Annotated in this window: 54 protein-coding genes and 1 riboswitch (2 of these 55 cut by a window edge); of the genes, 26 read left to right on the forward strand and 28 right to left on the reverse strand. The window is 60.4% G+C overall.

Annotation, left to right across the window (positions count from 1 at the left end):
• From QCL65_RS00285 to QCL65_RS00325, 9 genes are all read right to left on the reverse strand, one after another.
• Positions 1-507, reverse strand: the 5' portion of a protein-coding gene (locus tag QCL65_RS00285; protein ID WP_407313719.1) for a peptidoglycan DD-metalloendopeptidase family protein. Its footprint begins 390 nt before the window's first position; only the first 507 of its 897 coding nucleotides appear in the window; the start codon lies at positions 505-507; its stop codon lies beyond the left edge, outside the window.
• 33 nt (positions 508-540) lie between these two features.
• The gene (locus QCL65_RS00290) at positions 541-870 is read right to left on the reverse strand and encodes a hypothetical protein (protein ID WP_407313721.1); all 330 of its coding nucleotides are present in this window, start codon (positions 868-870) and stop codon (positions 541-543) included.
• 108 nt (positions 871-978) lie between these two features.
• On the reverse strand, positions 979-1,887 hold the full coding sequence (locus QCL65_RS00295) for a response regulator (protein WP_407313723.1): 909 nt from the start codon (positions 1,885-1,887) through the stop codon (positions 979-981).
• A 159-nt stretch (positions 1,888-2,046) separates the two neighbouring features.
• Complete coding sequence (gene phoU, locus QCL65_RS00300; protein ID WP_407313725.1) at positions 2,047-2,805, reverse strand: phosphate signaling complex protein PhoU; 759 nt, start codon at positions 2,803-2,805, stop codon at positions 2,047-2,049.
• Positions 2,806-2,900: 95 nt separating this feature from the next.
• Positions 2,901-3,734, reverse strand: a complete 834-nt coding sequence (pstB, locus tag QCL65_RS00305) for a phosphate ABC transporter ATP-binding protein PstB (protein ID WP_407313727.1) — start codon at positions 3,732-3,734, stop codon at positions 2,901-2,903.
• Positions 3,735-3,797: 63 nt separating this feature from the next.
• A complete protein-coding gene (gene pstA / locus QCL65_RS00310; protein ID WP_407317020.1) occupies positions 3,798-5,450 on the reverse strand; it encodes a phosphate ABC transporter permease PstA in 1,653 nt (550 codons plus the stop codon).
• 33 nt (positions 5,451-5,483) lie between these two features.
• Positions 5,484-7,769: an ABC transporter permease subunit gene (locus QCL65_RS00315; protein ID WP_407313729.1), complete on the reverse strand. Its 2,286-nt coding sequence runs from the start codon at positions 7,767-7,769 to the stop codon at positions 5,484-5,486.
• Between the two features lie 130 nt (positions 7,770-7,899).
• Entirely contained in the window at positions 7,900-8,883 is a 984-nt protein-coding gene (locus QCL65_RS00320) for a phosphate ABC transporter substrate-binding protein PstS (RefSeq protein WP_407313731.1), read from the reverse strand.
• Between the two features lie 146 nt (positions 8,884-9,029).
• On the reverse strand, positions 9,030-10,319 hold the full coding sequence (locus tag QCL65_RS00325; protein ID WP_407313733.1) for an MFS transporter: 1,290 nt from the start codon (positions 10,317-10,319) through the stop codon (positions 9,030-9,032).
• A gap of 280 nt (positions 10,320-10,599) precedes the next feature.
• Here QCL65_RS00325 and QCL65_RS00330 point away from each other — a divergent pair, with 280 nt between their 5' ends.
• Positions 10,600-11,001 (forward strand): acyl-CoA thioesterase, encoded by a 402-nt coding sequence (locus QCL65_RS00330; protein WP_407313735.1) that lies wholly within the window; start codon positions 10,600-10,602, stop codon positions 10,999-11,001.
• Between the two features lie 58 nt (positions 11,002-11,059).
• Positions 11,060-11,962 carry a D-hexose-6-phosphate mutarotase gene (locus tag QCL65_RS00335; protein WP_407313737.1) on the forward strand — a complete coding sequence of 301 codons (903 nt, stop codon included), beginning with the start codon at positions 11,060-11,062 and terminating at the stop codon, positions 11,960-11,962.
• A gap of 58 nt (positions 11,963-12,020) precedes the next feature.
• Here the strand turns inward: QCL65_RS00335 and QCL65_RS00340 are convergent, their stop codons facing one another.
• From QCL65_RS00340 to QCL65_RS00360, 5 genes are all read right to left on the reverse strand, one after another.
• Positions 12,021-12,554, reverse strand: coding sequence for a DUF3299 domain-containing protein (locus QCL65_RS00340; RefSeq protein ID WP_407313739.1), 534 nt, complete (start codon positions 12,552-12,554; stop codon positions 12,021-12,023).
• A 120-nt stretch (positions 12,555-12,674) separates the two neighbouring features.
• Positions 12,675-12,923: a GlsB/YeaQ/YmgE family stress response membrane protein gene (locus tag QCL65_RS00345; protein WP_407313741.1), complete on the reverse strand. Its 249-nt coding sequence runs from the start codon at positions 12,921-12,923 to the stop codon at positions 12,675-12,677.
• 99 nt (positions 12,924-13,022) lie between these two features.
• Positions 13,023-14,105 (reverse strand): 5-(carboxyamino)imidazole ribonucleotide synthase, encoded by a 1,083-nt coding sequence (locus QCL65_RS00350; RefSeq protein WP_407313743.1) that lies wholly within the window; start codon positions 14,103-14,105, stop codon positions 13,023-13,025.
• 11 nt (positions 14,106-14,116) lie between these two features.
• A complete protein-coding gene (gene purE / locus QCL65_RS00355; RefSeq protein WP_407313745.1) occupies positions 14,117-14,608 on the reverse strand; it encodes a 5-(carboxyamino)imidazole ribonucleotide mutase in 492 nt (163 codons plus the stop codon).
• A 173-nt stretch (positions 14,609-14,781) separates the two neighbouring features.
• Positions 14,782-15,684, reverse strand: a complete 903-nt coding sequence (locus QCL65_RS00360; protein WP_407313747.1) for a LysR substrate-binding domain-containing protein — start codon at positions 15,682-15,684, stop codon at positions 14,782-14,784.
• Positions 15,685-15,852: 168 nt separating this feature from the next.
• Between QCL65_RS00360 and aspA the strand changes: the two genes are divergently transcribed.
• The 3 genes from aspA (at position 15,853) to QCL65_RS00375 (ending at position 19,939) form a co-directional block, all read left to right on the forward strand.
• A complete protein-coding gene (aspA, locus tag QCL65_RS00365) occupies positions 15,853-17,277 on the forward strand; it encodes an aspartate ammonia-lyase (protein ID WP_407313749.1) in 1,425 nt (474 codons plus the stop codon).
• A 210-nt stretch (positions 17,278-17,487) separates the two neighbouring features.
• Positions 17,488-18,936, forward strand: coding sequence for an alanine/glycine:cation symporter family protein (locus QCL65_RS00370; RefSeq protein ID WP_407313751.1), 1,449 nt, complete (start codon positions 17,488-17,490; stop codon positions 18,934-18,936).
• A 10-nt stretch (positions 18,937-18,946) separates the two neighbouring features.
• Positions 18,947-19,939: an asparaginase gene (locus tag QCL65_RS00375; protein ID WP_407313754.1), complete on the forward strand. Its 993-nt coding sequence runs from the start codon at positions 18,947-18,949 to the stop codon at positions 19,937-19,939.
• A 117-nt stretch (positions 19,940-20,056) separates the two neighbouring features.
• Here the strand turns inward: QCL65_RS00375 and QCL65_RS00380 are convergent, their stop codons facing one another.
• Together QCL65_RS00380 and QCL65_RS00385 are read right to left on the reverse strand one after the other, a co-directional pair.
• Positions 20,057-20,959: a bestrophin family protein gene (locus tag QCL65_RS00380; RefSeq protein ID WP_407313756.1), complete on the reverse strand. Its 903-nt coding sequence runs from the start codon at positions 20,957-20,959 to the stop codon at positions 20,057-20,059.
• Positions 20,960-21,047: 88 nt separating this feature from the next.
• The gene (locus QCL65_RS00385; protein ID WP_407313758.1) at positions 21,048-22,580 is read right to left on the reverse strand and encodes a PLP-dependent aminotransferase family protein; all 1,533 of its coding nucleotides are present in this window, start codon (positions 22,578-22,580) and stop codon (positions 21,048-21,050) included.
• A 91-nt stretch (positions 22,581-22,671) separates the two neighbouring features.
• Here QCL65_RS00385 and QCL65_RS00390 point away from each other — a divergent pair, with 91 nt between their 5' ends.
• Genes QCL65_RS00390 through QCL65_RS00400 form a run of 3 tightly spaced genes read left to right on the forward strand, consistent with a single transcriptional unit; the run spans position 22,672 to position 24,445 of the window.
• On the forward strand, positions 22,672-23,313 hold the full coding sequence (locus tag QCL65_RS00390) for an FMN-binding negative transcriptional regulator (RefSeq protein WP_407313760.1): 642 nt from the start codon (positions 22,672-22,674) through the stop codon (positions 23,311-23,313).
• Positions 23,313-23,768 carry a GNAT family N-acetyltransferase gene (locus QCL65_RS00395; protein WP_407313762.1) on the forward strand — a complete coding sequence of 152 codons (456 nt, stop codon included), beginning with the start codon at positions 23,313-23,315 and terminating at the stop codon, positions 23,766-23,768. Before QCL65_RS00390 ends, QCL65_RS00395 begins: the two co-directional genes overlap by 1 nt.
• Complete coding sequence (locus QCL65_RS00400; protein ID WP_407313764.1) at positions 23,768-24,445, forward strand: GNAT family N-acetyltransferase; 678 nt, start codon at positions 23,768-23,770, stop codon at positions 24,443-24,445. Before QCL65_RS00395 ends, QCL65_RS00400 begins: the two co-directional genes overlap by 1 nt.
• On the opposite strand, the gene QCL65_RS00405 is transcribed toward QCL65_RS00400, so the two are convergent.
• A complete protein-coding gene (locus tag QCL65_RS00405) occupies positions 24,442-25,341 on the reverse strand; it encodes a homocysteine S-methyltransferase family protein (protein ID WP_407313767.1) in 900 nt (299 codons plus the stop codon). The genes QCL65_RS00400 and QCL65_RS00405 overlap by 4 nt on opposite strands.
• 111 nt (positions 25,342-25,452) lie before the next feature.
• On the opposite strand from QCL65_RS00405, the gene QCL65_RS00410 reads away from it, so the two are divergent.
• Complete coding sequence (locus QCL65_RS00410) at positions 25,453-26,274, forward strand: ABC transporter substrate-binding protein (protein ID WP_407313769.1); 822 nt, start codon at positions 25,453-25,455, stop codon at positions 26,272-26,274.
• Positions 26,271-27,077 carry an amino acid ABC transporter permease gene (locus tag QCL65_RS00415; RefSeq protein WP_407313771.1) on the forward strand — a complete coding sequence of 269 codons (807 nt, stop codon included), beginning with the start codon at positions 26,271-26,273 and terminating at the stop codon, positions 27,075-27,077. The genes QCL65_RS00410 and QCL65_RS00415 overlap by 4 nt, the downstream gene beginning before the upstream one ends.
• A gap of 46 nt (positions 27,078-27,123) precedes the next feature.
• Here the strand turns inward: QCL65_RS00415 and oadA are convergent, their stop codons facing one another.
• Positions 27,124-28,929: a sodium-extruding oxaloacetate decarboxylase subunit alpha gene (gene oadA, locus QCL65_RS00420; protein WP_407313773.1), complete on the reverse strand. Its 1,806-nt coding sequence runs from the start codon at positions 28,927-28,929 to the stop codon at positions 27,124-27,126.
• A 72-nt stretch (positions 28,930-29,001) separates the two neighbouring features.
• Complete coding sequence (locus QCL65_RS00425; protein WP_407313776.1) at positions 29,002-30,417, reverse strand: acetyl-CoA carboxylase biotin carboxylase subunit; 1,416 nt, start codon at positions 30,415-30,417, stop codon at positions 29,002-29,004.
• Positions 30,418-30,603: 186 nt separating this feature from the next.
• Here QCL65_RS00425 and QCL65_RS00430 point away from each other — a divergent pair, with 186 nt between their 5' ends.
• A complete protein-coding gene (locus QCL65_RS00430; protein WP_407313778.1) occupies positions 30,604-31,584 on the forward strand; it encodes a LysR family transcriptional regulator in 981 nt (326 codons plus the stop codon).
• On the opposite strand, the gene QCL65_RS00435 is transcribed toward QCL65_RS00430, so the two are convergent.
• Complete coding sequence (locus QCL65_RS00435) at positions 31,508-31,717, reverse strand: PA3496 family putative envelope integrity protein (RefSeq protein ID WP_407313780.1); 210 nt, start codon at positions 31,715-31,717, stop codon at positions 31,508-31,510. The two genes, QCL65_RS00430 and QCL65_RS00435, sit on opposite strands and share 77 nt — an antisense overlap.
• Positions 31,718-31,811: 94 nt before the next feature.
• On the reverse strand, positions 31,812-32,678 hold the full coding sequence (hexR, locus tag QCL65_RS00440; RefSeq protein WP_407313783.1) for a transcriptional regulator HexR: 867 nt from the start codon (positions 32,676-32,678) through the stop codon (positions 31,812-31,814).
• A gap of 173 nt (positions 32,679-32,851) precedes the next feature.
• Between hexR and uvrD the strand changes: the two genes are divergently transcribed.
• The 3 genes from uvrD (at position 32,852) to QCL65_RS00455 (ending at position 36,593) form a co-directional block, all read left to right on the forward strand.
• Positions 32,852-35,032, forward strand: a complete 2,181-nt coding sequence (gene uvrD / locus QCL65_RS00445; RefSeq protein ID WP_407313784.1) for a DNA helicase II — start codon at positions 32,852-32,854, stop codon at positions 35,030-35,032.
• Between the two features lie 183 nt (positions 35,033-35,215).
• A complete protein-coding gene (locus QCL65_RS00450) occupies positions 35,216-36,067 on the forward strand; it encodes a Tim44 domain-containing protein (RefSeq protein ID WP_407313786.1) in 852 nt (283 codons plus the stop codon).
• A 118-nt stretch (positions 36,068-36,185) separates the two neighbouring features.
• Positions 36,186-36,593 (forward strand): SMI1/KNR4 family protein, encoded by a 408-nt coding sequence (locus QCL65_RS00455; protein ID WP_407313788.1) that lies wholly within the window; start codon positions 36,186-36,188, stop codon positions 36,591-36,593.
• An 18-nt stretch (positions 36,594-36,611) separates the two neighbouring features.
• Here QCL65_RS00455 and QCL65_RS00460 read toward each other — a convergent pair whose 3' ends face one another.
• Positions 36,612-38,375, reverse strand: a complete 1,764-nt coding sequence (locus tag QCL65_RS00460; RefSeq protein WP_407313790.1) for a cation:proton antiporter — start codon at positions 38,373-38,375, stop codon at positions 36,612-36,614.
• A 245-nt stretch (positions 38,376-38,620) separates the two neighbouring features.
• Between QCL65_RS00460 and QCL65_RS00465 the strand changes: the two genes are divergently transcribed.
• Positions 38,621-39,106, forward strand: a complete 486-nt coding sequence (locus QCL65_RS00465) for an acyl-CoA thioesterase (protein ID WP_407313792.1) — start codon at positions 38,621-38,623, stop codon at positions 39,104-39,106.
• Here QCL65_RS00465 and pdxY read toward each other — a convergent pair.
• A complete protein-coding gene (gene pdxY, locus QCL65_RS00470; RefSeq protein ID WP_407313794.1) occupies positions 39,087-39,959 on the reverse strand; it encodes a pyridoxal kinase PdxY in 873 nt (290 codons plus the stop codon). The genes QCL65_RS00465 and pdxY overlap by 20 nt on opposite strands.
• 117 nt (positions 39,960-40,076) lie before the next feature.
• Between pdxY and QCL65_RS00475 the strand changes: the two genes are divergently transcribed.
• Positions 40,077-40,466, forward strand: coding sequence for a DUF3301 domain-containing protein (locus QCL65_RS00475; RefSeq protein WP_407313796.1), 390 nt, complete (start codon positions 40,077-40,079; stop codon positions 40,464-40,466).
• On the opposite strand, the gene QCL65_RS00480 is transcribed toward QCL65_RS00475, so the two are convergent.
• A complete protein-coding gene (locus tag QCL65_RS00480) occupies positions 40,463-41,482 on the reverse strand; it encodes a CobW family GTP-binding protein (RefSeq protein WP_407313798.1) in 1,020 nt (339 codons plus the stop codon). The genes QCL65_RS00475 and QCL65_RS00480 overlap by 4 nt on opposite strands.
• A gap of 30 nt (positions 41,483-41,512) precedes the next feature.
• Between QCL65_RS00480 and QCL65_RS00485 the strand changes: the two genes are divergently transcribed.
• Complete coding sequence (locus QCL65_RS00485) at positions 41,513-41,866, forward strand: NADH:ubiquinone oxidoreductase (RefSeq protein ID WP_407313800.1); 354 nt, start codon at positions 41,513-41,515, stop codon at positions 41,864-41,866.
• A 9-nt stretch (positions 41,867-41,875) separates the two neighbouring features.
• Here the strand turns inward: QCL65_RS00485 and zigA are convergent, their stop codons facing one another.
• Both zigA and QCL65_RS00495 read right to left on the reverse strand, forming a co-directional pair.
• On the reverse strand, positions 41,876-43,081 hold the full coding sequence (zigA, locus tag QCL65_RS00490) for a zinc metallochaperone GTPase ZigA (RefSeq protein ID WP_407313802.1): 1,206 nt from the start codon (positions 43,079-43,081) through the stop codon (positions 41,876-41,878).
• Positions 43,082-43,224: 143 nt separating this feature from the next.
• Positions 43,225-43,743, reverse strand: coding sequence for a DUF3617 domain-containing protein (locus tag QCL65_RS00495; RefSeq protein WP_407313804.1), 519 nt, complete (start codon positions 43,741-43,743; stop codon positions 43,225-43,227).
• A gap of 153 nt (positions 43,744-43,896) precedes the next feature.
• Between QCL65_RS00495 and cls the strand changes: the two genes are divergently transcribed.
• The 9 genes from cls to atzF all read left to right on the forward strand — a co-directional run bounded on the left by cls (position 43,897) and on the right by atzF (position 55,667).
• A complete protein-coding gene (gene cls, locus QCL65_RS00500; RefSeq protein ID WP_407313806.1) occupies positions 43,897-45,336 on the forward strand; it encodes a cardiolipin synthase in 1,440 nt (479 codons plus the stop codon).
• A 129-nt stretch (positions 45,337-45,465) separates the two neighbouring features.
• Positions 45,466-45,765, forward strand: a complete 300-nt coding sequence (locus QCL65_RS00505) for a hypothetical protein (RefSeq protein ID WP_407313808.1) — start codon at positions 45,466-45,468, stop codon at positions 45,763-45,765.
• A 234-nt stretch (positions 45,766-45,999) separates the two neighbouring features.
• Positions 46,000-46,102: riboswitch (guanidine-I (ykkC/yxkD leader) on the forward strand.
• 66 nt (positions 46,103-46,168) lie between these two features.
• Complete coding sequence (locus QCL65_RS00510) at positions 46,169-47,236, forward strand: putative urea ABC transporter substrate-binding protein (protein ID WP_407313810.1); 1,068 nt, start codon at positions 46,169-46,171, stop codon at positions 47,234-47,236.
• A 14-nt stretch (positions 47,237-47,250) separates the two neighbouring features.
• Positions 47,251-48,066, forward strand: coding sequence for an ABC transporter permease (locus tag QCL65_RS00515; RefSeq protein ID WP_407313812.1), 816 nt, complete (start codon positions 47,251-47,253; stop codon positions 48,064-48,066).
• Positions 48,063-48,836: an ABC transporter ATP-binding protein gene (locus tag QCL65_RS00520; RefSeq protein WP_407313814.1), complete on the forward strand. Its 774-nt coding sequence runs from the start codon at positions 48,063-48,065 to the stop codon at positions 48,834-48,836. The genes QCL65_RS00515 and QCL65_RS00520 overlap by 4 nt, the downstream gene beginning before the upstream one ends.
• Before the next feature lie 16 nt (positions 48,837-48,852).
• Positions 48,853-49,566 carry an urea amidolyase associated protein UAAP1 gene (locus QCL65_RS00525; protein ID WP_407313816.1) on the forward strand — a complete coding sequence of 238 codons (714 nt, stop codon included), beginning with the start codon at positions 48,853-48,855 and terminating at the stop codon, positions 49,564-49,566.
• A gap of 10 nt (positions 49,567-49,576) precedes the next feature.
• A complete protein-coding gene (locus tag QCL65_RS00530; protein ID WP_407313818.1) occupies positions 49,577-50,203 on the forward strand; it encodes an urea amidolyase associated protein UAAP2 in 627 nt (208 codons plus the stop codon).
• Positions 50,204-50,301: 98 nt separating this feature from the next.
• Positions 50,302-53,907, forward strand: a complete 3,606-nt coding sequence (uca, locus tag QCL65_RS00535) for an urea carboxylase (protein WP_407313820.1) — start codon at positions 50,302-50,304, stop codon at positions 53,905-53,907.
• Positions 53,904-55,667 carry an allophanate hydrolase gene (atzF, locus tag QCL65_RS00540; protein WP_407313822.1) on the forward strand — a complete coding sequence of 588 codons (1,764 nt, stop codon included), beginning with the start codon at positions 53,904-53,906 and terminating at the stop codon, positions 55,665-55,667. The genes uca and atzF overlap by 4 nt, the downstream gene beginning before the upstream one ends.
• A gap of 261 nt (positions 55,668-55,928) precedes the next feature.
• On the opposite strand, the gene QCL65_RS00545 is transcribed toward atzF, so the two are convergent.
• Together QCL65_RS00545 and QCL65_RS00550 are read right to left on the reverse strand one after the other, a co-directional pair.
• A complete protein-coding gene (locus QCL65_RS00545) occupies positions 55,929-56,624 on the reverse strand; it encodes a M24 family metallopeptidase (protein ID WP_407313824.1) in 696 nt (231 codons plus the stop codon).
• 14 nt (positions 56,625-56,638) lie between these two features.
• Positions 56,639-57,293 carry the 3' portion of an FAD-binding oxidoreductase gene (locus tag QCL65_RS00550; protein ID WP_407313826.1) on the reverse strand. Its footprint extends 449 nt past the window's final position, so only the last 655 of its 1,104 coding nucleotides appear in the window; the start codon falls outside the window, past its right edge; the stop codon is at positions 56,639-56,641.

The following is a 57,293-nucleotide window of genomic DNA, read 5'->3' on the forward strand; positions in this document are numbered from 1 at the left end:
GCTGTACTTGCCCCCTGGGCCCTGGGTCAGGCGAAACGGCCCACCGACCCACGGCAGCGGGTAGGGGTAAGCCCTGGGTTGCGCGCCGGGGTCGCCCAGGGCATAGCGAAAGCTTGGCGTGTAACGCAAAGCCTGCCCCGGGCTGGCGGCCGCCAGGGCGACCAGGTTGACGCTGCTGCGCGCGGGTACGACGCGGCGGATGCGGCTGGGTACCACACCGCGCACATTAGCCAAACCTTCGAGGCGCAACTCGACCTCCACCGGCGCGAACAGTTGGTTGCGGACCGTGAAACGCGCCGTGACCGGAGTTTTGGCGACGTCCAGATGCACTTGCTGCTCAAGCCGCTCGACCATCTGGTCGCGAAAGACCAACACCCGAGCGCCTGGGGTGGGCCGGTCGGTATAGGAAACCACGCCATTGGCATCGGTGTATTTGTAGATAGGCGCGGCCGCAGCCAAGCTGGAGGCCACTGCCAGGCCACAGAGTAACAAGGTGCGTATGAGCATCGAGAGGTATCGGTAAAGGTACGTGCGCCAAGCCTAGCAGGTGCGCCCAGCGGCGTACTGGATCACCGGATAAACGGGGTCGTGTGGGACGCGCTGAAAACTGCCCGGCTCCAGGCGAATGGCCTCGTATAGCTCATCGGCTTGGTCGTTGACCCGTTGCAAGCGCAACCATAGCTGACCCCAGGCATCGATGTGGTCGACCTTCCAGGCCAGGCCACTGTCCAGCAGCAGATGGTAAACGTTCTGCGCGGCGCTATCGAGGCCATCGGGGACAGTGACGATTCGAACGGCGTAGTCCAACCAGTGCAGGCGGTCGCCTTGACTGAGTTGCAGGCTAAGGCCCTGGCAACACTCACATTGCATGCTAATAGTCCGCTCATGGATCAGGAGCGAACAGCATTCCACGGGAAAAACCGCCGGAGTATCGTCAAAATCCCAATAATCTGCCGGAAATGTCTGACTGCCTAAGACTTACGCACCCGGTACAAAGTGCTTCTGGGCAGAGCCGCGAGCGATCAAGCGCGAGATGTAATCGAGCTTCTGCGCATCTTGGTCAACAAAACGGAAGTTCAACTGCAGCCATTCACTGTCCGGCTTCTGCTCGAAGGCCGAGACCGCGTGCAGGTAGCCATTCAAGCGCGCCACCTCGGCATTGTCGCCCTGCTCCAGGTCAAGCACCGCGCTCTCTAATATCTGAGGCAGGGTGTCGCTGGTGCGCACCAGCAATAGCGCCTCCTTGAGGCTCAGCGCTTTGATCACACAGGGCTGATTGCCACCCGCCAGGCGCAATTGACCCTGGCCTCGGCCAGCAGGGGCCGCACTGGGGCCTGCCGGGGCGGCTGCCGGTGCAGCAGCGGGCCTGATCAGTGGGCTACCGGCTGGCGCAGCCGGGGCGCTGCGAACGACCTCAGCCTTGCCACCGGTGAGCGCACTCAGCGAGTCGTTGGCCAAGCCCGACGAAGTGCGTGCCGGGCCGCCACTCATCAAAGCCTCCAGCTTGCCGGCGCGATGCATGGCTTTTTTAACTTTGGTCAGCAGTTGTTCATTGGTGAAAGGCTTGCCAACAAAATCGGAAACACCTGCATGGATGGCCTGCACGACGTTTTCTTTGTCGCCACGGCTGGTCACCATGATGAACGGCGTGGTTTTCAGGCTTTCTTCCTGGCGACACCAGGTCAGTAGTTCCAGCCCCGACATTTCCGGCATTTCCCAGTCACATAGGATCAGGTCGAACTTTTCTTTCAATAACAGCGCCTGCGCCTTGCGGCCGTTGACGGCATCTTCCAGGACGACGCCGGGGAAATAGTTACGCAGACACTTCTTTACCAGATCGCGGATGAATGGAGCGTCATCCACGACCAGCACACTGACCTTACTCATTGACCACTCCTCTAAAACCCCGGCAAGCATAGCGCGCAATAGTGGCCATCTGCCAAAACCTTCGGCGACGCCGGGACATGTCCGTTCGCGGGTGCCTTGAATTCGTGCCTCGCAAACGCAAACGCCCGGCCAAGGCCGGGCGTTTTTACTCGGGCAGTCTTACTTATCGTCCGGTTGAGGCAGAACATTAGGCCGCTCGGCAGTCCCCTCCACTTCCTCTTTCATGCGCTTGAGCCCCATGTGCCGCACATCAGTGCCGCGTACCAGGTAAATCACCAGCTCGGAGATATTGCGCGCGTGGTCGCCGATTCGCTCCAGCGACCGCAGTACCCAGATGACATTAAGCACCCGTGAGATCGAGCGCGGGTCTTCCATCATGTAGGTCGCCAGTTCGCGCAGCGCGGTCTTGTATTCACGGTCGATGATTTTGTCGTACTGCGCCACCGACAGCGCCAACTCAGCGTCGAAGCGAGCAAAAGCGTCCAATGCGTCGCGCACCATATTGCGCACCTGGTCGCCGATGTGGCGCACTTCCACGTAACCGCGCGGCGACTCGCCCTCTTCACACAGCTGGATGGCCCGGCGAGCGATCTTGGTCGACTCGTCGCCAATACGCTCCAGGTCGATGACCGACTTGGAAATGCTGATGATCAGGCGCAGGTCCGACGCCGCAGGCTGGCGCCGCGCCAGAATGCGCAGGCATTCTTCATCGATGTTGCGCTCCATCTGGTTGATTTCGTCGTCCACGTCACGCACCTGCTGGGCCAGGCCCGAGTCGGCTTCGATCAGGGCCGTGACGGCATCGTTGACCTGCTTCTCCACCAGCCCGCCCATGGCCAGCAGGTGGCTGCGCACTTCTTCCAGTTCGGCGTTGAACTGTTGGGAAATGTGATGGGTAAGGCTGTCTTTGTTGATCATGGATTCGCTCCGCGAAAGCATTGAGCCATTTGCCAGTTGCACGCGTCGAGCTGCGAGCTGCAAGCGGTTGTCTAGTGATTCTGTAACGCTAAACCCTAACCATATCGGCCAGTAATATAATCTTCCGTCTGCTTCTTGGCCGGGTTGGTGAACAAAGTGTCGGTGTCGCCATATTCCACCAGTTTGCCCATGTACATAAAGGCCGTGTAGTCAGACACCCGCGCCGCTTGCTGCATGTTGTGGGTCACGATGACGATGGTGTACTTGGCTTTGAGCTCGTAGATCAGCTCTTCTACTTTCAAAGTCGAGATGGGGTCGAGGGCCGAACAGGGTTCGTCGAGCAACAACACTTCGGGCTCGACAGCGATGGTCCGCGCGATCACCAAACGTTGCTGCTGCCCTCCGGAGAGCCCCAGCGCCGACTCATGCAAACGGTCCTTGACCTCATCCCACAGGGCCGCGCCACGCAAGGCCCATTCGACCGCCTCGTCCAGCACGCGCTTCTTGTTGATGCCTTGAATACGCAAGCCGTAGACGACGTTCTCGTAAATAGTCTTGGGGAACGGGTTGGGCTTTTGGAACACCATGCCCACGCGCCGACGCAATTCGGCCACGTCTTCGCCCTTGCGATAGATGTCATGGCCGTACAGGTTGATTGCGCCTTCGACCCGGCAGCCGTCGACCAGGTCGTTCATCCGGTTGAAGGTACGCAACAGCGTCGACTTGCCACAGCCCGACGGGCCGATGAAAGCGGTCACGCGCTGCTTGGGGATATTCAGTGCAACGTCGAACAAGGCTTGCTTGTCGCCGTAGAAAAGGCTCAGGCCCGGCACTTCAATGGCCACGGTTTCCTGGGCTAGGTTCAGGCTTTGCTTGTCGCGCCCAAGGGCGGACATATTGATGCCGCGGGGCTGGCTTTCATGCTGCATGGGAGACTCCATACGCTATCAATTCGGTTCGGTGCGGCCGCCTGGGTGGCGGCGCGCACACTATCAGCTGTCGAGTGCTTTGTACTTTTCCCGCAAGTGGTTGCGGATCGCTACGGCCGACAGGTTCAGCAAAGCAATGACCAGCACCAGCAACAGCGCCGTGGCGTATACCAACGGCCGCGCGGCCTCGACGTTGGGGCTTTGGAAGCCGACGTCATAAATATGGAAGCCCAAGTGCATGATCTTCTGGTCCAGATGCAGATACGGGTAATTGCCGTCCAGGGGTAACGAGGGTGCCAGTTTCACTACGCCCACCAGCATCAGCGGCGCCACTTCACCGGCCGCCCGGGCCACGGCCAGGATCATCCCGGTCATCATGGCCGGGCTGGCCATGGGCAGAACAATTTTCCAGAGCGTTTCGGCCTTGGTCGCCCCCAGTGCCAGCGAACCTTCGCGCACCGTGCGCGGGATGCGCGCCAAGCCTTCTTCGGTGGCCACGATCACCACTGGCACCGCCAGCAACGCCAGGGTCAAGGATGCCCAGAGCAGGCCCGGCGTACCAAAGGTGGGTGCAGGCAGCGCTTCTGGGAAAAACAAGCGATCCACCGAGCCGCCCAATACGTACACGAAGAAGCCCAAACCGAACACGCCGTAAACAATGGCCGGCACCCCAGCAAGGTTGTTCACGGCGATACGGATCAAGCGGGTCATGGCGTTCTGCCGGGCGTATTCGCGCAGGTAGACCGCCGCCAGCACGCCGAACGGGGTGACGATCACCGCCATGATCAGAGTCATCATGACGGTACCGAAGATGGCCGGAAAGATCCCGCCTTCGGTGTTGGCTTCCCGTGGATCGTCGCTGAGGAACTCCCAGATCTTCGAGAAATAGAAGCCGATCTTGGTCAAGGTGCCCATATTATTGGGCTGGTAGGCGTGCACCACCTTGCCCATCTCAATGTTGATTTCGCGGCCATTGGCGTCGCGCGCGGTAAGGCTGTCGCGGGCAACCTGAGCATGCAGCTCGCCCAGACGCGCCTCGATGCCTTTATAACGCGCCGCCAGCTCGGCACGTTCGGCGTCCATGTCGGCCTGTGCGGCAGCGTCGAGCTTGCCGTCGAGCTCCAACTTACGGGCATGCAAGCGCAGGCGCTCAAGCCCGGCGTTCACCGCGCCGATGTCCTTTTTTTCCAGGGCGCTGAGCTCGTTGGCGAGCTGGCCGACCCGGGCGATGCGCGCTTGCAGTTCTGGCCAGGCTGCTTCGCCCTCGGCGATGACCTTGCCGTCTTCCTTGATGTTCACGAGGTAGCCGTAGAAATTACCCCACTCACGCCGCTCGATGGCCATCAACTCGGGCGGCGTCGTCTGGTCCGTCAGCCACTCACCGACGATCCAGCTGAAGTCCGCGCCATTGAGGTCACGGTTACCCACCTTGATCAGCTCGCGGGTCATGAATTCCGGGCCGTCGTCGGGCACCGGCAGGCCAGCACCCTTGAGCCGCACACGGGGCACTTGCTCTTTTTGCACCACTTCGCCAACGACCAAGTGGTTAGGCTGCCCCGGTACATTGTAGTTGGCGTGGATCAGGTCAGCCGGCCAGAAGTGGCCAAGGCCACGCACAGCGATGACCGCAAGGAGGCCGATGGTCATGATGACGGCGATGGCCACCGCGCCACCGCTCATCCAGACGCCAGGGGCACCGCTCTTGCACCAGCTCATCAGGGAGTTCTGTTTCACAGACGGCTACCTTTCTTAAAGCGACGAATATTTCTTGCGCAAGCGCTGACGAATCAGCTCTGCGGCCGTGTTCATGACGAAGGTAAACAGCAGCAGCACCAGCGCCGAAAGGAACAGCACGCGATAATGGGTACCGCCCACCTCCGACTCCGGCATCTCCACCGCCACATTCGCCGCCAGGGTGCGCAAGCCTTCGAAGAGGTTCATCTCCATGATCGGGGTGTTACCGGTGGCCATCAGCACGATCATGGTTTCACCCACCGCGCGGCCCAGGCCGATCATCAGCGCCGAGAAGATACCGGGGCTGGCGGTCAGGATGACTACACGGGTCAAGGTTTGCCACGGCGTAGCGCCCAGGGCCAGAGAGCCCAGGGTCAGGCCACGGGGCACGCTGAACACGGCGTCTTCGGCAATTGAGTAAATGTTGGGAATGACCGCGAACCCCATGGCCAGGCCGACCACCAGGGCGTTGCGTTGGTCGTAGGTAATGCCTAGGTCGTTGCTGATCCACAGGCGCATGTCGCCGCCGAACCACCAGGTTTCCAGGAATGGGCTCATGTACAGCGCGAACCAGCCCACCAACAAAATCACCGGAATCAGGATGGTGCTTTCCCAGCCGTCTGGCACCCGCAGGCGCAATGACTCAGGCAGTTTGGTCCACAGGAAACCGGCCAGCAGAATGCCTACCGGGGTGAGAATCAACAGGCTGAAAATACCGGGTAGGTGGCCCTCGACATAAGGTGCGAGAAACAAACCGGCAAAGAAGCCCAGAATTACCGTCGGCATGGCCTCCATCAGTTCGATGACCGGCTTTACCTTGCGGCGCATGCTCGGCGCCATGAAGTAGGCGGTATAGATGGCGGCCGCGATGGCCAGCGGTGCAGCCAGAAGCATCGCGTAGAACGCTGCCTTCAAGGTGCCGAAGGTCAGCGGCGCCAGGCTCAGCTTGGGCTCGAAGTCACTGTTGGCCGCTGTGGACTGCCAAACGTAGCTCGGTTTTTCGTAGTTCTCGTACCAGACCTTTTCCCACAGGGCGCTCCAGGACACCTCGGGGTGGGGGTTGTCCAGCTCGATGGGCAGTAATTTACCGCCCTCCTCGACGAAAATGCGGTTGGCGCGCGGTGACAGCGCCATGATGCCCGCGCCCTCGGCGACCTTATCGACCAGCAGCGTACGATGCGCCGTGCTGTGAAACACGCCCATCTGGCCACTGGCATCCAGGGCGATAAAGCCTTTACGCCGCTCTTCAGCGGCGATCTGGACCACTGGCGACTTGCCCATTTGGAAGTCACGGATGTGCTTGAAGCGCGGCTCGCCGTCTGGATCGCGCGCCATGAACCACTGGCCCAGATGACCAGTGGAGCTGCCAATGATCAGCGAGATGCCGCCCACCAGTTGAGTGCTCGCAGTCACCTCAGCGTTACCGTCTTCCAGCAGCTTGTAGCGGCCGTTGAGGCTGTTATCACGCAGGCTGAATACGTCGGCTTGAGCTCGCCCGTTGATCACATAGAGCCACTGTTGACGCGGGTCGATAAAAATCGCTTTGACCTTTTCGGTCATTTTCGGCAACTGGATGCGCGTCTCTTCGCTCGTCGTCTCGCCGGTCATCATGTTCTCTTCCTGCGCCAGCTTCAGTACATGCAGCTCGGCGCCGGTGGAAGCGGCGACCACCAGGGTAGTGTCGTTGAGGTTGAGGCTGACGTGCTCCAGCGCACGCCCCTGCGGGTCGAGCACCATCGGCGCCTGGCCATACGGGTAGTCGATCAGCGGGGTAATGGTCTTCTTGTTATCCGGCCAGGTGATCTTATAGCTGTTGCGAAAGGCCAGGGCCTGGCCGTTGGACAAGCCGATCAAAGTCAGCGGGCTGCCCGGCTGGTCACGGCCGATCGAGGCTACGGTCGTACCAGCGGGGATTGGCAGGTCGACACGGGCCAACTCGGCGCCACCCTGGGTATCGAAAAATAACACCTGGCCTTTGTCGGAGATGCGCATACCGACCAGGTTCTGTTCTTCCAGGCCAAGCATCAGGGGTTTACCGGCGTCTTGCATCCAGGCGGGCGTCAGGGCCTGCTCGGTATTGAGGTGCGCGCCCTTGAACAGGGGAAACACGACGTAGGCCAAGAAGAAGAAAATCAACGTGATCGCTGCCAGCACGGCCAGCCCGCCCACCAGGACATACCAGCGGGTCAAGCGGTCTTTGAACGCACGTATGCGGCGCTTGCGTTGCAGCTCAGGCGTATTGAAATCAATGCGCTCAGGAGGGGTTTGCTGATTCATCGTAGAATTGGCCAGATCATTCATGCGCACACCCTAACGATCCTGCATGACAGAAATATGACAATGCGGTGACGCGGCAAATTCGCCGCTCGGCATGACCGGCGGCGAATTCAATTGTAGATACGGTGCCGCTCTGGGCACCGCGCGCGACCGGTTACGCGCCTTCTTTCAAGCCCAGGTCAGCCAGGGCCTTGGCCGCCACTTTGGCCGGCAGCGGGATATAACCATCCTTCATCACCACTTCCTGGCCCTGCTTGGACAGCACCAGCTTAACGAACTCAGCTTCCAACGGGGCCAGAGGCTTGTTCGGCGCCTTGTTCACGTAAACGTAGAGGAAGCGCGACAGCGGGTAGCTACCATTGAGCGCGTTGGCTTCGTTGTCTTCGACGAACTCGCCGCCTTCCTTTTTGGCCAACGGTACGGTTCTGACGCTGGCAGTCTTGTAACCGATCCCCGAGTAGCCCACGCCGTTGAGCGAATTACTAATCGACTGCACCACCGACGCGGAACCCGGCTGCTCGTTGACGTTAGGTCGGAAGTCGCCTTTGCACAGGGCTTCTTCTTTAAAGTAGCCGTAGGTGCCCGACACCGAGTTGCGGCCAAACAGCTGCACCGGCTTGTTGGCCAGGTCGCCGGTCACGCCCAGGTCGCCCCAGGTTTTAACGTCAGCTTTGGCGCCGCACAGGCGGGTCGAGGAGAAGATCGCATCGACTTGCTGCATGGTTAGCCCTTTGATGGGGTTGTCCTTGTGCACGAAGACGGCCAAGGCATCGACAGCGACGGGGATCGCAGTGGGCTTGTAGCCGTATTTCTGTTCGAAGGCCTGCAACTCGACGTCTTTCATCTTGCGGCTCATCGGGCCCAGGTTCGACGTGCCTTCAGTCAGGGCTGGCGGCGCCGTGGAGGACCCTGCCGCCTGGATCTGGATGTTGACGTTCGGGTATTCCTTTTTGTACGCCTCGGCCCAGAGTGTCATCAGGTTAGCCAAGGTGTCGGAGCCGACGCTGGAGAGGTTGCCAGACACGCCAGTGGTTTTGACGTAGGCAGGGATAGCGGGGTCAACGGCAGCCACCGCATTGGCGGTGGCGACGCCAGCGGCGACAAAAGTCATGGCCGCCATCAAACGCTTCAGTGTCATGCCTTGCTCCTAGCAGGATAGGGTGTGTTGGACCGGGCCAAGTATCGGGAGGTCGTGTGAACACTCTATGAAAGGATTATGACAGTTGGATGAAAGGCCACTACTGAATAGGCAGGAGAGTGGGGGGCGAGCGCCCCCCTCTGCGCTCAGCGCTTCTTGGCCATCAGGTAGGCGCCCAGGCCCAAGCCCATCAGGCAGATACCGGCAATATAGTAGGACGGCCCCATGGGGTTCGACTTCATCAGCCAGGTGACCGCCATGGGCGTCAAACCGCCGAAAATTGCGTAGGCCACGTTGTAAGAAAACGACAGCCCACTAAAGCGCACCACCGCCGGAAATGCCTTGACCATCACGTAAGGCACCGCGCCGATCATGCCCACTGCAAGGCCAGTCACCGCATACAGCGGGAACAACCAATCAGGGTGAGCGTGCAGGCTGTGGTAGAACGTCCAGGTCGTGGCCAGTAAGAACAAACTGCCCAGCACAAACACTTTGCCTGCGCCAAAGCGGTCGGCCAATGCGCCCGCGCCGATGCAGCCAAGGCTCAGGAATACGATTGCCAGGCTGTTGGCCTGCAGGGCAACTTTCGGCGTAAAGCCGTAGACGGTCTGCAAGACCGTGGGGGTCATTAGAATGACGACCACGATGGCGGCTGACAGCAACCAGGTGAGCAGCATCGACACCACAATCGCCGCACGATGGTCGCGCAATACCGCGCGCAGTGGAACTTCATCGGCCAGTGCCTTGCGTTGCTGCAGTTCGGCGAAGATCGGCGTTTCGTGCAACCAGCGGCGCAGGTACACCGAAAATAAACCGAACACCCCACCGAGCAAGAACGGAATACGCCAGGCGTAATCGGCGACTTCTACCGGCGTATAAATACTGTTGATGGCCGTGGCGACCAGCGAGCCCAGTAAGATCCCCGCCGTCAGGCCGCAGGTCAATGTACCGCAGGCATAACCGATATACCGCGGTGGCACATGTTCCGAGACAAACACCCACGCCCCTGGAACTTCACCGCCGATGGCGGCGCCTTGGATAACGCGCATCAACAAGAGCAGGATCGGTGCCCACATACCGATCTGAGCATAGGTAGGTAATAACCCCATGATCAGTGTTGGCACGGCCATCATAAAGATGCTCAGGGTGAACATCTTTTTACGGCCCAGCAGATCACCGAAGTGGGCCATGATAATGCCGCCTAGTGGCCGCGCAAGATAACCCGCCGCGAAGATACCGAAGGTTTGCATCAAGCGTAGCCATTCCGGCATGTCTACCGGAAAAAACAGCTTGCCGACCACCGTGGCAAAGAACACGAAAATAATAAAATCATAAAACTCCAGCGCTCCGCCCAAAGCAGACAGCGATAGTGTTTTATAGTCATTGCGGGTCAACGGCCGCGAAGGCGGCGCGATACTCGAGTGCACGCTGGTCATGGCAAGGCTTCTCTTATAGACAAATGCACAGCCCTGGCTGGGCTGTTGACGGCTTGGCAGGTGGCGCAAGATAGCAAATTGCTAGGAATCGCACATAGTTCCGCGTATCCGTATTATTAATCGGTCGGCAACGGTCGTTCTTGAACCTCGCGCTCGATATACTCTGGCGTAGAGGGTAGCGGTTTAGTTTAATCTGGCTATATTGGCCTGCGAGATGTTTAGCTCAGCGCCCCCGACAGCGCCAACAGATAGAGAGTCACGGGTCAGAGGCCCCTCCGGCATGATTGAACTCGAACAAGAAGACCCTATACCCCAAGGCGACCTGGCCTTGCAGATCACCGCACTGCCACGGGAGACCAACGGCTTCGGCGATATTTTCGGCGGCTGGCTGGTCTCCCAAATGGACCTGGCCGGCACTGCCATGGCCAGCAAGGTGGCGGGCGGGCGCGTGGCCACGGTCGCGATCGACCGCATGGCGTTCCTGGTGCCGGTGCCGGTGGGTGCCCAGCTGTCGTTCTACACCCAAGCCCTGGAAATAGGCCGCAGCTCCATCCAGATGATGGTCGAGGTGTGGAGCGACGACCCTCTGTCCAGCGAGTGGCGCAAGGTGACCGAGGCAGTCTTCGTGTTCGTCGCCATCGATGGTAGCGGCCGAACCCGCTCGGTGCCGCCGCGCCGGTAGCCGAGCGGCAGCCGCAAACGCCCTTTTCTCCTCATGGATCAATAGCGAGAAGTACGCAATGTCAGAGCCCCAGGTCGAATCGGTCAAACTCGGTGAACTGAACTGCTGGAAGATCCGCACCGCCCAGTGCGAACTGCTGGTCGCGCAGCAGGGCGCCCATGTACTGAGCTATCAGCGCAATGGCGAACAGCCCCTGATCTGGCTGAACGACCACGCCGTGTTCAAGCAAGGCACACCCATCCGTGCTGGCGTCCCGGTGTGCTGGCCTTGGTTCGGCAACCTGGCGCGCAACCCGCAGAGCGTTCAGGCCATGCGCCAGAGCAGCGAAGCGGCGCCAGCTCACGGTCTGGTTCGGGCGCTGGATTGGGAACTGCTGGGCATTCAGCAATCGGCCGAAGGCGTCACCGTGGAATTCACGGTGCCCCAGGCCGGCAAAGGCGAGTTGCCCGGTTGGGCACACAAGGTCGACGTCAGGCTCAGCCTGCTGTTGGGCGAAGGCCTGCAGATCAGCCTGACCAGCCATAATCTGGATGACCATGCGGTTAGCCTGAGCCAGGCGCTGCACAGCTATTTCTCCGTCAGCGACGTACGCAGCGTGACGGCCGAGGGCCTGGACGGGCTGGATTACATCGAGACCCTGGAAGACTGGCAACAACGCCACCAGGCGGGCGACCTGCAGTTCACTGGGGAAACCGACCGCATCTACCTGCAAACGCCGGCCGAGCTCGGTATCCTCGACCCCGACTGGAACCGCCGGATCAAGCTCACCAGTGCTGGCTCGGCCAGCACTGTGGTGTGGAACCCATGGACCGGCCGAGCCGCGCAGTTGAGCGACATGGCCGACGACGGCTGGCAGCAGATGCTGTGCATCGAAACCGCCAATGTCCTCGACGACGCGGTGGACCTAGCCCCAGGCGCCAGCCACACGCTGTCGATCACCATCTGCGCTGAAAAATTGTGATCGACAGATCGGGGCCAAGCGGAGCGCCGCCCGGGCCCCTCCTACATTTGCGCCCCGTTTACAAGTCGGACTCCTGCACCACCCGTACCTTGCTCGCCTCCAGCGCATACGCCGCATCGGCCAGGTCATTACTGACCTTCTCGACTTTCAACGTACCCACCACCCACAGCGGCGTATAGATGTCGTCCAGCTTCAAACCCTTGGGGTAGCGGACCAGTACCATCTGGTTAGGCGGCGGTGGTGGCACGTGGATGCAGGCCCCTGGGTAGGGCACCAGAAAGAACAACGTGCTGTGGCCTTTGGCGTCGGTTTCCAGTGGCACCGGATAGCCACCCAGGCGCACCGTTTTGCCATTCATGGCCGGCACGGTCTTGGTCGAATACATAACCGCCGGCAAGCCTTTGCTCTGCTTCAACCCGCCTTTGGCGGTAAAGGTGCCTTGCGCTTCGGGGGAGTTGTGGTCGATCTCCGGCATTTGCTCGAGGGCTTTTTGATCCGACTTGGGCATCAGCTCCAACCAGTCGGTTTCCGCCAACTCGGCGTGGGCCAGAGTGCTGAACAGCAGCAGGGATAGCAGGAATAGGCGGCGCATGAAGGGGCTCGGCAATAGGGCGATGGATGCCGGGCATTCTACTGAAAAGGATATAAAAGGCGGAGCATAAATACATGCGCGGCACTTCGGCGGGGGGCCGAAGTGCCGCGTGGAACGCGATCAGTTTTTCTTGCTGATCATGCCGTAGATCACCAGCAGCACGATCGCACCGACCAACGCGCCCAGGAAACCTGCGCCTTCGCCTGCCTGGTAGATACCCAGAGCCTGGCCGCCGTAGGTGGCCGCGAGCGAGCCACCGATGCCCAACAGGATCGTCATGATCCAACCCATACTGTCATCGCCCGGCTTCAGGAAGCGCGCGAGCAGCCCTACGATCAAGCCGATGAAGATGGTTCCAATAATTCCCATGGAGAAATACCTCTAATTTAAACGGATAGGCCAACGCGTGAGCATTGGCTTCCTGCAATCAGAGACTATGGGATCAGCATTGGTTCCATGGCCGAGCAATCAGCTGCCGATCAGGGCCTGCACTTCAGCGATCTTACGCTCCAGAGTCGCCCGGTCGCTGCAGCGCAAGGTGGCGTGGCCAACCTTGCGGCCCACCTTGAACGCCTTGCCATAGTGGTGCAGGTGGCAGTCATCAATAGCAGTGACCTGCTCCACGGCGGGCACCTGGCCGATAAAGTTGAGCATGGCGCTCTCGCCCACCTTGGTGGTCGGCCCTAGCGGCAGGCCGGCGACCGCGCGCAAATGGTTCTCGAACTGGCTGCACTCGGCGCCTTCGATGGTCCAGTGCCCGGAGTTGTGTACCCGTGGCGCGATCTCGTTGGCCTTGAGGCCGCCATCGACTTCGAAGAACTCGAACGCCAGCACCCCGACGTAGTTGAGGTGCTTGAGCACGCGCCCGGCGTAGTCTTCTGCCAGCGCCTGCAAAGGGTGCCCGCTGCTGGCGATGGACAAGCGCAAGATGCCGTTGTCATGGGTGTTGTGCACCAAGGGGTAAAAGCGCGTCTCGCCATCACGCCCGCGCACCGCCACCAGCGAGACCTCCCCGGTGAATGGCACGAAGCCTTCCAACAGGCAGGGCACGCTGCCCAATTCGGCAAAGGTGTCGACTACGTCCGCGGCACTGCGCAATACCTTCTGGCCCTTGCCGTCATAACCCAGGGTGCGAGTTTTCAGCACCGCCGGCAGGCCGATCGTAGCCACCGCGGCGTCCAGGTCGGCTTGCGACTGAATATCGGCAAAGGTAGGCGTAGGCACGCCCAGGTCTTTGAACATGCTTTTTTCGAACCAGCGGTCACGGGCAATACGCAGGGCTTCGGCGCTGGGGTAAACCGGCACGAATCGCGAAAGAAAGGCCACTGTTTCAGCCGGCACGCTTTCGAATTCGAAGGTGACCAGGTCGACCTCATCGGCCAACTGCCGCAAGTGCTCCTGGTCGCCATAATCGGCCCGCAGGTGCTCGCCCAATGCTGCCGCGCAAGCGTCGGGTGCGGGGTCGAGGAAAGCGAAGTTCATGCCCAGCGGGGTCCCCGCCAAAGCCAACATGCGGCCCAGTTGGCCACCACCGATTACACCGATTTTCATTTGCTCGAACCTCAGGCCTGGCGCGGGTCAGGATTGTCCAGAACGTTGTCTGTCTGGTCGGCGCGGAACTGCTTCAGCGCGGTGTGGAACTGCGGGTGTTTGGCGCCCAGGATACTGGCTGAGAGCAACGCCGCGTTGATCGCTCCGGCTTTGCCGATGGCCAGGGTGGCCACGGGGACACCGGCGGGCATCTGCACGATCGACAGCAGTGAGTCTACACCCGACAGCATCGACGACTGCACGGGCACGCCCAGTACCGGCAAGTGAGTCTTGGCGGCGCACATGCCCGGCAAGTGCGCGGCGCCACCGGCTCCGGCAATGATCACCTCCAGGCCCCGAGCTTGCGCTTGCTCGGCGTACTGGAAGAGCAGGTCCGGGGTACGGTGGGCGGAAACCACCTTGACCTCGAAAGGAATACCGAGCTTTTCCAGCATATCGGCGGTGTGGCTAAGGGTGGACCAATCGGACTTGGAGCCCATGATCACGCCAACCAATGCACTCATCGTCGAGCCTCTTCTCTTGGGCGCCCGCAGGCGCGTCAAAAAACAACAAGCCACGCGGGAAACCGGCGTGGCTTGTTATACGAATAATGGCCGGGGTTGACCGGCCGAAGGCCGCGCAGTATAGCGCAAAGAAACAATGATGTATGGGGGAAAATACCGCAGCCCTCTGGCCCCTATTGAGGGTGAGCGCCTTCCAGTTTGCGCCACAGCAAGCGCACATTGGCTTTGCGCACCAGTGCACAGCGGTAGAGGCGGATCTCCAGCGGCACATGCCACTGCCCACCGCCACAGACCACCAACTCGCCACGGGCTAGCTCAGCCTTGACGCAGAGCCTGGGCACCCAGGCGATACCCAGGCCTTCCAGGGCCATGCTTTTGAGGCTGTCGGCCATCGCCGTTTCATAAATGGTGGTGTAACGCAGGGCGCGCTGGCGCAGCAGCATGTTGACCGAGCGCCCCAGAAAAGCCCCTGCGCTGTAGGCCAGCAACGGCACGCTGGCCTCGCCCTCGAGGTCGAACAACGGCGCACCATTGCCATCCGTTGCACAGACCGGAAGCATCTCGGTGGTGCCCAAATGCAAAGAAGGGAAAATTTCCGGGTCCATCTGTAATGCTGAGTCGGGGTCGTAGAAGGCCAACATCAGGTCGCAGCCGCCCTCGCGCAGCGCATGCACGGCATCGCCCACATTGGTGGCGACCAGGCGCGTGGCAATGGGCAAGCCCTCGTTACGCAACTGCGCGATCCACCCGGGAAAGAAACCCAACGCCAACGAGTGCGCCGCCGCCACCTGCATGACCTCGCCCTGCCCGCCTTCCAGATGGTGTAAATGGCGCAGCACCTCGCCCAGTTGGTCGACCACGGTGCGTGCCGTCACCAGGAACAACTGGCCGGCTTCGGTGAGCTCGACCGGGGTGCGGGAGCGGTTGACCAAGGTCAAACCCAGCGCCGACTCCAGGCTGCGGATACGCCGGCTAAAGGCCGGCTGGGTGACGAAACGGCGCTCGGCCGCCTGGGAAAAACTGCGGGTCGCCGCCAGGGCGCTGAAGTCTTCCAACCATTTGCTTTCAAGATTCACAGTGCTCTCCGCGCGCGCCGCACGCTCGATCCATTCGTGACGTCACATGCCGCATTATGCCGTTTATGCATAGGCTAGTGTGTAACAGCATTAGTCGAAATCACCTGAAAACCCTAGTATTGCCAGCACTCCGGCACATGCCGGGCCTTTATTGAGACTCCCTCTATCATGTCCTCCGCTGCATTACTGCGCACCGAAAAAGACCTGCTTGGCGTACTCGAAGTCCCCGCCGACGCTTACTACGGCATTCAAACCCTGCGCGCGGTGAATAACTTTCACCTCTCCGGCGTTCCGATTTCGCACTACCCCAAACTGGTGGTGGCCCTGGCCATGGTCAAGCAGGCTGCAGCCGACGCCAACCGTGAACTGGGCCACTTGGGCGAAGCCAAGCATGCAGCGATCAGCGAAGCCTGCGCACGGCTGATACGCGGTGATTTCCATGAGCAGTTCGTGGTGGACATGATCCAGGGCGGGGCTGGCACCTCGACCAACATGAACGCCAACGAAGTGATCGCCAACATCGCGTTGGAGGCCATGGGGCATCAGAAAGGCGAGTATCAGTACCTGCACCCTAACAATGACGTGAACATGGCGCAGTCCACCAACGACGCCTACCCCACCGCCATTCGCCTGGGCCTGCTGTTGGGCCACGACGCCTTGCTGGCCAGCCTCGACAGCCTGATCCAGGCCTTCGCGCGCAAGGGCGAGGAGTTCAACCACGTCTTGAAGATGGGCCGCACCCAGCTGCAAGACGCCGTACCGATGACCCTTGGCCAAGAATTCCGCGCATTCGCCACCACCCTCGGCGAAGACCTCAATCGCCTGCGCAGCCTCGCGCCAGAACTGCTGACTGAGGTCAACCTGGGCGGCACCGCGATCGGCACCGGCATCAACGCCGACCCGGGCTACCAGCACCTGGCGGTCGCACGCCTGGCGACCATCAGTGGCCAACCGCTGGTGCCCGCTGCCGACTTGATTGAAGCAACCTCCGACATGGGCGCCTTCGTGCTGTTCTCCGGGATGCTCAAGCGCACCGCCGTCAAGCTGTCGAAGATCTGTAATGACCTGCGCCTGCTGTCCAGCGGCCCGCGTACCGGCATCAATGAAATCAACCTGCCGGCACGCCAGCCGGGCAGCTCGATCATGCCGGGCAAGGTCAACCCGGTCATCCCGGAAGCAGTCAACATGGTTGCTTTCGAGATCATCGGCAACGACCTGGCGCTGACCATGGCGGCCGAAGGCGGTCAATTGCAGCTCAACGTGATGGAGCCGCTGATTGCCTACAAAACGTTCGACTCCATCCGCCTGCTGCAACGGGCCATGGACATGTTGCGCGAGCACTGCATCGTCGGTATCACCGCCAATGAACAGCGCTGCCGGGAACTGGTGGAGCATTCCATCGGCCTGGTCACTGCCCTGAACCCCTACATTGGCTATGAAAACGCCACCCGTATCGCTCGGGTCGCTTTGGAAAGCGGCCGAGGCGTACTTGAACTGGTGCGCGAGGAAGGCTTGCTCGACGACGCCATGCTGGACGACATCCTGCGCCCGGAAAATATGATCGCGCCGCGGTTAGTGCCCCTCAAGGCCTGACCCAGCGCAACGCTCACCAGGGAGAGCCTAGACAACTCTCACCTTTGAGGGCTCGGGGACGCGTCTCCGGGCCCTTTTTTTATCCGCTGTAAAACGCTGGACCATAACGGTACATACAATGAACGGCTTGACCGTTCGCGTACCAAATAGCTGCACGACCACCCCGTGATGGGTATAGTGCGGCGCTTTCTACTTGCGAGGTATCCCCCCATGCTCGAAGTCATCAACGACTTCCTATCGGGAAAAGTACTGATCGTTATCATCGTCGGCCTTGGTGGCTACTTCACCATTCGCTCGCGATTCGTACAGTTTCGGCACTTTGCCCATATGTTCACAGTCTTCGGGCAGAGCCTGCGTAGTAGCTCCGACCAATTGAGTTCGTTCCAAGCGCTGATGCTCAGCCTGGCCGGGCGCGTGGGCGCTGGGAACATTGCCGGTGTCGGTATCGCGGTGACCCTGGGTGGCCCGGGCGCGGTGTTCTGGATGTGGGTAACTGCCCTGGTGGGCATGGCTAGCAGCTTTTTCGAGTGCTCCCTGGCCCAGCTGTACAAACGCAAAGACGCTGAAGGCCAATTGCGCGGCGGCCCTTCTTATTACATCGAGCATGGCCTGGGCAAACGCTGGCTGGGCATGATCATGGCGGTGCTGCTGCTGGTGACGTTCGGCCTGTCCTTCAATGGCCTGCAGTCCCACGCGGTGACCAGCTCCCTGAACGACGCATTCGGTCTGTCCACCACTTGGACCGGCCTGGGCCTGGCAGTTTTGCTGGGGCTGGTATTTTTCGGTGGGATCAAGCGCATCGCCAAGGTCGCGGACCTGCTGGTGCCGGTGAAAACCCTAGCCTACATTGCAGTCAGCGCCTACGTGATCGTGCTGCAATTCGACCACGTTCCCGAGATGCTGCTGACCATCGTGCGCAGTGCCTTCGGCATGGACCCGGTATTCGGTGGGCTGGTGGGCAGCGCTATTGTGATGGGCGTCAAGCGCGGCGTGTTTGCCAACGAAGCCGGCCTGGGCAGTGCGCCCAACGTGGCGGCCGTGGCACAGGTTGAGCACCCTATCGCACAAGGCGTGGTGCAAGCATTCAGCGTGTTCCTAGACACGTTCGTGATCTGCACCTGCACCGCCCTGCTGATCCTGCTATCGGGCTTCTACACCCCTGGCTTCGAGGGTGACGGTATTGCCCTGACGCAAAACTCGCTCGCCGCTGTGGTGGGCGAATGGGGCCGGATGTTCATCAGCGTGGCCCTGGCCCTGTTCGTGTTCACCTCCATCCTCTACAACTACTACCTGGGCGAGAACAGCCTGCGCTACCTGGCGGGCGAGAACCGCAAGTTGCTGCTGGGCTTTCGCGCCTTGGTCTTGGTGCTGATCTACTGGGGTGCGGTCGAAGACCTGGGCACCGTATTTGCCTTTGCCGACATCACCATGACCCTGCTGGCCTTCGTCAACCTGATCGCCCTGGCCATGCTGTTCAAGGTGGGCCTGCGGGTGCTGCGCGACTACGATGCGCAGCGTAAGGCTGGGGTGAAAATCCCGGTGTTCGATGCCGACCAGTTCCCTGACCTGGACCTCGACCGCTCGGCGTGGCCCAGCCTGAAAAACAGCGCAAGCCCAGAGCCACAGCCACTGGGCGCGCAGCTCCACACGCCGCGTTGAGGTAGCCGACATGATCATTGCTCAGCACGTGCGCGTGCTCTACACCGGCGGCACGATTGGCATGCAGGCCAGCGCCCAGGGCCTGGCCCCGGCGTCGGGTTTCGAGCAGCGCATGGCTGAACAATTGCGTGCTCGGCCCGACCTTACAGTGCCGACTTGGAGCTTTCGTGAACTGCTGCCTTTGATCGACAGTGCGAACATGACCCCGGCTTACTGGCAGCGGCTGCGCGAGGCAATCGTCGAAGCCGTCGACCGCGATGGCTGCGACGCGGTACTGGTGCTGCACGGCACCGATACCCTGGCCTATAGCGCCGCCGCCTTGAGCTTCCAGCTACTGGGCCTAGCGGCCCCGGTGGTGTTCACCGGGTCCATGCTGCCGGCCGGCGTTGAAGGCAGCGACGCTTGGGAAAACCTCAACGGCGCGCTGCTGGCGCTGGGTGAGGGCCTGGCGCCGGGGGTGCACTTGTACTTCCATGGGGAAATGCTCGCACCGACGCGCTGCGCGAAAATTCGTAGCTTTGGCCGCAAGCCCTTCGCCACTCTACAACGCAATGGCGGCGGGCCCTTGCTCGACGCCCTGCCAGACGCCCTGCACTACCGCACGCCGAAACAAGCGGCGGACGTCGCCGTGTTGCCATTGGTGCCAGGCTTCGCTGGGCAATCGGTGCTGGCCGCGGTGCTCGCCGGTGGTATTCAAGCGCTGATTCTGGAGTGCTATGGCAGTGGGACCGGGCCGAGCGACGACCCGTTATTTCTGGCCACACTCAAGCAAGCCAGCGAAAGCGGTGTGGTGATCGTGGCGATCACGCAATGCCATGAGGGCGGGGTTGAGCTGGATGTTTACGAAGCTGGTAGCCGCCTGCGCGATGCAGGGGTGCTGTCGGGCGGCGGGATGACCCGTGAGGCCTCGTTCGGCAAGCTGCATGCCTTGTTGGGCGCTGGCTTGCCGGTGGCAGAGGTGCGCCGCCTGGTCGAGCTCGACCTCTGCGGCGAACTTGCCTGACGGTTTAGAGCTCGGGGGCAAGCCCCCTCCTACAATTCATACGCAATCTGTAGGAGGGGCCTTGGCCCCGATCTTTTGATCTTCGGCCGCATGAAAAGATCGGGGGCGAGCCCGCTCCTACGCGCGGTCGACGTTGATGAGGCCGCGGTCTTTTTCGACGTCGCGCAACATCGATTGCAGGTTCTTCTCGATGTTGTCGCACAGCGCTGTCGTCTGGATCTCATGTTCGCTGGGGCGGAACGGGCTCTGCAAGTCGGTCCCGATCTTTTCAATCGCCAACAGCATAAAACCTACCACGGTCGAAGCCAGTGGGGTAAACCAGCCCAGGGTTTCCACCAAGCCAATGGGTACGATCAGGCAGAACAAGGTAATGAACAGCCGCGGAAACGCCACGTATGGGTACGGTAGGGGCGTATTGGCAATGCGCTCCATGCCGCCCTGGCAATTGGAGATTTCCACCAGGGTGGACTCGATGCGCGCCAGCCGAATGCTGTCCAGGCGCCCGCCTTCATATTCCTTGGCCAGCAAGGCCGCCGAGCCGGTCAGGATATCGTTGGGGAAGTTATTGGTGTCGTGCCGTAGGGCGAACTCTTCTTCAGTGATCAGGTGGCGGATGGCTTCCGGGCAGCTCTCGCCTTTGAGATGCGCTGCCAGCGCCCGCACATAGGCTACGTGGCGGTGCAACAGCACTTCTTTGATGGGGTTCATCCCCGAGTCATCTTCGATCAATGTCAGCGCTTGCCGGGCAAAGCTGCGGGAGTTGTTGACCAGAGCGCCCCACAAGGTTCGCGCTTCCCACCAGCGGTTGTAGGCACTGGAGTTACGGAAACTGGTGAGCACCACCAATGCCGAGCCGAGCAGGGTCAGTGGCAATGACGGCAGGCTGATTTTGCGGTCCAGGAACAGCATAAAGTCGGCGGTGACGATAACGTCCCAGATCAGCAGCCAAAATAACGACCAGCCGACATACGTAATGGTTTTGATGACGAATCGGAATTTTTTGACGATGGCACGCTGCAAGGGCTTCTCCCGCAATAAAAAGAGTATTGCCTGGCTTCGAATAGCAAAAGCTCGTTTTGGTTCGCGCGGCCGCGTAAAAAATCCAGCCTTAGCCGCACCAGACTGACCGTAGCCGCTCTATGGCCTCAGCCATGCGACCCTCCTCGACCGCCGCAAACCCTAATAGCAAACCCGCGCGGTCATCCACAGGCGTCGTGCTGTCTGGCAACCAATAATCCGAAAGCGCCGTCACCTCGACACCCACCTGTTCGGCCTGTGCCACTAGGCGCTGCTCACTGGCAAAGGAGTGCGCGGCGATCTTCACGTGGAGCCCGGCATGGATCGCAGGCAACGCAGCGCAGCCGTCGATGCTTGCTGGCCACTGTGCGATCAGGGCATTGCGCCGGCTTAACGCCGCCTTGCGCATGCGCCGGATATGCCGCTGAAAGTGCCCGGCCGCCATAAAAGCCGCCATGACCGCCTGGCTGGCTGTATCGCAGTGGCGGATGTCCGTCGCCTGGCGTTGGGTAAACGGCTCGACCAAAGGCTGCGGCAACACCAGATAGCCCAGCCTGAGCGCGGGAAACGCTACCTTGCCGAAGGTCCCTACGTAGATCACCCGGCCCGCGCGGTCCAACGCCGCCAATGGGGCCAAGGGCGCGTCGCTGTAGCGGTACTCACTGTCGTAGTCGTCTTCGATGATCCATCGCCGGCCCCGCTCGGCCCAGGCGAGCAATTGCAGACGCCGTGCCAGGCTCAACGTGACACCCGTGGGGTATTGATGGGCGGGCGTGACATACGCCAGGCGGCAATCGCTGTCCTGCGGCAATGCAGCGCAATCTAGGCCCTGCGCATCCACTCCCACCCCCTGTAACCGCGCCCCCGCTGCCGCAAAGGCGTGAGCCGCCGCCCGGTAGCCTGGGTTTTCCACAGCTACGCTATCGCCGGGGCTCAACAGCAGCTGTGCACAACGGCTGATCGCCTGCTGTGCGCCGGTGGTGATCACTATTTGTTCAGTGGTGCAGTTCAGCCCGCGCGAGGCGCGTAAATACGCGCCGATCAGTTCGCGTAATCGCCTGTAACCGGCAGGGTCGCCGTAGCCCAAAAGGGTCGGATCGGGGTTTCGCCAAAAATGCGCTTGGAGCTTTGCCCATTGGGCGAAGGGAAATAAATCCACGGCAGGCACGCCTAAACGAAATGCCTGTGGCGGCCCCTGCCGAGGGCTTGGCAAAGGCGCCAGAGGCGTTGGGCCCAGGCGGCTAGGCAACGGGGCTAAAACTGCCAAGCCGCTGGAGAAATCATCATGCGCTGTGGATAAACCTGTTGATAAGCCTGTGCGCAACCCTGTGGATGAATTTGTGGATAATTTCCCGGGGGGCTTATTGAGCGCGCTGACATAGGTGCCACTGCCCACCAGACCTTCGACAAAACCCTCGGCGTAGAGCTGGTCGAACGCTCGCACTACCGTGTTCCTCGACACTCCCAAAGCGGCCGCCAGGTCTCGGCTCGCGGGCAGCCGCGTGCCTGCTGCCATACGCCCATCCAACATGCGCTCGCGCAGCGCTTGATAAAGCTGCCGGCTCAAGCCGCCCAAGGTACGGTCGAGGCTGATACCTGTGGGGTCAACACCTAGTGCAGTCACCTGAATGGCTCCCTGAAAATCGCCGGTAATGGACCTTACAACAGTCCAATGTGCTGTCTAGGATAGCCAGTCACTGCTCAGGATGCCCGTCATGTACACACCCCGCGCCTTCGCGTTTGCCGATACCGCCCAGTTGCATGGGTTCATTGCTCAGTCGCGGCTAGCGACACTGGTGACCCACGGCGCCGCAGGCTTGCAAGCCAGCCACCTGCCGCTGCTCTTCGACCCTGGCCAAGGCCCCCATGGCACGCTCAGCGGCCACCTGGCCAGGGCCAACCCGCAGTGGCAGGTATTGGCCGCAGGCGCTGAGGCCATGGTGATTTTCCAAGGGCCTGAGGCCTATATCAGCCCAGGCTTCTACCCGGCGAAGGCCGAACATGGCAAGGTCGTGCCCACCTGGAACTACGTGGCGGTGCATGCCTACGGCCGCCCTGAAGTATTCGACCATGCCCAACGCCTGCACACCCTGGTCAGCCAGCTCACGGACCGTTTCGAAGGGCCGAGGCCGCAGCCATGGGCGGTAAAAGACGCCCCGGCGGATTACATCGCCGGCATGTTGCAGGCCATCGTCGGGTTTTCACTGCCCATCGAGCGCCTCGAAGGCAAACGCAAACTCAGCCAAAACCGCTCGAACGCAGACATCGCCGGGGTCAAGGCGGCGCTTACCGACAGCGATGAGCCCACAGAACGGGCACTGGCCCATTTGATCGATATCGATTCGAGGCAACCCTGATGAATGACCTGACGATCCAACCTGTGCGCGCCGAGGACTTCGCTGCTTGGCTGACCTTGTGGCAGGCCTACCAAGGCTTCTATCAGGTCGAGATACCCAGGGCGGTAAGCGAAACCACCTGGCTGCGTATGCTCGACCCTGCCGAGCCAGTCCATGGCGCATTGGCCTGGCGGAACGAAGTGGCGGTGGGCATGGTCCATTTCATCTATCATCGGTCATGCTGGGCGGTGGAAAATTCCTGTTACTTACAGGACCTCCTCGTCCTCGAGGGCCTGCGCGGCCAGCGGATCGGTAGACGCTTGATCGAGTATGTCTACGCCATTGCCAGGACGGCGGGTTGCAGCAAAGTGCATTGGCTGACCCACGAAACCAATGCAACCGCCATAACCCTGTACCAGAACATCGCCGAACGCCCCGGTTTAATTCAATTCCGTCACGCGCTTCAGGAGCATTGATGTCTACGACCCCCTTGAATTGGCAGCCTGCCCACGCCCCGATTCCCGATAGCCAGACCGGCCGCTTCATTCGCCTGGAAAAGCTCGACCCCAGGCGCCACAGTGAAGACCTGTGGAACGTGCTGATCGGCCCCGGCTGTGACGAAAAGCTCTGGGACTACCTGCCCTACGGACCTTTCGTCGAGCGCGAGCCCTTCGACATTTGGCTCGATGGCTATGCGATGAGCAACGACCCACTGGGTTTCTGTGTGGTAGACCTGGAAACCGGACAGGCCCAAGGCATTCTCAGCCTGATGTCCATCGTACCGGCCCACGGGCGCATCGAAATCGGCCATGTGGCGTTCAGCTCGGCCATGCAGCGCACGCCCAAAGGCACCGAGGCCATCTACCTATTGGCCAAGCTCGCCTTTTCCCAGGGCTACCGCCGGGTGGAATGGAAATGCGACAACGCCAACATGCGCTCACGCAACGCCGCCTTACGCTATGGGTTCAGCGCTGAGGGCGTGTTCCGCCAACACATGGTGGTCAAGGGCAAGAACCGCGACACCGCGTGGTTTTCCATCATGGACAGCGAATGGCCACCCATCGACAAGGCCTTCGAGGCTTGGCTGGCCGAGGACAACCAAGTCGCGGGCGGCCAGCGCAAAACCCTGGCGCAATTGCGCGGCCAGGCTTAACGCAAGCGTTCGGCCAGCACTTTGATGTGCTCCGGGCCGATACCGCAGCACCCGCCGATATGGCTGGCGCCTCGTTGGCGCCAGTCCTGCGCCCAATGCAGGTAGCCGGGCGGGTCGAGGTCCTCGCGCAGTTCGTCCAGGCCGTCGTTGGCCTTGGCGTCTTTTGGCTGAGGCGGGAACGCATTGGCATAGGTGCCAATGGCGATATCCGCGCCTAACCGTTCGAACGTTTGGCGAGCGGCATCGATTGCGGCACCGATCACTTCCGGCTGGCTACAGTTGAACAGCAAGGTTTCCACCCCCATTTGCGCGGCGGCTTCAGCAGCCTCCGCCACTGGCTCACCCGAACGCAGGCGGGGCACTTCGTCGGTGTCTTCGTCTTTAAGCGTGAAGGACAGCCAGAAGGCTTTACCGTCTAACGGCAAGCGCTCGCGAATGGCCCTGGCTTCGACAATCGCGCTTTGGGTTTCAGCCAGCCAAAAATCGACATAGCCGTCCAGGCCGGCAATCAATGGCAGGAGAACTTCGTCGACCCGGTCGGCATCGAACAGATCTGGCCGATATGAACCGAACAACGGCGGCAACGAGCCCGCCACCTTCACCGGCTCCAGCGCAGCATCGGCCGCCTTACGCGCCAACTGCCCGGCGCGCTCGGCCAGTTGCTGGCCTTCAGCGGCAAACCGCGGCTGGCCGATGTGAAAAGGCACGACCGCATAACTGTTGGTGGTGATGACCTGAGCGCCGCTGGCAATATAACTGGCATGCACCGCCTCTACGGCTTCGGGCGCCTCGCTAAGCGCCAGCGCCGACCACTCAGGCTGACGGAACGGCGCGCCACGGCGCTGCAGCTCTCGGCCCATACCACCATCAAGAATCACTACGGGTTTTTCAGTCATATAACTTCTACTTCTATGATTATGAAAAAAACTCACTATGAGTTGTTCTCTTAGAACTATTTAATACACCACCCACTATTACTTACAACCATTTTATTCCAGGTGATCTTTGTGAAACTTCGCGCCGTTCTGGGCATTGCCCTGTTGACTATCACCGCTTCCACCCAAGCCCTGGCGGGAGCCACACTGCAGCGCGTGGAGCAGAACAAAGAACTGGTGGGGGTGCTGATGGAAAGTTACCCACCGTTTTCTTTTCTTAACGAGCAGAACCAACTGGATGGCTTCGACGTTGACGTGGCTAAAGCGGTCGCGCAAAAACTGGGGGTTAAGCTGAAGCTGGAAACGCCGTCGTGGGACGTCATTGCCGCAGGCCGTTGGAGCGGGCGATATGACATCTGCATATGCTCCATGACCCCGAGCAAAGCACGCGCCGAAGTGTTCGACTTCCCCGTGCAATACTACGCGTCACCGGCGGTAATCGTGGTCAACGCCAAAGACGACCGCATCCATTCGGCTAAAGACCTGAGCGGCAAAAAGGTTGGCCTGACCAGCGCGTCAAGCTATGAGAGCTATCTGAACAAAAACCTGGTCATCGAAGGGGCTGAAGACACGCCTCTGAGCTACCCGTTCGAAGACGTACAGATCGCCCCCTATGACACGGACAACGTGGCCTTCCAGGACTTGGGCCTGGGTGCCGGAGTACGCCTGGATGCCCTGCTGACCAACCTGGTCACCGCGCAACCGCGCTTGAACCAAGACAAACGCTTCAAAATTGCCGGCGCGCCGCTTTACGAAGAGCCTAACGCCGTGGCCATCGAAAAAGGCGACGCCGAGTGGAACGCCAAGGTGCGTCAGGTGTTCGCCGAGCTGAAAGCCGACGGCACCCTGAGCAAACTTTCGCAAAAATGGATCGGCGCTGATATCAGCAAATGAGTGCTCCCCTGCCCCCACGTTCGCGCCTACAGCGGGTATTCGGTTTTCGCACACGGCTGTACCTCACGTGGGCAGCCCTGTTCGTGCTGTTCGCCGGTTTTTTCCTGAGTTTCGACCTGAAACTGTCGATCATTCTGGACAAACTGCCCAACCTGGTGGGGCTGCACCTGGCGCCCAACGGCTTTCTGCAGGGTGCGGCGCTGACGTTATTTCTTTGCCTGTGCTCCATCGTGGTGTCGGTAGCGCTGGGCTTCATCACGGCGCTCGGTAGGTTGTCGCACAGTGCGGTGGCGTTCGGCATTGCCAGCTTTTATGCCTCGTTCTTTCGCGGCACGCCGTTGTTGATCCAGATCCTGCTGATTTATCTGGGGTTGCCGCAACTGGGCGTGGTGCCAGGGGCCATTACCGCGGGCATCATTGCCCTCTCGCTGAATTACGGCGCCTACCTGAGTGAAATCTTTCGCGCAGGCATTATCGGCGTCGCCCCCGGGCAAACCCAGGCAGCCATGGCACTGGGTATGAGCCCCCGGGTGATTTTCTGGCAAATCACCTTGCCCCAGGCCATGCGTACGATCATTCCGCCGACCACCAACCAGTTCATTTCGATGCTCAAGGATTCCTCCCTGATCTCAGTCATGGGGGTGTGGGAGGTGATGTTTCTGGCGCAGTCCTACGGGCGTTCGAGCTATCGCTATATCGAGATGCTGAGCACCGCCGCGATTCTCTACTGGGTGCTGTCGATTGCCCTGGAACTGCTGCAGGCACGCATGGAGCGGCACTACGGCAAGGCTTACGTGCGCTGAAGTGTCACGCTGCGGGGCCAGCGTACTAGCGCTGGCCCCGCCTCGGTCAAGCGATCTCGACCAAGATCTCACCCGGGTTGACCCGATCGCCTTTGACCACATGAATGGCCGTGACCTTGCCGGCCACGGACGCCTGCACTTCGGTCTCCATTTTCATCGCTTCGGTGATAAGGACCGCCTGCCCAGCCTTGACCGTATCGCCCTCTTTGACCAGTACATCAACGATGTTGCCCGGCATGCTGGTGCTGACATGGCCCGGTTCAGACGCTTGCTTGCGCTTGCCAATGCCGCCGCCGACAAACTCGTTGAGTGGCTCGAACACCACTTCTTCCGGCATGCCGTCGATGGACAGGTAGAAGTGCCGTTTACCTTCGGCCTTGACTCCCACGCCGGTGATGTCGACCCGATAGCTCTCGCCATGCACGTCAATAACGAACTCGGTGGGCACGCCCTCGCCGCTGGCCGATGTGACCGTGCCCGGCTCTGGAATGGGCAGTAGCAGTTCCGGGCTCAGGGTGCCGGCTTCGCGTTCCTCAAGGAATTTGCGCCCGATGTCGGGGAACATGGCGTAGGTCAGGACGTCTTCCTCGGTCTTTGCCAAGGCCCCGATCTCCCCGCGCAGCTTGGTCATTTCCGGCTTGAGCAAGTCGGCCGGGCGTACATCGATGACCTCTTCGCTACCAATGGCCTGGCGCCGCAGCTGTTCGTTGACAGGCCCAGGCGCCTGGCCGTAGCCGCCCTGCAAGTAAAGTTTCACTTCATTGGTGATGGTTTTGTAACGTTCGCCGGCCAATACGTTGAAGAAGGCCTGGGTGCCGACGATCTGCGAAGTCGGCGTCACCAGTGGCGGAAAGCCGAGGTCTTGGCGCACCCGTGGAATCTCTGCCAGCACTTCACCCATGCGGCTCAGCGCGCCCTGCTCTTTTAGCTGGTTGGCCAGGTTGGAAATCATCCCGCCGGGCACCTGATTGACCTGCACGCGGGTATCAACGGCGGTGAATTCACTCTCGAACTGGTGGTACTTCTTGCGCACAGCATAGAAGTACAGCCCGATTTCCTGCAGCAGTTCAAGGCTCAGGCCGGTGTCGAACTCGCTGCCTTTGAGCGCCGCGACCATGGATTCGGTGCCGGGGTGGCTGGTGCCCCAGGCAAAGCTGGAAATGGCCGTGTCGATGTGGTCCGCACCGTTTTCCACGGCCTTGAGCTGGCACATGGCAGCCAGGCCAGCGGTGTCATGGGAGTGGATGAAAACTGGCAGCGACTGCTCGGCTTTGAGTGCCCGCACCAGCTCACCGGTAGCAAAAGGGGTCAACAAGCCCGCCATGTCCTTGATCGCCACGGAATCGCAGCCCATGGCTTGCATCTGTTTGGCCTGGGCCACGAAGGCTTCGATGGTGTGCACCGGGCTGGTGGTGTAGGCGATGGTGCCCTGGGCGTGCTTACCGGCAGCTTTTACCGCTTCGATCGCCACCCGCAGGTTACGCACATCGTTCATGGCGTCGAAGATGCGGAACACATCGATACCGTTCTCGGCGGCCTTGGCCACGAACGCCCGTACTACGTCATCGCTGTAATGGCGGTAGCCCAGCAGGTTCTGGCCGCGCAAGAGCATTTGCAGGCGGGTATTGGGCAGCGCCTCGCGCAACTGGCGCAGGCGTTCCCAAGGGTCTTCCTTGAGGAAGCGCACGCACGCATCAAACGTCGCGCCGCCCCAGACTTCCAGCGACCAATAGCCGACTTTGTCGAGCTTGCCGCAGATCGGCAGCATGTCTTCGGTGCGCATGCGGGTGGCCAGCAGTGACTGGTGGGCATCACGCAGAATGGTGTCGGTAACATGGATCTTCTTGGACATTGGAGGTCTCCTTGTTGCGCTGCGAGCCCCGAGCTATCCACAGGGGACTGCTGGTGACTCACAGCGGCTGATTCATAGTCCCGCGTGGGCGGCGATAGCGGCGGCAATGGCCAGGGCCAGCTCTTCGGGCTTGCGCTTGATCGAGTACTGGGTCAGTTCCGGGTGGCTTTCCACAAAGCTGGTATTGAACTGGCCACTACGGAATTCGGGGTTGCGCAGGATCTCCTGGTAATAGGCCGCGGTGGTCTTGACCCCCTGCAAGCGCATGTCATCCAGGGCGCGCAGGCCGCGGTCCATGGCTTCCTCCCAAGTCAGCGCCCAGACCACCAGCTTCAAGCACATGGAGTCGTAGAACGGTGGAATGGTGTAGCCCGTGTAAATCGCCGTATCGGTGCGCACGCCGGGGCCGCCGGGCGCGTAGTAGCGGGTAATCTTGCCGAAACTGGGCAAGAAATTGTTCTTGGGGTCCTCGGCATTGATCCGAAACTGCAAGGCGAAACCCCGGTGCTGGATATCTTCCTGCTTGACCGACAACGCCAGGCCGGACGCGATGCGAATTTGCTCGCGCACAATATCGATACCGGTAATTTCTTCGGTAATGGTGTGCTCGACCTGCACCCGGGTGTTCATTTCCATGAAGTACACTTCGCCATCGGCGAGCAGGAACTCCACGGTACCCGCATTCTCATAGCCCACGGCTTTCGCCGCGCGTACCGATAAGTCGCCGATATAGGCGCGCTGCTCGGGCGTAAGCTGGGGGCTGGGGGCGATTTCGATGAGTTTCTGGTTGCGCCGCTGAATCGAGCAATCGCGCTCGAACAGGTGCACCACATTGCCAAAGCAGTCGCCCAGAATCTGCGCTTCGATGTGCTTGGGGTTGACGATGCACTTTTCCAGGAACACTTCGGCAGAGCCAAACGCCTTGGTGGCTTCGGAAATCACCCGCGGAAACGCCTGCTCCAGTTCTTCCCGGCTATTGCAGCGGCGGATGCCACGGCCACCCCCGCCCGAAGTCGCCTTGAGCATGACGGGGTAGCCTATACGTTCGCCTTCGAGCAAGGCTTCGGCGATATCGGCAACGTTGCCTTCGGTGCCCGGCGTGACCGGTACCCCTGCTTTGATCATGCTGCGGCGTGCTTCAGTCTTGTCGCCCATGCGGCGGATGACCTCCGCCGCAGGGCCAATAAACTTGACCCCACGCTCGGCGCAGATGTCCGCCAGCTCGGCGTTCTCCGATAAAAAACCATAACCTGGGTGCAACGCGTCACAACCAGTTTCAACCGCCAGGTTGACCAATTTGCGCGGGTTGAGGTACCCGGCCAGCGGATCGGCACCGATTCCATAGGCCTCGTCGGCACGTTTAACGTGCAAGGCGTGGCGGTCGGCATCGGAGAAGATCGCGACCGAACGGATGCCCATCTCAGCGCAGGCACGCACGATTCTCACGGCAATCTCACCGCGGTTAGCGATCAGGATCTTTTTTATCACGGGTTATTCCTCGACCGATGAATCTACCGGGCCGGAAACTTCCGGCCTACGTGCGACCGGACGTCGCAGCACGGTCACCACTTCACACTAGACCTGTGGAGGAATTAATAAAAATGAGGATTTGTTGGGTTACACATTAGCTAAAGCTTATAGTTACGTCTGGTTCATCGCGAAAATATGGAAACCATGCGTAAGTCCTTGATGCGGCTCACATTGCGCCAGCTGCAAATATTCAATGAAGTGTGCGATCTGCGCTCCTACAGCCGCGCCGCTGAAGAAATGTCGCTGACGCAGCCCGCCGTGAGCCTACAGATCCGGCAGTTGGAAGAGCTGATTGGCCAGCCTTTGTTCGACTATGTGGGCAAAAAGCTTTACCTGACCGAGGCCGCCGAGGCGCTGCAACGCGCTAGCCTGGATATTTTCGGGCGGCTGGACAACCTCGATATGCAGCTCACCGACCTCAAGGGTTCGCTACAAGGGCAGTTAAAGCTGGCGGTGGAGTCCAGTGCGAAATATTTCGTGCCGCATCTGTTTGCTGCGTTCAGGCGCCAGTACCCCGATGTCAGCCTGCAATTGAGCGTGGTCAACCGGGCACAGGCCATCCGCCGGCTTTCAGACAATCGCGATGACCTGGTGATCATGTCCATGGTGCCGCAGGACATGGGCTTGGTGTTCACGCCATTTCTGAACAACCCCATCGTCGCGGTGGCGCCCCCTGACCATCCGCTTTGCACTCAACCGACCCTGCGCTTGCAAGACCTTGAACCCTACCCCTTGCTGGTGCGCGAACAGGGGTCGGGCACGCGCAAAGCCTGTGAGGAGTATTTCAAAGAGAAACGCGTGCACTTCAGCCAGACCCTTGAGGTGGCGTCTGGAGAGGCCCAGCGCGAGTGCGTGATTGCCGGGCTGGGCCTGGCATTGCTGACACGTCACGCCCTCAGCCGGGAGCTGGGTAGCGGCTTGCTGGTCGAACTGCCAGTGCAAGAGCTGCCGCTTTACCGTAGCTGGTGCGTGGTACAAGCCAAGGCCAGGCGCCAATCACCCGTGGCGCTGGCCTTTCAAGCCTTTATACGCAGCGAGCGGGCGCAGATCAGTGCGCTGGTTGAGCGCTTCGCTGGCCCGGCGCCGTCGCAACTTGCCAATGCTGATGTTCAGGGTAGTCGGTGATTTCCTGTAGCAGCCGCCGCTGCTCGGAGTAGCTCTCGATCGCCCGGCGAAACTCCATGCGCCGTTGATCTTCCAACTGCCGCCGGGTCTTACTGTTGACTGCCTGTTGCGAGCCATCGAAATAACGCGCCATTGCCTGTCTCCAAGTGGTCGATTACCGGAGTTGTAGCGTGCGGGGCGGCGATGACGGTTTCAGGGCAGGCAGATGAACATCCTGTTAAACCCGGTCAATCCTCGGTGGGCTTGATCGACTTGGGGGACAGGCGCAGGCTGCGCAAACTGCGTTTCACACTTTTCAGGTGGTTAACCAGCCCCGGCCCTCGAGCCATCGCCACGCCCATGGCGAGCACGTCGATGACCACCAGGTGGGCGATGCGCGAAGCCAGAGGGGTATAGATCTCGGTGTCTTCCTGCACATCGATGGCCAGGCTGATGGTGGCCAATTCCGCCAGCGGCGTTTGGCTCGGACACAGGGTCACCAAAGTGGCGCCGGTTTCGCGCACCAGGTTGGCGGTAATCAAAAGGTCTTTGGAACGACCGGACTGCGAGATGCACACGGCTACGTCTTCAGGCTTGAGGGTGACCGCCGACATCGCTTGCATGTGCGGGTCGCTATAGGCTGCAGCGGTGAGCAGCAAGCGAAAGAATTTGTGCTGGGCATCCGCCGCCACCGCCCCCGACGCGCCAAAGCCGTAAAACTCCACCCGTGGCGCGGTGGACATCGCACTGACCACCCGTTGCAAGGCAACTGGGTCGAGATGCTCGCGCACCTCCATCAAAGTGTGCAGCGTGGTATCGAAGATTTTCAGGCTGTAGTCAGCCACCGAGTCGTCTTCATGAATCGCGAACTGACCGAAGCTGGCGCCCGCTGCGAGGCTTTGCGCCAGTTTCAGCTTGAGGTCCTGGAAGCCGCTGCAACCGATGGCGCGGCAGAAGCGCACGATGGTCGGCTCGCTGATGCCCACACTGTGCGCCAGATCAGCCATGGAGCTGTGCATCACCGCCGCGGGGTCTAGCAGCACGTGCTCGGCGACCTTGAGCTCCGACTTGCGCAGCAAGTGGCGGGATTGAGTGATGTGTTGCAACAGATTCAAGGGCAGGACTCGTCAGATCTTCAGACAGAGGGTGGTTGTAGCTGGCTTGTAGTTATACTACATGCGCTCACGTGCGCCCAGTTAAACGATCAAGCTCCGTAGAACCGCAACAAAAGGCTACCGATCGTAACTGGTGTTTGCTCCAGACTCGTCGCAGCCCCTAAAATGCTTCGATGCGCGATGACCTCTCCCTTCTGCTGAACTCACTCAACGATGCCCAACGCCAGGCTGTTGCAGCCCCCGTTGGCCGTCAGTTGGTATTAGCCGGTGCCGGCTCCGGTAAAACTCGAGTGCTGGTGCACCGTATCGCTTGGTTGATCCAAGTGGTGCAGGCGTCTCCCCACTCGGTGCTATCGGTAACCTTTACCAACAAGGCCGCCGCCGAGATGCGTCATCGCATCGAGCAGCTAATGGGCCTAAACCCTGCCGGCATGTGGGTCGGGACCTTCCACGGCCTGGCGCACCGCCTGCTGCGGGCCCATTGGCAAGAAGCCAAGCTCAACCAGAACTTCCAGATCCTCGACAGCGACGATCAGCAGCGCCTGGTGAAACGTGTCATCCGCGAACTGGGCCTGGATGAACAACGCTGGCCTGCGCGCCAGGCTCAGTGGTTCATCAACGGGCAGAAAGACGAAGGCCTGCGCCCGCAACATATTCAAGCCGGTGGCGACTTGTTCCTGGCGACCATGCGCTCGATCTACGAAGCCTATGAGGCCGCCTGCCAGCGAGCCGGCGTGATCGACTTCTCCGAGCTGCTGCTGCGAGCTCTGGACCTGTGGCGCGATAACCCAAGCTTGCTCGAGCACTACCAGCGGCGCTTCAGGCATGTGCTGGTGGACGAATTCCAGGACACCAACGCCGTGCAATACGCCTGGTTGCGCCTGCTGGCCAAAGGCGGCGAGAGCCTGATGGTGGTGGGTGACGACGACCAGTCGATTTACGGCTGGCGCGGCGCCAAAATCGAGAACATCCACCAGTACTCCGCCGACTTCCCCGATTCTGAAATGATCCGCCTGGAGCAGAACTACCGCTCCACCGCTGGCATCCTGAAGGCGGCGAACGCCTTGATCGTCAATAACAGCGGGCGCTTGGGCAAAGAACTGTGGACCGACGGCAGCGAAGGCGAGCCCATCAACTTGTACGCCGCCTTTAACGAACACGATGAAGCGCGTTACGTGGTGGAAACCATCGAAAGCGCCCTGAAGACTGGCCTGGCGCGCAGCGATATCGCCATCCTCTACCGCTCCAACGCACAATCGCGGGTGCTTGAAGAAGCTTTGCTGCGCGAACGCATTCCTTACCGTATCTATGGCGGCCAGCGCTTTTTCGAACGCGCCGAAATCAAGAACGCTATGGCCTACCTGCGTCTGCTCGATGGCCGTGGCAACGATGCCGCCCTGGAACGCGTAATCAACGTGCCGCCGCGCGGCATCGGCGAAAAAACCGTTGAAGCTATCCGCGAGCACGCACGCCACGCTGAAGTCTCCATGTGGGAGTCCATGCGCCAGTTGGTGGTCAATAAAGGCCTGACCGGGCGAGCAGCGAATGCCCTGGGCGCGTTTGTCGAGCTGATCGAGAACCTGGCGGCAAAAGTAATCGAAATGCCCCTGCACTTGATGACCCAGACAGTCATCGAACAGTCCGGCCTGATTACCTACCATCAAGAAGAAAAGGGCGAAAAAGGCCAGGCGCGGGTAGAAAACCTTGAAGAACTGGTGAGCGCGGCACGCAACTTCGAAACCACCGATGCCGACGACGAGCTCACCCCTCTGGCTGCATTCCTCGGCCATGCTTCCCTCGAAGCGGGCGACGCCCAGGCTGACGAGCACGAAGACAGCGTGCAACTGATGACCTTGCACAGCGCCAAAGGCCTGGAATTCCCCTATGTGTTCCTGGTCGGCTTGGAAGAGGGCCTGTTCCCACACAAAATGAGCCTCGAAGAGCCTGGCCGCTTGGAGGAAGAGCGCCGCCTGGCGTACGTCGGCATTACCCGGGCCATGCAGAACCTGGTGATGACCTACGCGGAGACGCGGCGCTTGTACGGCAGCGAGACTTACAACAAGGTCTCGCGGTTTGTCCGGGAGATCCCAGCCGGGTTGATCCAGGAGGTTCGCCTGTCCAATAGCGTCAGCCGGCCATTCAGCGCGGGTCAACAACCGGCCAGCACGCTGTTTGCGGGTGCCAACATCCCGCAGACCCAGTTCAACCTGGGGCAACGGGTACAGCATTCGGTATTTGGCGAAGGCGTCATCCTCAACTTCGAAGGCTCTGGCGCCCAAGCCAGGGTCCAGGTGAATTTCGCCGAGGGCAGCAAGTGGCTGATGATGGGTTACGCCAAGCTGGAAGCAATCTGACCCTGGGATAAGAGCATTCGAGCAAAAAAAGGAACGGTCCTACAAGATTTGGCGATACATGCCCAGAGACCTTGTAAGGCCGTTGTGGCATCTGCGTAAAAGCTCGAAACATTATGTCGCTAGCCAGGCACGATGCACCTGTGCAACATGGCTCCCAGTGCAAACCACCAACTGGGAATAACTATGCAACGTTTTCTTAGCTTCGCCCTGGCGCTGTGTATCGGCCTGACGCTGAGCATCGACGCTAACGCCAAACGCATGGGCGGCGGCAAGAGCATGGGCGCAGCGCCTATGCACCAGACCCGCCAGGCCGCGCCTAGCACCCCGGCGGCAGCGACCGCAGCCCAGGCTGGCCGCCCGGCCGCCAGTGGCGCCTCGCGCTGGTTAGGCCCATTGGCCGGCATCGCCGCCGGTGGCCTGTTGGCGTCCATGTTCATGGGTGACGGCTTCGAGGGCATGCAGATCCTCGATATCCTGCTAATGGCCCTGATCGCCTTCGGTATCTTCAAGTTCATCCAGTCGCGCCGCCGCAAACAGCAGCCGCAGATGGCCGCTGCCGGTGGTGCACCGTACCAGCGTGAAAACTTCGAGCAGCAGCCCGCCCAGCCGTCGATTTTCGGTGGCGCCAGCGGCGCAGCTGCGGCACGCCCCGTGATCAACGCTCCGGCCTGGTTCAACGAGCAGAACTTCCTGTCTGCCGCTCGCAACCACTTCCAGACGCTGCAGCAGCACTGGGACGCCAACGAGATGGACAAGATCGCCGAGTTCGTCACGCCGCAAATGCTGGCTTCGCTGAAGCAGGAACGTGCAGACCTAGGTGATGGCTTCCAGTCCACCTATATCGACGACTTGAACGTGCAGCTCGACGGTGTCGAAGACCGCGCCGAGAAGACCATCGCTACCCTGACCTTCAGCGGCGTGGCGAAAACCTCTCGATTCGACCAGGGTGAAGTTTTCAGCGAAAGCTGGAATATGGAACGTGCCCAGGGCGAAAACCAGCCGTGGCTGGTTGCGGGTATCCGTCAAAACGGCTAACCCCTACTTGCTGCACACAGAACCCCGGCTCAGGCCGGGGTTTTGCTTTTTTGATCATTGCATCATTTTCCAGCTAATGTATAAAACGCACCGCGCACAATGCTCAGAGGACATACCCGTGGAAGAAATAATTGAACAGCTCCGTGAAGCCAACGAACCGGTCCCTGTTCCGCTGGAACTTCCCGATGAGGACCTGTTGGTCGAAATTGAAGAACAGCTGTTCATCAATATCCCGTTCGTCTTCAAGGAGTACTTGCTGACTGTCAGCGATGTTGTCTACGGCAGCCTGGAGCCGGTGACCGTCACCGACCCGCAGTCCCATACCTACCTGCCGGAAGTTTGCGCTAACGCCTGGGACATCGGCGTACCGCGTGAACTCATCCCGATCTGCCAGGACGGCGAGGACTACTACTGCGTGGAAGAAGACGGCACCGTGGTGCTGTGGTCTGGGGAAGAGGAACTGGTGACCGAAGACAGCTGGGAATCGGTATGGCACTGGGCACGGGATGTGTGGCTAGAAAGCTAAGCCCCGCGCCCCAGCCTCTTAGTGGTGGTGGGTGTCCTCATGATTCCCCAACGTCTCCAGCAGGGCGACCTGCATGCGGGTATGCACGCGGATAAACCAGCGCCAGAGCACGGCGACCACCACGGCGGCCACCACCACGATGACCAGCAGCAGTTCGGTGGTAGGCAGGATACTCGCCGACAACGCCGCCAGTAGCAGGAAGATCATCGACAGCGAGAGCAGCGGGATAACTTCGGAAATGACTCGGCGCACCCTCTGGGTATGACGCCCTGCCATTTCAGGTTTCACGCCCATTTCTGCCAGCAGCATGGAAAGCGCTTTGAGCTTGCGATAGGCCGCAATCAGGAACGGCAGCGACAACAACAGCGCGGCGCTCCAGATCGCGGCCTTTTGCCAACTGGGGTCTGCGACCCAGGCGCTCAGGTAGTTGCCGATGCGCTCGGCAAAGTAAGCGCCGCAGAAAAACACCGCGATAACCAACGCCAGATTCACCCCCACTTGCAGCAGGATGCGGCGGATCATCGAGGCCAGCAGCGCACTTTCGCCCTGGGGCTGAATGCTACGTAGCCACTCCCCATAAAGGCCAAATACCCGCGCCACCCGGGTGGGCATGATATTGGCCAGCCGATTCGATAACGGATCGGCCGCGCGGATCAAATACGGGGTCAGCAACGTGGTAATGGCCGAGACCGCTACAGCCACCGGGTAGAGAAAATCACTGGTCACCTGCAGGGTCATGCCCAGGGCAGCGATAATGAAGGAGAATTCGCCAATCTGTGACAGGCCCATACCCACCCGTAACGAGGTGCGCCCGTCATTGCCCGCAATAAAGGCGCCCACGCCGCAGGAAATCATCTTGCCGAGCACCACCGCCACCGTGATCACCGCGATGGGCCAGGCGTAATCCAGGAGGATCTGCGGGTCGATCATCAAACCAATCGCGACGAAAAAGATCGCGCTGAACATGTCGCGAATGGGCTCGATCAGCCGCTCGATTTTCACCAATTGACGCGACTCGGCCATGATCGCGCCGATCAGAAATGCGCCTAATACCATGCTGTATTCCAACTTCACCACCAGCAGGCAAAAGCCGAAACAAAGGCCCAGTACGGTCACCAAGAGCATTTCGTTACTTTCAAACTTGGCCACATACGCCAGCAAGCGTGGTACCAGCAAGATACCGATGACCAAAGCCACGACCATGAAGAGCGACAGCTTGCCCACGGTCGAAAAGACTTCACCGGAGCTCACGCTGCCGCTGACAGCGATGCCTGACAGCAAGGCTATGATGCCAATGCCCAGAATGTCTTCGACGATCAATACGCCAAATATCAACTGGGCAAAGCGCTCGTTCTTCATCTTCAGGTCATTCAATGCCTTGACGATGATCGTGGTCGAGGAAATGGCCAGAATGGCCCCCAGGAACAGGGCGTCCATGGTCGCCCAACCAAACCAGCGGCCGATTTCGTAGCCAATCCAGATCATCAGGATGATTTCCAGAAACGCTGCGATAAAAGCCGTGGCGCCGACTTTGAATAGCTTGCGCAGGCTGAACTCCAGCCCCAGGCAAAACATCAGGAAGATAACGCCGAGTTCGGCGAGGGTTTTGATGGTTTGTTCGTCGTGGATCAAGCCGAAGGGCGGGGTATGTGGGCCAATGATAAAGCCGGCCACGATGTAGCCGAGTACCACAGGCTGTTTCAGCCGGTGGAACAACACGGTCACGACCCCCGCGACCAACATGATCACCGCCAAATCCTGAATGAAACTAATGGCATGCACGGCGAAGTCTCCTTTCTGACGAAACAATGTAGGCGAGCGGCCCATTTCCCTGGACTTGCCCAGCGTAACACCGCGACACGGAATGAAAGACCGGTGCAATATGCAGAAACAGATAGCCCAAAAAGTCCGCTGAAGTGGCACGATAAGCGTGACGCAGCCGTCACGGGTGGCGTCACGGATGATTAGGGCAAGCACCGTTATAAGGTGTGTCCCACCAACACCTCTGCCTTCTACGTGAGCGCCCTATGGAACCCGGAAACGCCCAGTTATCGATGACCGTCCTGATGACCCCGGACATGGCCAACTTTTCTGGCAACGTGCATGGCGGCACGCTGCTCAAGTACCTCGATGAAGTGGCTTACGCCTGTGCCAGCCGCTATGCCGGGCGCTACGTGGTCACCCTGTCGGTGGACCAGGTGATTTTTCGCGAGCCTATCCATGTTGGCGAATTGGTGACCTTTCTGGCCTCCGTCAACTACACCGGCAATACGTCAATGGAAGTCGGCATCAAGGTGGTCACCGAGAACATTCGCGAACGCTCGGTGCGTCATACCAACAGCTGCTTCTTCACCATGGTGGCCGTGGACGACCAGCGCAAACCGGCCGCAGTGCCGGCCCTGCAGCCCACCGACGGCGAACAGAAGCGCCGCTATGTGCAGGCTCAGCAGCGCCGGCAGATACGCCAGGAGCTGGAAAAACGCTATCAGGAAATCAAGAGCGAAGCTTTATAGCCTCAAAGCGTAAACGCGGGTGCACGATGCGGTCCTGGGCTCTGACCAGTTCGAGTTCGTAACTGGCGCAGGCCTGGGTCTCCAACAGCACTTCGTGCACGGCCGCTGCGGCAAGCTCGAACGCCGCCACGGGCTCGTCACCCAACAACAAGCGCGCGAGAAACAACCCAGAGGTGAGGTCGCCTACACCCACGGGTTGGCGCGGAAACGCCAACAGAGGCCGCTGCAATAGCCAGCTGCCCTGCTCGCTCACCAGCAGCATTTCGAACTGATCCGCCGCTTTGCCGGGGTACGCCAGGTGCTTGACCAGCACCGCTTTCGGCCCGCGCGCCAGCAATGAGCGAGCCATGGCCACGCAGTCTTGCAGCGAACTCGGTGAGCGACCGCAGAAGCTGTCCAGCTCCAATTGGTTAGGGCACAACAGATCCGCCAGCGCGGCGGCCTCTTCCAATAGAAACTCGCTGACTTCCGGGGAAACGATACAACCTTTCTCCGGGTGGCCCATGACCGGGTCACACAGGTACAGCGCATTGGGGTTCTGCTCTTTGACCTGCCGCACCACCTCAAGGATCGCCCGGCCTTGAGCGGCGCTGCCAAGGTAACCACTGAGCACCGCGTCGCAATTGCCCAGCTCGCCGATAGCGGCGATGCCCTGCACTAACGCAGGAATCTGCTGAGGCGCCAACACTTCACCCGCCCACTGGCCATACTGGGTATGGTTAGAAAACTGCACAGTGTTGAGCGGCCAAACATTCACCCCCATGCGCTGCATAGGAAACACGGCAGCACCATTGCCGGCGTGGCCGAATACGACATGGGACTGAATGGCGAGCAAATGGGGCGTACGTTTCATGTAAGGATCCCGCAACAATCATGGAAAATTCTGGCGCGCAGTATGGCGCTAAACAACGTCTGTACGACAGTGTGCGCGCACGGTTAAGCTGGGCCTACTCTGTCGGAGCGCTGATCGATGTTCACCCTGGGAAATATGTTTGTGCTGATGCTGCTCGCGGCGGGTTGCGCCTGGCTATGGCACAACCACGGCTTGCGTGAAAAAGCCCTGGAGCGGGTCAAGCGCCACTGCGCATCCCTGGACCTCGAACTGCTTGACGAGAACGTCGCTTTTAAACGGCTAGCGTTCGTGCACGATGGCAAAGGCCGCAAACGCTTGGCCCGGGTGTATGGCTTCGAGTTCACGGTCACCGGCGAGCAGCGTCATCAGGGCAGCATCACGCAATTCGGGGCGCATTCGGCGCACATTGAGCTGGCCCCCTACCCCATCCAAATCCAGACTCCACCCAGCGCACACGTCGTTGAAATGAGCCAGTGGCGGCAAGAGCACAAGCGCTGGAAGCCCTAGCCTGCTTCGGCTCTACAGGCTGCGAAGCCTTCTTGCAACGCGGCCTGGGATTGCACCGAGGTGAATATCAATTCCAGACGCGTGTCGCGACGCCACTCGGTTGGTTGCCAATGCAGCGAAACACTGTCCGCAGGGATGCCTGCCACAGGTACGCCTGCCGCAGGAGTGCCTGCCACAGCATTCACTGAATACCAGCCATCGGGGCTGTGGATAACCGCCTTCGCCCTGCACCAGGGTGTTTGTTCTAGCCAGGCCGCGAGCGCCTTCAGATCGAACATTTGATTGGGGTGCCAGCGCCAGCCAATACTCCAAGCTTGAGGCTGGGCATGAACCTGGCAAATAGGCAGTTGGGGATCTGTCCACACTGTGGATAGATCCCCCATGCCATCCGCCAAAGGTAAGTTATGCACATCGGCACCGGTGTTTAGTGGCGCGGCTGTGGGTAAATCTTCTAAATTGAGCCCCTCAGCGCCGAGCCACTGGGCTCGTACTGGCGCCAATCGCGAAGTTATCCCCAGGCGCTCCTGCTCACTGAGGTCAGTAGCACGACTAACCACCACTGAGCCTGCCTGACTCAGCGCCTCGTGTTGATTATCCACAGGCCATTGCCCAAGCCGCAACGCCTCGCCATTGAGCACCATCACCAGCGGCTGCACCGCCAGCACCCCAAGCCAAGGGGCCTGATGCAATTGGTGCAGTAACGCTAACGGATGACCTAGGCCAGAGGGCTCAATGAAGATGCGCTCCGGTCGCGCTTTGCGCAGCAGCCTCGCTAGGCCGATCTGGAACGGCGCACCATTGACGCAGCAGAGGCAGCCACCAGCGACTTCACCAATTGCGATACCATCATCGGCCGTGCTCAACAGTGCAGCGTCCAAGCCAACCTGACCGAACTCGTTAACCAACACCGCCCAGCGCTCATGCGTTGGGCGTTGTTGAATCAACTGTTTGATTAGGGTCGTCTTTCCGGCTCCCAGGGGCCCGGCGATGACGTGAGTGGGGATATTCTGCAGCATGGCGTCAGGCTTATAGAGGGGGTGATTTAGATGCGATTCTGCTGCTTTCTGCTATTGATGGCCAGCACCGGCCATACTTGGGCCCAGGCATGCTTGGTCCATAGCCAGGCAGAGCGGTTGGACGTCAGGGTATGCCAGCAAAACCGTAGTATTCCGGAAAAACTCTTCCGTGAGGGCTTTTGCAAACCTGAACTGCCCGGGCAAAAGACCGAGGTGCAGACCCTCGAGCAGTGCCCAAAAGGCGCTTTCGGGGTGTGTGAAAATGCTCGGGTCGACAACCTGCCCTATCGACAAGACATCCACTATTACGGCATCACCAGCGATGCACGTTACCTCAAGCCATTCTGCGAGCAAAAAAGCCAGGGCGCCTGGCGCACGCCCTGATCTTAACGGTTAGGCAGCAGCGTCGTGCCAGGGCTCAAAGGGGTCTGCCAAAGTGAGCCAGTGTTCTTGGCCTTGGGCCAACTCCGCATCGTTGAGCAAGCAGGCATCCAGTTCCAGGCGCAGCCTGACGAAGTCGACCCCTTGGCCAATAAAGACCATTTCCTGGCGGCAGTCCCCCACCTCGTTAGCCCAAACAGCCTTGATAGCCGCAACACTTTGCTCATCTTCAGGCCAGTGTTGACGCGGCTCAAAGCGCCACCATCGGCCAGCAAAACCATGGCGCACCAGGCCACCGGCCTGCGACCAGCTGCCGGCCTCCTGGAAACGGCTCGCCAACCAAAAGAAACCTTTGGAGCGCAGTAAGTTGCCATTGCTCCACGGCTTATTCAGCCACTCATAAAAGCGCTGGGGGTGCAGGGGGCGGCGCGCCCGCCACACCGTTGAATCAATCCCATACGCCTCGGACTCCGAGACGTGCGCGCCGCGCAGCTCCTGCAACCAGCCAGGGGCTTGGGCCGCTTTGTCGAAATCAAACAACCGGGTGTCGAGAAGGCGCGCCAGGGGCACCTGGCCCATGACCATCGGGAGAATCTGCGCCGTGGCGTTCAGGCGGCGAAGGATCGCGCTCAGCTCTTCGCGCTGTGCGCTGCTGATCAGGTCGATCTTGCTGATTAGAATGACATCGGCAAATTCGACCTGCTCGATCAACAGATCGGTAATGGATCGTTCGTCTTCGTCATCCAGCACCAGACCGCGCGACGCCAGGTCCATGGCCGCCTGGAAATCAGGCAGAAAGTTGACCCCATCGACCACCGTGACCATGGTATCCAGCCGCGCGCGGTCGGCCAGGCTGCGGCCGTGCTCGTCGCGAAAGGTAAACGTCTCGGCCACCGGTAGCGGTTCAGAGATGCCCGTGGACTCAATCAGCAGGTAATCGAACCGCCCCTCGTCCGCTAAACGTCCCACTTCGAGTAACAAGTCTTCGCGCAGGGTGCAGCAGATGCACCCGTTGCTCATTTCTATCAGCTTTTCGTCTGCGCGGCTGAGGCTGACGTCGCGCTGCACTTCAGCGCCATCCAGGTTGATCTCGCTCATGTCGTTGACGATCACCGCCACGCGTAAATTTTCCCGATTACGCAGGATGTGGTTGAGCAGTGTGCTTTTGCCGGCGCCGAGAAAGCCAGACAGGACGGTAACAGGCAGGCGGTCTTGCATGATTCTTCCCTCATCGTTCACACGGGCAGCCTGGCTCACGGGGCGGAGCGGCCTTGCGCAATGTTACACTATAACATTGCTAGTGTATGAACGATTTGCTCGACCTTACTGCTGTTCCACGTGGAACATTTGCAGGCAGCGCGTCAGCTCCTGGGTTTTACCGTGCCGCAATTACTGCCTAACCAGACAGCACGCGTGTTCATGCTGCCTTTTTGCTCAGCACCAGAAGCATTGAAAGTCCCGTTAACCGTGGTCAAAAATTCGCGGTCGCTCAGGAAACGCGCCTCGCCCGCACCCCTGGCTTTAGGGCAACTGAACTGGAATTTCCAAACGTTGCCGTTGCGCTCGGTAATCCGCTGGGTGCAACCCGACTGCGGGTCTTGCAAAGGAATGTCGTTGGTCTTGACCTGCTCCGGGGTTAGGCACGAGCGGATACCCTTGCCGCCCACGGTGATGCCTTGATCGGCCAGCACTTTCTCCATGCCCGGTGCCATGGTTCTCAACTGGCCCAACATCACCTGCAGATCAGGCAATGGCTTGCCGTCCACCTGCATATTGCTTGTGGTCATTTCCCACAATCCCGGCTGCAGCATCTGCGCCTGCGCTTGGGAAACAGACAGCCCCAGCATCACTGCAACCACTGCTGGAAAGCGAATATTCATGCAGCACGCTCCTATCAAATTCGACTCAAGGTTGGGGTAAAGGGTTAGACGCCCGGCAACCTGTTCCGTTGCAGCCAGCAGTATGCAATTAAATGGGGACAACCTGGGGCCAGCGTGGTCTGCTAATTAGCCAGAACACCATTGAGAGTTAACATGGATTTGCACAGCCCGTACTTTTTCGGCTACGTCATCGGTTTGATTCACGTATTCGGGATCATCGCCGCGGTGCACGCCTTGTTTACCGTAAGAACAGCCCAAGGCGCCATCGCCTGGGCGATGCCATTACTGTTCATCCCCTACCTCGCGCTTATTCCGTACTTGGTGTTTGGCCGCAGCACGTTCGATGCGTACATCGATGCTCGGCGCCAAGCCAACCGGGAGATGCACACCGCCATCGCTGACCTGGACTGGCGCCCATGGATCGAAGAAGCCCTGGCGGCCCGCGAGTCGCTGGCGTATACGTCCCTCAGGGCCATGCCCAAACTGGGCCGCATGCCTTGCCTGGCCAATAACCGGGTCAGCTTGCTGGTCAACGGGCAAGCAACCTTTGACGCCATCCTGAGTGCGATCAGTGAAGCGCGCCAGGTGATTTTGATTCAGTTCTTTATCATCCACGACGACAACATTGGCCGTCGTCTGCAGCAAGCTCTGGTGGCGAAAGCCCGTGAGGGCGTGCAGATTTACGTCCTGTACGACCGTGTCGGTAGCCACGCCCTGCCCGGTCGCTATGTTGAAACTCTGCGCGAAGCGGGGGTGATGGTCAAAGCGTTCGCCACCCGCAGCGGCTGGCTGAACCGCTTCCAGGTCAACTTTCGCAACCACCGCAAAATCGTTGTGGTGGATGGAGTCAAAGGGTTTATCGGCGGGCATAACGTCGGTGATGAATACCTGGGCGGTAACCCTAAGCTGTCGCCGTGGCGCGACACCCATGTGGCGATCAGCGGGCCGGTGATCGCCTGTTTACAGGAGTCCTTCGCCGAAGACTGGTTCTGGGCCGCGCGTGAACTTCCGCCGCTAATCCTGCCCGACACCTATGAGGACGACGGCGTACTCTGTCAGGTCCTGGCCACCGGCCCCGCCGACCCCCAGGAAACCTGCTCGCTGTTCTTCGTTGAGGCCATTCACGCGGCTAACCACCGCGTATGGATTACCAGCCCCTATTTCATCCCCGACGAAGCGGTGTCCGCCGCCCTGCGCCTGGCGGTACTGCGGGGCGTAGACGTGCGTATCCTGCTGCCGTCCAGGCCCGATCATAAAGTTGTGTATGCCGCCTCCAGCTTGTTCGCTTTCGAGGCAGTCCGTGCAGGCGTGAGGATCTTCCGCTATACCCCAGGGTTTCTGCACCAGAAAGTGGTGCTGGTGGACCACGAGATCAGCGCCATCGGCAGCGCCAACCTGGACAACCGGTCATTCCGCCTTAACTTCGAAATCATGCTGCTGACGGTCGACAGCCGCTTCGCCAGCGAAGTTGAAAGCATGCTGGAGGCCGACTTCGCCGAGTCCAAGGAAGTCAGCATCCAAGACAGCCGGGAAACCCACCGCCTGCAAAAACTCGGGATGCGGATCGCGCGGTTGATCTCACCGATCCTGTAACCAGGGCAATGGCATATTGGGCCGATGAATTCAGGGTAATTCGCACATAACGGTAGGAATTTTCTTCTGTCGCGGCGTTGGCCAAATGGACAACCATGGGCGCCTATCCTACCGATACCAAAGGCCGCCATGAATAAGTACAACCCTATCCATTTCCCCCTGCGCCGGCTTGGCCCCAGCCGGCGCACCAGTTGCCTGACTATCAACCAACCGGGGGCCAAGCTGGCGCTGATGAACCTGCTGGATGTCGTTAGCCACGAGATCACCGATAACCAAGATCACCAGACCCACCGGCTCACCTTCAAAAGCGGTGAAGTTCTGATGATCGACGCCAAAGAATGCTGGATCAATGTCAGGGGCGCGTATGTCAGCTTCCATAGCGATGATCATTACCCACTGAGCACATTTATCGGGGACCCCATGGAGTGATGCGCCACTCACAGCCCACCCAGTGCGCGACCTGCTCCGAATCAGGGCGCCCGGCACCCATGCGGTGCGAGCATCTCGCCAACGCCAAGGCGCTCGGCCGTCACGCAAGCCTGACAAACCCCTCTAGAACGGCGCTTTCGCCTAGGGGCGCGAGGTCGCCATGGGAACTTGGCATGCTTCTCGCTACCCCTAAGGGTGTGCAGGAGCAGCCAATGCTGAGCGCACCACAATCTGAAAATGGTTGGCTAGGGTTCCGGTTCACCGCTGAGTGAATGTCTGGTCCGAGAGCTGACGACCTCTAGTTGAGGTTACACGGCGGGATAAAAGCCCGGGAGACAGACCACCCTAGATGCCTAGGTGATGCGCTGCTCCTTGTCCGTCCACCCTCAACTGGAGTCCTACCATGAGAAATTCCATTCTCTGCGCCTGCTGCGCAGCAGGCATTGCCCTGTTGACGAGCCTGTCTTCCAGCGCCGCCGCGAAGACCGACTTCAACGTGTGCTGGACGATCTACGCGGGCTGGATGCCTTGGGAGTACGCACAAGCCCAAGGCGTGATCGATAAGTGGGCCAAGAAGTACGGCATTCAGGTGAAAGTCACCCAACTCAACGACTACGTTGAGTCCATCAACCAGTACACCGCCGGCCAGTTCGATGGCTGCACCATGACCAACATGGACGCCCTGACCATCCCCGCCGCAGGCGGTGTGGATAGCACGGCGCTGATCGTCAGTGACTTCTCCAATGGCAATGACGGCATCGTGCTCAAAGGCACCGGCAAGACGATTGCTGACCTCAAGGGCATGGATGTCAACCTGGTAGAGCTGTCGGTCTCCCATTATCTGTTGGCCCGCGCCCTCGATAGCGTGGGCTTGCGGGAAAAAGACCTGAAGGTGGTCAATACCTCGGATGCGGATATCGCCGCAGCCTTCAACACCGATGACGTGCAAGCGGTCACCACCTGGAACCCCATGCTGGCGGAAATCAACGCCAAGCCCGGCGTTACCCAGGTGTTCGACTCGAGCAAAATTCCTGGCGAAATCCTCGACATGATGGTCGTCAACACCCAGACCCTCAAAGACAACCCAGCCCTGGGTAAAGCATTGACCGGTGCCTGGTTTGAAGTCATGAGCCTGATGCACGGCAAGAATGCCGCCAGCGACGCAGCATTGCAGCATATGGCCCACGCGTCCGGCACCGACCTGGCCGGGTTCAAGTCGCAGCTGGCGACCACCCAGCTGTTTTACACGGCGCAACAAGCACTCGACTTTGCCAACAGCCCCGAGTTGCCGAAAACCATGGCCAAAGTGGCCGGTTTTTCTTTCGACCACGGCCTGCTGGGGGAAGGCGCCAAGGACAGCAGTGCTGTGGGTATGAGCTTCGCCAAAGGGGCCACCCTTGGGGATAAGAGCAATATCAAACTGCGCTTTGATCCGAGCTACGTACAGATGGCCGCCGACGGCAAGCTGTAAGCAGAGGGCACACTATGCAGCTGATTAACCGGCACCCCGATCGCTCGACGCGGTTGCTCTTGGTGATCCTTCCGTTCGTGCTGTTGCTGGGCGCTTATTTCCTGGGCTCCGCACAACGGCTTACCGCCAATCCAAATGACAAACTCCTACCCAGCGCGGTGCAAATGGCCGACGCGGTCAAGCGCGTGGCCTTCACTGAGGATAAGCGCACCGGGGAGTATCTGCTGTGGCAAGACACAGCTGCCAGCCTGCAACGCCTGGCGGTTGGCCTGGGCATCAGCGCGGTGGTAGGGCTATGCCTGGGCATTGCCGCCGGCACCTTACCCCTGTTCGGTGCGACCTTATCGCCCCTCATGGTGGTGCTGTCGATGGTGCCACCCCTGGCGATCCTACCGATCCTCTTTATCGTCTTCGGCCTCGGCGAGCTGTCCAAGGTCATGCTGATCGTCATAGGTATTACACCGATCCTGGCACGGGACCTGGAACAACGGGCCACCGAGATACCGGTGGAGCTGTTGATCAAGGCCCAGACACTGGGCTCATCGACCTGGACCCTGATTCTGCGGGTCGTACTCCCGCAATTGCTGCCTCGACTGCTGATTTCCCTGCGTTTGGTGCTGGGCTCAGCCTGGCTGTTTCTGATCGCCGCAGAGGCCATCGCGGCGGAGGACGGCCTGGGCTACCGGATCTTCCTGGTGCGTCGCTACCTGGCCATGGACGTGATTCTGCCCTATGTGGTTTGGATCACCCTGTTGGCATGGCTGATGGACTGGGGGCTCAAGGCCCTGACTCGCCGTGCCTTCCCCTGGTACGAGGGGGCGCGCTCATGAGTTTTATCCAAGTCAACAATGTCTGGCAGCAGTACGGCGACCACGTGGTGCTCGAAGGCCTGAACCTGAGCATCGCCGAGGGTGAGTTTTGCACCCTGGTCGGCGCTTCGGGCTGCGGCAAATCGACCTTTTTGCGCTTGTTGCTAGGGCAGGAAAGCGCCAGCAAAGGCGAGATCCTATTGGACGGCCAACCACTCGCGGCGCAGCCCGACCCCAGCCGAGGCGTGGTGTTTCAGCGCTATTCCGTGTTCCCCCATCTCAGTGTCCTGGACAACGTAGCGCTTGGGCTGGAGCTGCCCCATGCACCGCTGATCGGGCGCCTTTTTGGGCAACGCAAACGGCTTGCTCGCCAAGAGGCCGAGCAATTGCTGTGCAAGGTGGGGCTGGGCCACGCGCTGGATAAATACCCCGCGCAGCTCTCTGGCGGCATGCAACAGCGCCTGGCCATTGCCCAAGCCTTGGTCATGAAACCGCGGGTGCTGTTGCTGGACGAGCCGTTCGGCGCCCTCGACCCGGGCATCCGCAAGGACATGCACACACTGCTGTTGGACCTATGGCGCGAGACCCGCCTGACCGTATTCATGGTCACCCATGACCTCAGTGAAGGTTTCAGCCTGGGTACCCGCTTGATGGTGTTCGACAAAGTGCGCATCGACCCCCATGCGCCTTACGCCTACGGCGCACGGATTACCTACGACTTGCCGCTCAACGCCAAGCGCACTGAGGCGCAACGGGCCTCTACCGCGCAACTGTCAGGCGTTATCAATTGATCTTGAGGTATTTCCCATGAGTGAAAGTACTGTTTTTTGCGAAGAACTATTACCCGGCGGCGGTCACCTGTCCTTCGTGCTCAAGCGCGGCCAACTGCTGCGCCTGACTGACCTCGAAGGCGGCGCCAACGTCAGCCTGATGCTGTTCAACGCCCAGGAAAAAAGCGAGCGTTTGAACCTGCCCGACAGCCTCAAGGGCCAACACACGGCCAAGCTCACTGCAGGCCATTGTTTGTACTCGGACATGGGCCGAGTGCTGGCCGCCATCACCCGTGATACCTGCGGTTGGAGTGACAGCATCGGTGGTGTGCTCTGCGCGGCAGAAGTTGAAGAGAAGTACGGCAAAGGCCGCTATCAGGAGCTGCGCAATGGCTTCTTCCGTAATGGCGCCGACAACTTGCTGGTCGAAATGGGCAAGTGGGGCCTGGGTTTGCCCGACCTGTCCATGACCTTGAACCTGTTCAGCCGGGTGGACGTGGATGACCAAGGCGGCCTGAGCTTCGCGCAAGGCAATTCCAAGCCAGGCGATTGCATCGAGCTGTACGCGCCGATGGACACCCTGTTCATCCTCACTGCCTTGCAGCACCCCATGGACCCCGCCCGCGAGTACGCCCCCAAGCCCGTCCAACTGACCTTTATGAAAGCCCCCGCGAGCGTTGCCGAGCAATGCCGCACCTCGCGTCCTGAAAATCAGCGGGCGTTTATCAATACCGAGCGCTTGTTCGCCTGAGGACTCTTGCATGACCACCACTTTGCATCCAGACAACGCCGTCTACCGCGCCACGATTCCCGCCGGCGAACCTTGGCTGACCGAGGTCAAAGCGGGCCAGACCCTGCGAATCCTCGACCTGGAAGGTAATCAGGCCATCGACACCTTGTTCTACAGCGCGGCCAACCCCACCGAGCGCTACGACGTCCAGCGCACGCTGCGGCGGCAAAACAATGTGTACCTGGGCGTTGGCAGCGTGCTGTATTCCAACCTCGGGCGCGCGATGCTGACCATTGTCGAAGACAACTGTGGCCGCCACGACACACTCGGTGGAGCCTGCGCCCAGGAGAGCAACACCGTGCGTTATGCCCTGGATAAACGCCATATGCACAGCTGCCGGGATAACTACCTGCGGGCCTGCTGCCATGACGGGCGCTTGGGCAAACGTGACATCAGCCCCAACATCAACTTTTTCATGAACGTGCCGGTTACCCCAGAAGGCGGCCTGACCTTCGAAGATGGGATTTCTGCGCCAGGGAAGTTCGTGCTATTGCGCGCTGAAATGGACGTGATCGTGTTGATCTCTAACTGCCCGCAATTGAACAACCCGTGCAATGGCTACAACCCGACCCCCGCCGAGCTGACGATATGGGCCTAAAGACGAGCCTGCGCCACTGAGTGTGTGTCTGGGGACGGCCCCAAGACCTTTCGACAAAAATGCGGGACGACCCGCGCCCCAGTTGAGGGGAGCCCTCTATGTTCGACACCCTGTTAATCGCTAACCGAGGCGCTATCGCCTGCCGAATCTTGCGGACTTTGCGCGAACTCAAGGTTAAGGGCGTGGCGGTCTACTCTGAGGCCGACATTGCCAGCCGCCATGTGCTCGAGGCAGACCAGGCGTTAAGCCTGGGTGAAGGCGCTGCCGCGGGCACTTACCTGGCTGTGGATAAAATCCTCGCCGCGGCCAAAGCCAGCGGCGCTCAAGCCATTCACCCCGGCTACGGGTTTGTGTCCGAAAACGCAGCTTTTGCCCAAGCCTGTGAAACCGCGGGTATCGCGTTTGTCGGGCCAACGCCCGAGCAACTGCGCCTGTTCGGCCTCAAGCACACCGCCCGGGCGCTGGCCCGGGAGCAGGGTGTGCCGCTGCTAGAGGGCACAGACCTGCTCGACAGCCTGGAGCAAGCCCTCGCCGCCGCCACCAAGGTGGGCTACCCCATCATGCTGAAAAGCACGGCCGGTGGCGGTGGCATCGGTATGCGCGTGTGCCGTTCAGCCCAAGAGCTGAGCGAAGCCTTCGAGCCCGTCAAACGTCTGGGCCAGAATAACTTCAGCGACGCCGGAGTGTTTATCGAGCAGTACATCGAGCGCGCTCGCCACCTGGAGGTGCAGGTGTTCGGTGACGGCGCTGGCGAGGTGCTGGCCTTGGGGGTTCGCGACTGTTCAGTGCAACGGCGCAACCAGAAGGTCCTCGAAGAGACGCCCGCGCCTAACCTGCCCGACGGCATGGCCGAAGCGCTTTGCGAGGCAGCGATCAAGCTGGCTAAAGCGGTCAATTACCGCAGCGCGGGCACCGTCGAGTTCGTCTTCGACAGCGAACATCAGCGCTTCTATTTCCTTGAGGTCAATACGCGCCTGCAAGTCGAGCACGGCGTAACCGAACAGGTCTGGGGCGTCGACCTGGTGCGCTGGATGGTCCAACTGGCCGCCGGCGACCTGCCTCCCCTGAGCGAAATCGGTGCAAGCCTGGCCCCCCGTGGCCATGCCATCCAGGCCCGGCTGTATGCGGAAGACCCGGGCAAAGACTTCCAGCCGAGCCCAGGCTTACTGACGGCCGTTGAGTTTCCAGCTGCGGACGGCCAAGCCTTGCGCATCGATACCTGGGTCGAAGCCGGGTGCGAGATTCCGCCCTACTTCGACCCGATGCTTGCGAAAGTCATCACCTGGGCCGCCACCCGCGAACAGGCGCGCCTGCAACTGCACGCAGCGCTTGGCCAAAGCCAGCTGTACGGGGTCGAAACCAACCGCGATTACCTTCGGCAAATCCTCCTGGACCAGCCGTTCGCCAGCGGCCAGCCCTGGACCCGGTGCCTGGAAGGGCTGGTGTACCGAGCAGATACCTTTGAGGTGCTGGGCGCAGGCACTCAGACCACCGTGCAGGACTGGCCCGGGCGCCTCGGTTACTGGGCCGTTGGCGTGCCGCCCTCCGGGCCGATGGACAACCGGGCGCTGCGCCTGGGTAATCACCTACTGGGTAACACCGACCGTGAGGCGGGCCTAGAGATCACCATGAGTGGCCCCAGCCTTCGTTTCAATACCGATGCGGTGGTGGCGGTGACCGGCGCGCAGATACCGGTGACCGTGGATGGCGTCGACGTCGCCATGAACACGGCTTTTTTGATTCGCTCGGGAGCCGTTTTAAGCCTAGGCACCCTGACCGGTGCAGGCGCTCGCAGTTACCTCTGTGTTCGCGGCGGCATCCTGGTGCCCGATTATCTGGGCAGCAAAAGTACCTTCACCCTGGGCCAATTCGGTGGCCACGCCGGCCGCGCGCTACGTGCCGGCGATGTGCTGCATGTGCCGCCGCTGACCGACACGGCTGTGGGCGCGAAGCTTCCCGCCCAACCTGCACTGGCGCCGGTGCGGCTTATTCGGGTGATCTATGGCCCCCACGGGGCCCCTGAGTACTTCACAGAAGGCTATATCGACAGCTTTTTTTCCACCGACTGGGAGGTGCACTTCAACTCCAGCCGAACCGGCGTTCGGCTTATCGGCCCGAAGCCTGCGTGGGTGCGCGCCGATGGTGGAGAAGCCGGGCTGCACCCTTCCAATATCCATGACAACCCCTATGCCATCGGTGCCGTGGACTTCACCGGTGATATGCCCGTCATCCTGGGCCCGGATGGCCCAAGCCTGGGCGGGTTCGTCTGCCCAGTCACGGTGATCGAAGCCGACCTTTGGCAACTCGGGCAGCTGAAAGCGGGCGACAAAGTGCGCTTCGTGGCGACTGACCTGGTGCGCGCGCGCGCCCTCGCCACCGCCCCGCTGCTGGACGGGCCAGAGACCGTCGAGCCGGCTGAGCAAACGGCCCTGCAATCGCCCATCGTGTTGGACATCGGCCAGGATGACACGCGCCTGGTGGCGCGACTGGCGGGAGACACGCACCTGCTGTTGGAAATCGGCGCGCCTGAGCTGGACCTGGTTCTGCGTTTCCGTGGCCATGCGTTGATGCAAGCCCTGCAAGGCAAACAGCTGGTCGGTGTGATCGACCTCACCCCTGGCATTCGCTCGCTGCAAGTGCACTACCAGCCCGAGCAATTATCCCTGGCCAGCCTGCTGCAAACCGTGGCCGGAGAGTGGGACGCCGTGTGCGCAGCCAAGGATCTGCAGGTGCCCTCGCGCATTGTGCACCTGCCGTTATCCTGGGACGACCCAGCGTGCCAACTGGCGATCGAGAAGTACATGACCACCGTGCGCAAGGATGCCCCGTGGTGCCCCAGTAACCTGGAGTTCATCCGCCGCATCAACGACCTGGCGGACCTAGACGCCGTGCAGAACACGGTGTTCGATGCCAGCTACCTGGTTATGGGCCTGGGCGACGTTTACCTGGGGGCTCCGGTGGCGACGCCTTTGGACCCGCGCCACCGCCTGGTGACCACCAAATACAACCCCGCGCGTACCTGGACCGCCGAAAACTCTGTCGGCATCGGTGGTGCCTACCTGTGTGTCTACGGCATGGAAGGCCCCGGTGGCTACCAGTTCGTCGGGCGTACCCTGCAGATGTGGAATCGCTACCGTGAAGTGGCCGCCTTCTCGGGCAAACCCTGGTTATTGCGCTTCTTCGATCAACTGCGGTTCTACCCGGTGAGTGCCGATGAGCTGACCCGCATTCGCCGTGATTTCCCCTTGGGCCGCTTTGACTTGCAGATCGAGCACAGCCAATTGCGCCTGACCGATTATCAAGACTTTTTAACCAAAGAGGCGCCGAGCATCGAGGCCTTCCAAGGCCAACAGCAGGCCGCCTTCGCGGCCGAACGCCAGCGCTGGATCGACAGTGGTCAGGCCCACTTCGAAAGTGACCAGGCCGTTCCCGAGGCGGCCGAAGACGCTCTCCTGCCCGCCCACCTGAGCGGTATCGAAAGCCCGATTGCCGGCAACCTCTGGCAGGTGCAGGTCGCCGTGGGTGATGAAATCGCTGCCGGCGCGGCGGTGGTGGTCCTTGAATCGATGAAAATGGAAATCCCCGTGCTGGCACCCTGCGCAGGCATCGTGCGCGAGGTGTTGGTCGACCCAGGTTCGGCGATCCGAGCCGGGCAGCGGGTGGTGGTGCTCGAACCTGTAACGGTTAAAGGAGAACACGTATGAAACACGATCTGCAGCTCGACGTACTCAGGCAGCGCTATCTGAGCGGGGACTGTTGCGTACGCACCCTGCTCCTTGAGCTTCGGGAGCAGGCACAGGCGCTAAATCCGGACTTCAATATGTTCATCCACCTGCTCAGTGCCCAGGAGCTGGAGCCGTATCTGGCGGCCCTCGAAGCCAGCAAGGTCGAAGACTTACCGTTGTACGGCGTCCCCTTCGCCATCAAGGACAACATTGACCTGGCAGGCATCCCCACCACCGCCGCCTGCCCTGCCTATGCATACGTACCCGAACGCTCGGCGACCCTGGTTCAACGGCTGATCGACCTGGGTGCAGTACCCTTGGGCAAAACCAACCTCGACCAGTTCGCCACCGGCCTCAATGGTACGCGCTCACCCTATGGCGCCTGCCGCAACAGCGTACTGCCCGAGTATCCCTCCGGCGGCTCCAGCGCTGGATCACCGTTGACGGTCGCCTTGGGGCTGACCAGCTTTGCCCTCGGTACCGACACCGCCGGGTCCGGGCGAGTGCCGGCTGCCCTGAACAACCTGGTCGGGCTCAAGGCAACCAAGGGGCTACTGTCAACAGCCGGGGTAGTGCCCGCGTGCCGCACCCTGGATTGCGTCACCACCTTTACCGCGACCGCCGCAGAAGCTAGCCGCCTGTTGGCGCTGACCGCCACGCCCGACCCCAGAGACGAGTACGGCCGCAATAACCCAAGCTGGAACGATGGATCGGCCTTTGGCCAAGTCAACAGCTTCCGATTTGGCGTGCCGCGTGCCGAAGACTTGCAGTTTTTTGGCTGCAATGAAGGCCCAGCGTTATTCACTGCCGCCGTCGAGCGGTTGCAAACCCTGGGCGGCGAGCCCGTATCGCTGGACCTCTCAGCGTTTCTGGAAGCAGCACAGCTGCTCTACGAAGGGCCGTGGGTCGCCGAACGCTACAGCGTCGTCGGCGAGCTGGCGCAGGCCCAACCCGATGCCGTGCTGCCGGTCATCCACGCTGTGCTTGCCAAAGGTCCCGAGGTGTCGGGGGTAGACACCTTCCGCGCGCAATACCGCCTGCAACTATTAAAAGCCCAATGCGACCGCGCAATGGCTGGCCTGGATTGTGTACTCACGCCCACCATCGGCCGGCCCGTTACCCTGGCAGAACTCGCGGCAGAACCGGTACTGCGTAACTCCGAGCTGGGCTATTACACCAACTTCATGAACCTGCTGGATTACGCCGCCGTCGCCGTGCCCAGCGGGTTTATGGCCAACGGCTTGCCGTGGGGCGTCACCCTGTTCGGGCGGCCCTTTACGGATCAATACCTGCTCAGCCTGGCCAACGCCTATCAGGGCGGCCAAGCCCCCGCCACCCTCGCCCGCAACGATCAGACTCGCTTGGTGGTGTGCGGCGCACACCTGGATGGCCTCGCGCTGAACTGGCAGCTGAAACAACGGGGCGCCACTTTGTTGGAAGCCACCGTCAGCTCACCGCACTATCGACTACACGCCTTGGCCGGCGGGCCGGTAAAACGGCCCGGGATGGTGCGTGTCGCCCAGGGAGGCGTCGCGATTGCGGTAGAAGTGTGGCAGCTACCCAGCGCAGAACTGGGCTCATTCCTCAACGCGATTCCCGCGCCCTTAGGGCTGGGTAAAGTGGAGCTTGCCGACGGCCGCTGGGAGACTGGGTTTATTTGTGAAGGGTATGGGCTGCAGGGGGCGACCGATATCAGCGAGTGGGGGGGCTGGCGGGCTTGGTTGGCGTCATTGGGGTGAGGGTGGGTTAGGTTGCCCGCGTGATCAACGTGCTCCACCTGAGCCCGCCGGATTACCTTGCGCTAAGCCTGGGGCATGTTCGACGAACTGCTATCTTGGGAGATGGCGGCCGGAATGGCGGTTTGCGCGGTGGGTATTTGGTGTGGCACGCGGCGAAACGCGCAGAGCCGACTTTGCTTAACTTCAGGCAGTAGCAACCGGCTCGATCGGCGCTGACACAGCGCCAACACGAGCCGGGTCAATCAGCAAAGCAAAATATGATCAAAGATCGTCGAAATACTCATCTTCAAGCAGCATGTCTTCAAAAAACGCGCCGAAAGTGTTTTCCCGGTTGCGAATATGAATTTCTAACACCCATAACAGGCTGCTTGGGGTGAACTCAATGTCGGACATTGCGCCACCGTAAACCGCTGAGTGAGGAAAATCTGCAAGCCTGTGACCATTGAGGTCTAAATTCAACAGCCAGCCGCGACGCTCAGTGACCTCGGCTGCGAAATGATAAAGCGCTTTGCCCGTTGCTCCAGTCTTAAGCCAATGGGTACGCACTTCATGAAAAATCGCTTTCGCGTCAGCTGCGCAGCGCGCCTTTTCCGTGTTTGCGTCAGTTACAAATGTCTGACCACCGTCGCCCTCCCACTCTTGCCAGGTCGGGCCAATATCGATGAAAAAAATATCGTCCACACCCAACACCATGCCGGGCTGCGATGGCGCGCCAAAGGTCTTGGTGGTGTTACTACCAAACCTTACGAAAACACCGTGCCACCCTTTAAGCATCTCGCGCTCGGCCAGCACATCCTTGGCCAGTTCTAGCGCATCCTCTTCGACCATGCCCGGTCTGATTTGGCGAGCGATGTCCAGGATAGCGTCCCGGGTCATCTGCCGTACTTTTAGCATGGTGCTTACGTTGTAGTGTTGGCCAACGGCTTCCAGAGCGTCACGATCAGCTAAGTTCAACATGGGTGTTCTCCCGTTCAAAGGATGAGTCGTGGACTTTCAGTGAGTAAAACCTGCATACCTTCCAAATCAGGCTTCAGCGCAATCTGGCAGGCAAGACGGTCGTGGGGGCCCGCACCTGGTAAAGCCCGCAGAAGCCGGGCTTCGGCACGCGTGGCCTGGGGCAAGGCTTCAAACCATACCCTGGGCAGCGTCAGGCGGCAGGTGCCACATGACTGTTGGCCATTGCAGACCCCCTCGACCAACTGGGCATCGCGCAAAGCCTGCATCAGGCTTGCATCAGCGCGGACCCGCAGCGGCTCTGGGTATCGACTGCCTGGACGTGTCACGTTGACCGTCAGTGTGGGGATGATGTCAGCCGGTTTAGAGGCGCTGGCGTCAGCACGTGGCAGCGTATTCGAAGCGCTGAATGGGTCGGCGAAGAACCGCGATGCCGGCAGGTCGTTGCCCTCGCCCAGCAGCTTCGCGGCAGCGCTGACCATTTCCGGTTTGCCACAGGCAAACACCCAGGCATGGGCCAGAGAAGTGTGCTGCGCTGAGGCTATGTGCTGCACATAAACCTTGCCCCCGGAGCTTTCGCGGCTAAGCACCGGAACAAAGTGAAATTGTGAATACCGCTGCTCAAGTTCGGCAAACTCGTCACGCAGATAAAGCTCGTCGCGCGACGCAACT

The organism is Pseudomonas sp. nanlin1 (genome assembly GCF_045571515.1).
Lineage (GTDB): Bacteria > Pseudomonadota > Gammaproteobacteria > Pseudomonadales > Pseudomonadaceae > Aquipseudomonas.

Coding starts and splice junctions, on each gene's coding strand:
- QCL65_RS00480 (WP_407313798.1), bottom strand. CDS start 41,482: ATGCTGCAGAATATCCCCACTCACGTCATCGCCGGGCCCCTGGGAGCC.
- QCL65_RS00330 (WP_407313735.1), top strand. CDS start 10,600: ATGATTGAACTCGAACAAGAAGACCCTATACCCCAAGGCGACCTGGCC.
- QCL65_RS00450 (WP_407313786.1), top strand. CDS start 35,216: ATGCAACGTTTTCTTAGCTTCGCCCTGGCGCTGTGTATCGGCCTGACG.
- QCL65_RS00525 (WP_407313816.1), top strand. CDS start 48,853: ATGAGTGAAAGTACTGTTTTTTGCGAAGAACTATTACCCGGCGGCGGT.
- QCL65_RS00475 (WP_407313796.1), top strand. CDS start 40,077: ATGTTCACCCTGGGAAATATGTTTGTGCTGATGCTGCTCGCGGCGGGT.
- oadA (WP_407313773.1), bottom strand. CDS start 28,929: ATGTCCAAGAAGATCCATGTTACCGACACCATTCTGCGTGATGCCCAC.
- QCL65_RS00390 (WP_407313760.1), top strand. CDS start 22,672: ATGTACACACCCCGCGCCTTCGCGTTTGCCGATACCGCCCAGTTGCAT.
- QCL65_RS00530 (WP_407313818.1), top strand. CDS start 49,577: ATGACCACCACTTTGCATCCAGACAACGCCGTCTACCGCGCCACGATT.
- QCL65_RS00325 (WP_407313733.1), bottom strand. CDS start 10,319: ATGACCAGCGTGCACTCGAGTATCGCGCCGCCTTCGCGGCCGTTGACC.
- QCL65_RS00375 (WP_407313754.1), top strand. CDS start 18,947: ATGATCATTGCTCAGCACGTGCGCGTGCTCTACACCGGCGGCACGATT.
- QCL65_RS00345 (WP_407313741.1), bottom strand. CDS start 12,923: ATGGGAATTATTGGAACCATCTTCATCGGCTTGATCGTAGGGCTGCTC.
- QCL65_RS00405 (WP_407313767.1), bottom strand. CDS start 25,341: ATGACTGAAAAACCCGTAGTGATTCTTGATGGTGGTATGGGCCGAGAG.
- cls (WP_407313806.1), top strand. CDS start 43,897: ATGGATTTGCACAGCCCGTACTTTTTCGGCTACGTCATCGGTTTGATT.
- QCL65_RS00335 (WP_407313737.1), top strand. CDS start 11,060: ATGTCAGAGCCCCAGGTCGAATCGGTCAAACTCGGTGAACTGAACTGC.
- QCL65_RS00545 (WP_407313824.1), bottom strand. CDS start 56,624: ATGTTGAACTTAGCTGATCGTGACGCTCTGGAAGCCGTTGGCCAACAC.
- phoU (WP_407313725.1), bottom strand. CDS start 2,805: ATGATCAACAAAGACAGCCTTACCCATCACATTTCCCAACAGTTCAAC.
- QCL65_RS00340 (WP_407313739.1), bottom strand. CDS start 12,554: ATGCGCCGCCTATTCCTGCTATCCCTGCTGCTGTTCAGCACTCTGGCC.
- aspA (WP_407313749.1), top strand. CDS start 15,853: ATGTCCTCCGCTGCATTACTGCGCACCGAAAAAGACCTGCTTGGCGTA.
- QCL65_RS00520 (WP_407313814.1), top strand. CDS start 48,063: ATGAGTTTTATCCAAGTCAACAATGTCTGGCAGCAGTACGGCGACCAC.
- QCL65_RS00320 (WP_407313731.1), bottom strand. CDS start 8,883: ATGACACTGAAGCGTTTGATGGCGGCCATGACTTTTGTCGCCGCTGGC.
- pdxY (WP_407313794.1), bottom strand. CDS start 39,959: ATGAAACGTACGCCCCATTTGCTCGCCATTCAGTCCCATGTCGTATTC.
- QCL65_RS00400 (WP_407313764.1), top strand. CDS start 23,768: ATGTCTACGACCCCCTTGAATTGGCAGCCTGCCCACGCCCCGATTCCC.
- uca (WP_407313820.1), top strand. CDS start 50,302: ATGTTCGACACCCTGTTAATCGCTAACCGAGGCGCTATCGCCTGCCGA.
- QCL65_RS00430 (WP_407313778.1), top strand. CDS start 30,604: ATGCGTAAGTCCTTGATGCGGCTCACATTGCGCCAGCTGCAAATATTC.
- pstB (WP_407313727.1), bottom strand. CDS start 3,734: ATGCAGCATGAAAGCCAGCCCCGCGGCATCAATATGTCCGCCCTTGGG.
- atzF (WP_407313822.1), top strand. CDS start 53,904: ATGAAACACGATCTGCAGCTCGACGTACTCAGGCAGCGCTATCTGAGC.
- QCL65_RS00295 (WP_407313723.1), bottom strand. CDS start 1,887: ATGAGTAAGGTCAGTGTGCTGGTCGTGGATGACGCTCCATTCATCCGC.
- QCL65_RS00465 (WP_407313792.1), top strand. CDS start 38,621: ATGGAACCCGGAAACGCCCAGTTATCGATGACCGTCCTGATGACCCCG.
- QCL65_RS00315 (WP_407313729.1), bottom strand. CDS start 7,769: ATGAATGATCTGGCCAATTCTACGATGAATCAGCAAACCCCTCCTGAG.
- QCL65_RS00290 (WP_407313721.1), bottom strand. CDS start 870: ATGCAATGTGAGTGTTGCCAGGGCCTTAGCCTGCAACTCAGTCAAGGC.
- QCL65_RS00415 (WP_407313771.1), top strand. CDS start 26,271: ATGAGTGCTCCCCTGCCCCCACGTTCGCGCCTACAGCGGGTATTCGGT.
- zigA (WP_407313802.1), bottom strand. CDS start 43,081: ATGCAAGACCGCCTGCCTGTTACCGTCCTGTCTGGCTTTCTCGGCGCC.
- purE (WP_407313745.1), bottom strand. CDS start 14,608: ATGAGTGCATTGGTTGGCGTGATCATGGGCTCCAAGTCCGATTGGTCC.
- QCL65_RS00515 (WP_407313812.1), top strand. CDS start 47,251: ATGCAGCTGATTAACCGGCACCCCGATCGCTCGACGCGGTTGCTCTTG.
- QCL65_RS00495 (WP_407313804.1), bottom strand. CDS start 43,743: ATGAATATTCGCTTTCCAGCAGTGGTTGCAGTGATGCTGGGGCTGTCT.
- QCL65_RS00510 (WP_407313810.1), top strand. CDS start 46,169: ATGAGAAATTCCATTCTCTGCGCCTGCTGCGCAGCAGGCATTGCCCTG.
- QCL65_RS00370 (WP_407313751.1), top strand. CDS start 17,488: ATGCTCGAAGTCATCAACGACTTCCTATCGGGAAAAGTACTGATCGTT.
- pstA (WP_407317020.1), bottom strand. CDS start 5,450: ATGAGCTGGTGCAAGAGCGGTGCCCCTGGCGTCTGGATGAGCGGTGGC.
- uvrD (WP_407313784.1), top strand. CDS start 32,852: ATGCGCGATGACCTCTCCCTTCTGCTGAACTCACTCAACGATGCCCAA.
- QCL65_RS00505 (WP_407313808.1), top strand. CDS start 45,466: ATGAATAAGTACAACCCTATCCATTTCCCCCTGCGCCGGCTTGGCCCC.
- QCL65_RS00435 (WP_407313780.1), bottom strand. CDS start 31,717: ATGGCGCGTTATTTCGATGGCTCGCAACAGGCAGTCAACAGTAAGACC.
- QCL65_RS00395 (WP_407313762.1), top strand. CDS start 23,313: ATGAATGACCTGACGATCCAACCTGTGCGCGCCGAGGACTTCGCTGCT.
- QCL65_RS00485 (WP_407313800.1), top strand. CDS start 41,513: ATGCGATTCTGCTGCTTTCTGCTATTGATGGCCAGCACCGGCCATACT.
- QCL65_RS00350 (WP_407313743.1), bottom strand. CDS start 14,105: ATGAAAATCGGTGTAATCGGTGGTGGCCAACTGGGCCGCATGTTGGCT.